The 56,165-nt window shown below is 63.1% G+C and carries 50 protein-coding genes, 1 tRNA gene and 1 other RNA gene (1 of these 52 running past the window's edge); 25 read left to right on the top strand and 27 right to left on the bottom strand.

Annotated elements, in window-relative coordinates; all coding sequences use genetic code 11:
• From ACXAHG_RS16700 to ACXAHG_RS16675, 6 genes are all read left to right on the top strand, one after another.
• Window positions 1–1,166 carry the 3' portion of a hypothetical protein gene (locus ACXAHG_RS16700; protein WP_475059096.1) on the top strand. 358 nt of this gene lie to the left of the window's left edge, so the window shows 1,166 of its 1,524 coding nt (coding positions 359–1,524); the start codon falls outside the window, past its left edge; it ends in the stop codon at window positions 1,164–1,166.
• A 1-nt stretch (window position 1,167) separates the two neighbouring features.
• Window positions 1,168–2,109 carry a site-specific tyrosine recombinase XerD gene (locus ACXAHG_RS16695; RefSeq protein ID WP_475059094.1) on the top strand — a complete coding sequence of 314 codons (942 nt, stop codon included), beginning with the start codon at window positions 1,168–1,170 and terminating at the stop codon, window positions 2,107–2,109.
• Between the two features lie 74 nt (window positions 2,110–2,183).
• Window positions 2,184–3,494, top strand: a complete 1,311-nt coding sequence (locus ACXAHG_RS16690; protein WP_475043534.1) for an HlyC/CorC family transporter — start codon at window positions 2,184–2,186, stop codon at window positions 3,492–3,494.
• Window positions 3,491–5,125, top strand: coding sequence for an MFS transporter (locus ACXAHG_RS16685; protein ID WP_475059092.1), 1,635 nt, complete (start codon window positions 3,491–3,493; stop codon window positions 5,123–5,125). Before ACXAHG_RS16690 ends, ACXAHG_RS16685 begins: the two co-directional genes overlap by 4 nt.
• Before the next feature lie 108 nt (window positions 5,126–5,233).
• Window positions 5,234–7,651 carry a GcvT family protein gene (locus tag ACXAHG_RS16680; RefSeq protein WP_475059090.1) on the top strand — a complete coding sequence of 806 codons (2,418 nt, stop codon included), beginning with the start codon at window positions 5,234–5,236 and terminating at the stop codon, window positions 7,649–7,651.
• 250 nt (window positions 7,652–7,901) lie between these two features.
• Complete coding sequence (locus ACXAHG_RS16675) at window positions 7,902–8,483, top strand: nucleotidyltransferase family protein (protein WP_475043538.1); 582 nt, start codon at window positions 7,902–7,904, stop codon at window positions 8,481–8,483.
• 94 nt (window positions 8,484–8,577) lie between these two features.
• Here ACXAHG_RS16675 and ACXAHG_RS16670 read toward each other — a convergent pair whose 3' ends face one another.
• The 10 genes from ACXAHG_RS16670 to ACXAHG_RS16625 all read right to left on the bottom strand — a co-directional run bounded on the left by ACXAHG_RS16670 (window position 8,578) and on the right by ACXAHG_RS16625 (window position 21,653).
• Window positions 8,578–10,806 carry a Hint domain-containing protein gene (locus ACXAHG_RS16670; protein ID WP_475059088.1) on the bottom strand — a complete coding sequence of 743 codons (2,229 nt, stop codon included), beginning with the start codon at window positions 10,804–10,806 and terminating at the stop codon, window positions 8,578–8,580.
• 836 nt (window positions 10,807–11,642) lie between these two features.
• A tRNA-Ser gene (locus tag ACXAHG_RS16665) sits at window positions 11,643–11,732 on the bottom strand.
• An 81-nt stretch (window positions 11,733–11,813) separates the two neighbouring features.
• Window positions 11,814–12,539 (bottom strand): alanyl-tRNA editing protein, encoded by a 726-nt coding sequence (locus ACXAHG_RS16660; RefSeq protein WP_475043542.1) that lies wholly within the window; start codon window positions 12,537–12,539, stop codon window positions 11,814–11,816.
• The gene (locus tag ACXAHG_RS16655) at window positions 12,526–14,973 is read right to left on the bottom strand and encodes a DUF3772 domain-containing protein (RefSeq protein WP_475059086.1); all 2,448 of its coding nucleotides are present in this window, start codon (window positions 14,971–14,973) and stop codon (window positions 12,526–12,528) included. The genes ACXAHG_RS16660 and ACXAHG_RS16655 overlap by 14 nt, the downstream gene beginning before the upstream one ends.
• Complete coding sequence (locus ACXAHG_RS16650; protein WP_475059083.1) at window positions 14,970–16,004, bottom strand: cysteine synthase A; 1,035 nt, start codon at window positions 16,002–16,004, stop codon at window positions 14,970–14,972. Before ACXAHG_RS16650 ends, ACXAHG_RS16655 begins: the two co-directional genes overlap by 4 nt.
• Before the next feature lie 67 nt (window positions 16,005–16,071).
• Window positions 16,072–17,196 (bottom strand): NUDIX domain-containing protein, encoded by a 1,125-nt coding sequence (locus tag ACXAHG_RS16645; RefSeq protein ID WP_475059080.1) that lies wholly within the window; start codon window positions 17,194–17,196, stop codon window positions 16,072–16,074.
• 29 nt (window positions 17,197–17,225) lie between these two features.
• Window positions 17,226–17,666: a TrgA family protein gene (locus ACXAHG_RS16640; RefSeq protein WP_475043549.1), complete on the bottom strand. Its 441-nt coding sequence runs from the start codon at window positions 17,664–17,666 to the stop codon at window positions 17,226–17,228.
• Window positions 17,667–17,695: 29 nt separating this feature from the next.
• Entirely contained in the window at window positions 17,696–18,901 is a 1,206-nt protein-coding gene (locus ACXAHG_RS16635; RefSeq protein ID WP_475059078.1) for a class I SAM-dependent methyltransferase, read from the bottom strand.
• A gap of 82 nt (window positions 18,902–18,983) precedes the next feature.
• Window positions 18,984–20,405, bottom strand: coding sequence for a cryptochrome/photolyase family protein (locus tag ACXAHG_RS16630; protein WP_475059075.1), 1,422 nt, complete (start codon window positions 20,403–20,405; stop codon window positions 18,984–18,986).
• A 24-nt stretch (window positions 20,406–20,429) separates the two neighbouring features.
• Complete coding sequence (locus ACXAHG_RS16625) at window positions 20,430–21,653, bottom strand: aminotransferase class V-fold PLP-dependent enzyme (protein ID WP_475059073.1); 1,224 nt, start codon at window positions 21,651–21,653, stop codon at window positions 20,430–20,432.
• Window positions 21,654–21,886: 233 nt separating this feature from the next.
• Between ACXAHG_RS16625 and ACXAHG_RS16620 the strand changes: the two genes are divergently transcribed.
• On the top strand, window positions 21,887–22,267 hold the full coding sequence (locus tag ACXAHG_RS16620) for a VOC family protein (protein WP_475059071.1): 381 nt from the start codon (window positions 21,887–21,889) through the stop codon (window positions 22,265–22,267).
• Window positions 22,268–22,320: 53 nt separating this feature from the next.
• On the opposite strand, the gene ACXAHG_RS16615 is transcribed toward ACXAHG_RS16620, so the two are convergent.
• From ACXAHG_RS16615 to ACXAHG_RS16595, 5 genes are all read right to left on the bottom strand, one after another.
• Window positions 22,321–23,961 (bottom strand): BCCT family transporter, encoded by a 1,641-nt coding sequence (locus ACXAHG_RS16615; RefSeq protein ID WP_475059068.1) that lies wholly within the window; start codon window positions 23,959–23,961, stop codon window positions 22,321–22,323.
• Between the two features lie 318 nt (window positions 23,962–24,279).
• Entirely contained in the window at window positions 24,280–25,272 is a 993-nt protein-coding gene (gene acuI, locus ACXAHG_RS16610) for an acryloyl-CoA reductase (RefSeq protein WP_475059066.1), read from the bottom strand.
• Window positions 25,273–25,372: 100 nt separating this feature from the next.
• On the bottom strand, window positions 25,373–26,467 hold the full coding sequence (locus ACXAHG_RS16605) for a dimethylsulfoniopropionate demethylase (protein ID WP_475059062.1): 1,095 nt from the start codon (window positions 26,465–26,467) through the stop codon (window positions 25,373–25,375).
• A gap of 60 nt (window positions 26,468–26,527) precedes the next feature.
• Complete coding sequence (locus ACXAHG_RS16600) at window positions 26,528–27,160, bottom strand: DUF1326 domain-containing protein (protein ID WP_475043562.1); 633 nt, start codon at window positions 27,158–27,160, stop codon at window positions 26,528–26,530.
• Between the two features lie 15 nt (window positions 27,161–27,175).
• Window positions 27,176–27,946, bottom strand: coding sequence for a DUF2182 domain-containing protein (locus ACXAHG_RS16595; RefSeq protein WP_475059059.1), 771 nt, complete (start codon window positions 27,944–27,946; stop codon window positions 27,176–27,178).
• A 125-nt stretch (window positions 27,947–28,071) separates the two neighbouring features.
• On the opposite strand from ACXAHG_RS16595, the gene ACXAHG_RS16590 reads away from it, so the two are divergent.
• From ACXAHG_RS16590 to ACXAHG_RS16555, 8 genes are all read left to right on the top strand, one after another.
• On the top strand, window positions 28,072–28,800 hold the full coding sequence (locus tag ACXAHG_RS16590; RefSeq protein ID WP_475043565.1) for a FadR/GntR family transcriptional regulator: 729 nt from the start codon (window positions 28,072–28,074) through the stop codon (window positions 28,798–28,800).
• Between the two features lie 35 nt (window positions 28,801–28,835).
• Window positions 28,836–29,066 (top strand): aspartate aminotransferase, encoded by a 231-nt coding sequence (locus ACXAHG_RS16585; RefSeq protein ID WP_475043566.1) that lies wholly within the window; start codon window positions 28,836–28,838, stop codon window positions 29,064–29,066.
• A 124-nt stretch (window positions 29,067–29,190) separates the two neighbouring features.
• Window positions 29,191–29,541: a transfer-messenger RNA gene (gene ssrA / locus ACXAHG_RS16580) on the top strand.
• A gap of 140 nt (window positions 29,542–29,681) precedes the next feature.
• The gene (locus ACXAHG_RS16575; protein ID WP_475059056.1) at window positions 29,682–30,125 is read left to right on the top strand and encodes an ester cyclase; all 444 of its coding nucleotides are present in this window, start codon (window positions 29,682–29,684) and stop codon (window positions 30,123–30,125) included.
• A 2-nt stretch (window positions 30,126–30,127) separates the two neighbouring features.
• On the top strand, window positions 30,128–30,700 hold the full coding sequence (locus ACXAHG_RS16570) for a nuclear transport factor 2 family protein (protein ID WP_475059054.1): 573 nt from the start codon (window positions 30,128–30,130) through the stop codon (window positions 30,698–30,700).
• A gap of 133 nt (window positions 30,701–30,833) precedes the next feature.
• Window positions 30,834–31,646, top strand: coding sequence for a chromate resistance protein ChrB domain-containing protein (locus ACXAHG_RS16565; RefSeq protein WP_475059051.1), 813 nt, complete (start codon window positions 30,834–30,836; stop codon window positions 31,644–31,646).
• Complete coding sequence (gene chrA, locus ACXAHG_RS16560) at window positions 31,643–32,914, top strand: chromate efflux transporter (protein WP_475043572.1); 1,272 nt, start codon at window positions 31,643–31,645, stop codon at window positions 32,912–32,914. Before ACXAHG_RS16565 ends, chrA begins: the two co-directional genes overlap by 4 nt.
• 118 nt (window positions 32,915–33,032) lie before the next feature.
• Window positions 33,033–33,506 carry an SspB family protein gene (locus tag ACXAHG_RS16555; RefSeq protein ID WP_475043573.1) on the top strand — a complete coding sequence of 158 codons (474 nt, stop codon included), beginning with the start codon at window positions 33,033–33,035 and terminating at the stop codon, window positions 33,504–33,506.
• Window positions 33,507–33,566: 60 nt separating this feature from the next.
• Here ACXAHG_RS16555 and ACXAHG_RS16550 read toward each other — a convergent pair whose 3' ends face one another.
• Window positions 33,567–34,133 carry a hypothetical protein gene (locus ACXAHG_RS16550; RefSeq protein WP_475059048.1) on the bottom strand — a complete coding sequence of 189 codons (567 nt, stop codon included), beginning with the start codon at window positions 34,131–34,133 and terminating at the stop codon, window positions 33,567–33,569.
• A gap of 207 nt (window positions 34,134–34,340) precedes the next feature.
• On the opposite strand from ACXAHG_RS16550, the gene fumC reads away from it, so the two are divergent.
• Genes fumC through ACXAHG_RS16530 form a run of 4 tightly spaced genes read left to right on the top strand, consistent with a single transcriptional unit; the run spans window position 34,341 to window position 36,377 of the window.
• Entirely contained in the window at window positions 34,341–35,735 is a 1,395-nt protein-coding gene (fumC, locus tag ACXAHG_RS16545) for a class II fumarate hydratase (RefSeq protein WP_475059046.1), read from the top strand.
• Complete coding sequence (locus tag ACXAHG_RS16540) at window positions 35,735–35,911, top strand: DUF4169 family protein (protein WP_475059043.1); 177 nt, start codon at window positions 35,735–35,737, stop codon at window positions 35,909–35,911. Before fumC ends, ACXAHG_RS16540 begins: the two co-directional genes overlap by 1 nt.
• On the top strand, window positions 35,908–36,126 hold the full coding sequence (locus ACXAHG_RS16535; protein WP_475059040.1) for a ribbon-helix-helix domain-containing protein: 219 nt from the start codon (window positions 35,908–35,910) through the stop codon (window positions 36,124–36,126). The genes ACXAHG_RS16540 and ACXAHG_RS16535 overlap by 4 nt, the downstream gene beginning before the upstream one ends.
• Window positions 36,127–36,149: 23 nt before the next feature.
• The gene (locus ACXAHG_RS16530; RefSeq protein ID WP_475059037.1) at window positions 36,150–36,377 is read left to right on the top strand and encodes an N-(5'-phosphoribosyl)anthranilate isomerase; all 228 of its coding nucleotides are present in this window, start codon (window positions 36,150–36,152) and stop codon (window positions 36,375–36,377) included.
• A gap of 48 nt (window positions 36,378–36,425) precedes the next feature.
• On the opposite strand, the gene ACXAHG_RS16525 is transcribed toward ACXAHG_RS16530, so the two are convergent.
• The 3 genes from ACXAHG_RS16525 to ACXAHG_RS16515 all read right to left on the bottom strand — a co-directional run bounded on the left by ACXAHG_RS16525 (window position 36,426) and on the right by ACXAHG_RS16515 (window position 39,890).
• On the bottom strand, window positions 36,426–37,781 hold the full coding sequence (locus tag ACXAHG_RS16525; protein WP_475059034.1) for a cytochrome P450: 1,356 nt from the start codon (window positions 37,779–37,781) through the stop codon (window positions 36,426–36,428).
• Entirely contained in the window at window positions 37,778–39,046 is a 1,269-nt protein-coding gene (locus ACXAHG_RS16520) for a hypothetical protein (protein ID WP_475059031.1), read from the bottom strand. The genes ACXAHG_RS16525 and ACXAHG_RS16520 overlap by 4 nt, the downstream gene beginning before the upstream one ends.
• Window positions 39,047–39,137: 91 nt before the next feature.
• A complete protein-coding gene (locus ACXAHG_RS16515) occupies window positions 39,138–39,890 on the bottom strand; it encodes a cytochrome c biogenesis CcdA family protein (protein WP_475043584.1) in 753 nt (250 codons plus the stop codon).
• A gap of 94 nt (window positions 39,891–39,984) precedes the next feature.
• Between ACXAHG_RS16515 and ACXAHG_RS16510 the strand changes: the two genes are divergently transcribed.
• On the top strand, window positions 39,985–40,218 hold the full coding sequence (locus tag ACXAHG_RS16510) for a sulfurtransferase TusA family protein (RefSeq protein ID WP_475059028.1): 234 nt from the start codon (window positions 39,985–39,987) through the stop codon (window positions 40,216–40,218).
• A gap of 191 nt (window positions 40,219–40,409) precedes the next feature.
• On the opposite strand, the gene ACXAHG_RS16505 is transcribed toward ACXAHG_RS16510, so the two are convergent.
• The 6 genes from ACXAHG_RS16505 to purC all read right to left on the bottom strand — a co-directional run bounded on the left by ACXAHG_RS16505 (window position 40,410) and on the right by purC (window position 48,993).
• Window positions 40,410–43,472 (bottom strand): Rne/Rng family ribonuclease, encoded by a 3,063-nt coding sequence (locus ACXAHG_RS16505; protein WP_475059025.1) that lies wholly within the window; start codon window positions 43,470–43,472, stop codon window positions 40,410–40,412.
• A 587-nt stretch (window positions 43,473–44,059) separates the two neighbouring features.
• Window positions 44,060–45,397, bottom strand: a complete 1,338-nt coding sequence (locus tag ACXAHG_RS16500) for a sigma-54-dependent transcriptional regulator (protein ID WP_475043588.1) — start codon at window positions 45,395–45,397, stop codon at window positions 44,060–44,062.
• Window positions 45,398–45,427: 30 nt separating this feature from the next.
• A complete protein-coding gene (locus ACXAHG_RS16495) occupies window positions 45,428–47,200 on the bottom strand; it encodes an ATP-binding protein (protein WP_475043590.1) in 1,773 nt (590 codons plus the stop codon).
• A 36-nt stretch (window positions 47,201–47,236) separates the two neighbouring features.
• Entirely contained in the window at window positions 47,237–47,905 is a 669-nt protein-coding gene (gene purQ / locus ACXAHG_RS16490; RefSeq protein WP_475059023.1) for a phosphoribosylformylglycinamidine synthase subunit PurQ, read from the bottom strand.
• Complete coding sequence (purS, locus tag ACXAHG_RS16485; protein WP_019297460.1) at window positions 47,905–48,135, bottom strand: phosphoribosylformylglycinamidine synthase subunit PurS; 231 nt, start codon at window positions 48,133–48,135, stop codon at window positions 47,905–47,907. The genes purQ and purS overlap by 1 nt, the downstream gene beginning before the upstream one ends.
• 96 nt (window positions 48,136–48,231) lie before the next feature.
• Window positions 48,232–48,993 carry a phosphoribosylaminoimidazolesuccinocarboxamide synthase gene (purC, locus tag ACXAHG_RS16480; RefSeq protein ID WP_039125405.1) on the bottom strand — a complete coding sequence of 254 codons (762 nt, stop codon included), beginning with the start codon at window positions 48,991–48,993 and terminating at the stop codon, window positions 48,232–48,234.
• A 272-nt stretch (window positions 48,994–49,265) separates the two neighbouring features.
• Here purC and ACXAHG_RS16475 point away from each other — a divergent pair, with 272 nt between their 5' ends.
• The 3 genes from ACXAHG_RS16475 (at window position 49,266) to bmt (ending at window position 52,759) form a co-directional block, all read left to right on the top strand.
• A complete protein-coding gene (locus ACXAHG_RS16475; protein ID WP_475043593.1) occupies window positions 49,266–49,583 on the top strand; it encodes a DUF1476 domain-containing protein in 318 nt (105 codons plus the stop codon).
• A 196-nt stretch (window positions 49,584–49,779) separates the two neighbouring features.
• Entirely contained in the window at window positions 49,780–51,672 is a 1,893-nt protein-coding gene (locus tag ACXAHG_RS16470; protein WP_475059020.1) for a phosphatidylglycerol lysyltransferase domain-containing protein, read from the top strand.
• A gap of 67 nt (window positions 51,673–51,739) precedes the next feature.
• The gene (gene bmt, locus ACXAHG_RS16465; protein WP_475043595.1) at window positions 51,740–52,759 is read left to right on the top strand and encodes a betaine--homocysteine S-methyltransferase; all 1,020 of its coding nucleotides are present in this window, start codon (window positions 51,740–51,742) and stop codon (window positions 52,757–52,759) included.
• Window positions 52,760–52,967: 208 nt separating this feature from the next.
• On the opposite strand, the gene ACXAHG_RS16460 is transcribed toward bmt, so the two are convergent.
• Together ACXAHG_RS16460 and ACXAHG_RS16455 are read right to left on the bottom strand one after the other, a co-directional pair.
• Entirely contained in the window at window positions 52,968–53,246 is a 279-nt protein-coding gene (locus ACXAHG_RS16460; RefSeq protein WP_475059017.1) for an acylphosphatase, read from the bottom strand.
• Between the two features lie 73 nt (window positions 53,247–53,319).
• A complete protein-coding gene (locus tag ACXAHG_RS16455; protein ID WP_475043598.1) occupies window positions 53,320–54,399 on the bottom strand; it encodes a PA0069 family radical SAM protein in 1,080 nt (359 codons plus the stop codon).
• 224 nt (window positions 54,400–54,623) lie between these two features.
• Here ACXAHG_RS16455 and ACXAHG_RS16450 point away from each other — a divergent pair, with 224 nt between their 5' ends.
• Together ACXAHG_RS16450 and ACXAHG_RS16445 are read left to right on the top strand one after the other, a co-directional pair.
• The gene (locus ACXAHG_RS16450) at window positions 54,624–55,322 is read left to right on the top strand and encodes a corrinoid protein (RefSeq protein ID WP_039178412.1); all 699 of its coding nucleotides are present in this window, start codon (window positions 54,624–54,626) and stop codon (window positions 55,320–55,322) included.
• Window position 55,323: 1 nt separating this feature from the next.
• Window positions 55,324–56,034: a DUF1638 domain-containing protein gene (locus ACXAHG_RS16445; RefSeq protein WP_475059014.1), complete on the top strand. Its 711-nt coding sequence runs from the start codon at window positions 55,324–55,326 to the stop codon at window positions 56,032–56,034.
• Window positions 56,035–56,165 lie beyond the last annotated feature (131 nt).

The following is a 56,165-nucleotide window of genomic DNA, read 5'->3' as shown; positions in this document are numbered from 1 at the left end:
GCCGCCCGCCCTCGGCCTCTAAGGACCAGATCCTGCTCGCACGGCTTGACCGGCTGTTTGCGCTGGGGGCGACCGATGCCGCCCAGGCGCTGGCTGAACAGGCCGGACCAACCGCCAGCCAGGCGCGTTTTGCCCGCTGGTTCGACGCAACCCTGCTGACCGGCAGCGAGGATGCCTCCTGCGCATCGCTGACTGCCTCACCGCATCTGTCGGACAGCTACGCGGCCCGGATCTTTTGCGCGGCGCGGCGCAGCGATTGGCCAACGGCCGCGCTGATGCTGGAAACCGCCCACGCGCTGGAACTGCTGCCGCAGGCGGAAATGGATCTGCTGGACCGTTTCCTGAACCCGGACCTGTTTGAGCTGGCGCCGCCGCTGCGCCGCCCGTCTGCGCCAGACCCGCTGACGTTCCGCCTGTTTGAAACTATTGGCGAGCCGATGCCAACCGCCGCACTGCCGCCTGCCTTTGCGGCGGCAGACCTGCGCGACATTTCCGGCTGGAAGGCACAGCTGGAGGCGGCGGAACGGCTGGCCCGCGGCGGCGCGCTCAATCCGAACCAGTATCTTGGCCTGTTCAGCGCCCGTAAACCAGCGGCTTCCGGCGGCATCTGGGACCGGGTCGCAGCCGTGCAGCAGCTGGAGAGCGATCTGAATTCCGGCAGTGCCGAAGCTATCGCTAAATCCCTGCCCCGCGCCTGGGATGCCATGCAGCAGGCCGGAACCGAAACCGTCTTTGCCGACCTCTTTGCCGAGCTGCTGGCCCGGGCGGAGCTGAGCGGTGAAACCGCAGACCTGGCCTGGCGCATCCGGCTGTTGTCACCGGCCTATGAGCTGGCTGCGCATGACAACCAGCCCGCAGGCGAAGACGCCGCCTTCCTGGCTGCCCTGGCCCAGGGCCGGCCCGGCAGTGCAGCGGCACCCGCGCCGGCGGCCGGGGCCATCGCCTTGGGTTTTGCTCCGGGCACCCCGCTGCCACCGGAGATCCGCCGCCTGCTGGACAACGGCCAGCTTGGCGAAGCAATCCTGCGCAGCATGGTGCTGTTTGCCCGGGGCGCCGATGGCAACCTGGGCGATCTGACCTCTGCGCTGGCGGCCTTCCGCGCCGTCGGGCTGGAGGACACCGCCCGCCGCGCCGCCTTGCAGCTGATGCTGCTGGAGCCGCAGTAATATGCCGCCGCCCCGCGACAATCTTCAGTGGATTTCCACCTTTCTGGATGCCCAGGCGGCTGAGACCGGCGCCTCGCAGAACACCCTGCTGGCCTATGGCCGCGACCTCAAGGACCTGACCGCCTGGCTGGAGCACCGCGCGCTGGATTTCCTCAGCGCCCGGCAGGACGACATTGAGGCGTATCTGATCAACTGCGACGCCCAGGGCCTGGCCCGCGCCACCCGCGCGCGGCGCCTGTCAGCGGTCAAGCAGATCTACCGTTTTGCCTTTGAGGAAGGCTGGCGCGAGGATAACCCCGCAATCCAGATCCGCGGCCCGGGCCGCGAAAAACGCCTGCCCAAGACCCTGGAGGTGATCGAGGTCGACCGCCTGCTGGAGGCCGCCCGCCAAACCGGGCGCACCACCGCCGACCGGCTGCGCAATACCTGCCTGATGGAACTGCTCTACGCCACCGGGATGCGGGTCACCGAACTGGTGTCGCTGCCCGTCTCTGCCGCCCGCGGCGATCCCAGGATGCTGCTGATCATGGGCAAAGGCGGCAAGGAACGCATGGTGCCGCTGTCGCCGCCCGCCCGCGACGCGCTGGCCGTCTGGCTGCAGGCCCGTGACGAGGCCGAGGCAGCCCGCGAAGCCAAGGGCCATCCGCTCTCACGCTTTCTGTTCCCGTCGCGCGGCAAGTCCGGCCACCTGACCCGGCACCGGTTCTACCTTTTGATCAAGGAACTGGCCGTCACCGGCGGCGTGTCCCCGGACAAGGTGACGCCGCACACGCTGCGCCATGCCTTTGCCACGCATCTGCTGGCCAATGGCGCCGATCTGCGGGCGATTCAGGCGCTGCTGGGCCATGCGGATATCGCCACCACAGAGATCTACACCCACGTTCTGGACGCCCGCCTGCAGGAACTGGTGCTGGAGCATCACCCCCTGGCCAAGGATCGCTGAGCAACGCTTGAAGCAAACGCGCCAAGACCCCATAAATACAGCGAACATTCAACAGACCGGATCTCTGGACCCTCATGGACACTGCCTCCACCGTACTCGACAGCGCCTTCTGGACCACTGCCGGGGCCATCGTTCTGCTTCTGGTCCTTTCGGGCTTCTTCTCCGGCTCTGAAACCGCACTGACCGCAGCATCGCGCGGCAAGCTCAGGACCCAGGCCGACAAGGGCTCGCGCGGGGCTCAAAAGGCGCTGACCGTTACTGAGGACAACGAAAAACTGATCGGTTCGGTCCTGCTGGGCAACAACCTGGTCAACATCCTGGCGACCTCGCTGGCCACTGCGCTGTTCACCCGCGCCTTTGGCGAGGGCGGCGTGGCGCTGGCCACCCTGGTGATGACCCTTCTGGTGCTGATCTTTGCCGAAGTTCTGCCCAAGACCTACGCCATTTCCAACGCGGAGAAAGCAGCCTCAGCCGTTGCGCCAGTAATTGCGGCCTTGGTCACCCTGCTGGCCCCGGTTGTGGGCACCGTGCGGCTGCTGGTGCGCGGCGTGCTGCGCGTCTTCGGCGTCCGCATCGACCCCGACAGCCACATCATGGCGGTGCGCGAGGAAATTGCCGGCGCCCTGCAGCTGGGCCACTCCGAAGGCGTGGTCGAAAAGGAAGACCGCGACCGTATCCTCGGCGCGCTGGATCTGTCCGACCGCTTTGTCGAAGAGATCATGCTGCACCGCTCCCACATTGAGATGATCGACGCCGAGGCTGAGCCGGAAACCATTCTGGAGCAATGCCTGCAAAGCCCGCACACCCGCCTGCCCGTCTTCCGCGGAGAGCAGGAGAACATCATCGGCGTTGTCCATGCCAAGGATCTGTTCCGGGCCATGTATGAACAGGCAGGCGGCGCCGGCGGCGATACCGGGCGGCTGGAATCCTTTGATATCTCCTCCGTCGCCAAGGCCCCCTACTTCGTGCCTGAAACTACCACCCTCGACGAGCAAATGCGCCAGTTTCTGCGGATGCGTTCGCATTTTGCACTTGTGGTCGACGAATACGGTGCCCTGCAGGGCCTGATCACGCTGGAGGACATCCTGGAAGAGATCGTCGGCGAGATCACCGATGAATTCGACCCGGCAGAGGAAAACGCCGCCAGGAAAACCGCTGACGGCGCCTATCTGGTCGAAGGTGCCACCACCATCCGCGACCTGAACCGCGCGACCGAATGGAACCTGCCGGATGAAGAGGCCAACACCGTCGCGGGCCTGGTCATCCACGAGGCCCAGATGATCCCGGTCAAGGGCCAGGTGTTCTCCTTCCACGGCTTCCGGTTCGAGGTCACCGCCCGCGAGGGCAACCGCGTGACCGAACTGAAGATCCGGCCGCTCTCATGACCCGCGCGGCGGTGCTGGCCTGGGGCTGGTTTGACAGCATCGTGCTGGAGCTGTTCCGTCAGCTCCGCTGGTCCTTCCTGCCGCCGCTCTTGATCTATTTCGCTTATGGCGCGCAGGGGATCACCACCGTTGCCGCCTCCTTTTTTGTCAAGGAATACCTCGACTTATCCGCCGCTTTTCTTGCAGGCCTCGCGTTCTGGGTCGGCCTGCCCTGGGCGCTGAAGATGCCGCTGGGCCATCTGGTCGACCTTATCTGGCGCTGGAAATACCTGCTGATTCTGCTAGGGGCCGGGCTGATGGCGGCCAGCTATGCCATCCTCGCCGCCATCGTGCTGGAACCCGGGATGATGGCGGCCGTGATGCCGCTCGGCTCCTGGTATGTCACCTCTGCCCTGCTGGCCCCTTGCGGATTTGTGCTGCAGGATGTGGTGGCGGATGCGATGTCGGTCGAGGCCGTGCCCCATACCGACCACCAGGGCCGCGCCCTGCCCGAGGATGAAACCAAGTCCCTGCACACCACCATGCAGACCTTCGGGCGGATCGCGCTGATCGGCGGCTCCAGCGCCGCCGCCGCGCTGAACGTCGCGCTGTTCGACGGCGCGGATGCCCTGCCGCAAGCGGACAAGGGCGCACTTTACGGCTTTGTCTTCACCCTCGCCCTGCTGATCCCGGTGATTTCACTGTCCGGCGTCGCCCTGGCAATCTGGCAGAAATGGCGCAAGGCCGCCCGGCTGCGCCGCGCCGGTGTGTCCGAGGCCGAAGTCCGCACCCGCATCGAACTCCCGCGGGAGCCAGTCACCCCGAACCACTGGTATTTCATCGGCGGCGGCGCCTTTGTGGCGCTGTCCCTCGCCGTGGGCCTGGGCGATGTGCCCTATTCGCAGGAAATCGTCTTTGCAGGCTCCATGGCCATCGTCCTGTTTCTGATGCGCCAGCTGGTCTCGGTCCTGCCGGTGGACCACGCCCGCGCCCTCATTGGCACCGCCATCATCATCTTTGTCTACCGCGCCACACCCTTGCGCGGCCCCGGCGCCACCTGGTTTGAAATCGACGTGCTGGGCTTTGACCAGCAGTTCCTGTCCGTTCTGTCCCTCATCACCTCGCTGCTGACGCTGGCGGGTATGCTGATCTTCCGCCCGATGATGGCCAGCCGCCCGATTGCCTGGATCGTCGCATTCCTGGCAATAACCGAGGCCGTCCTCAGCCTGCCCAACATCGCGCTCTACTACGGCGCCCACCACTGGACCGCTGCGATAACCGGCGGCGTAGTGGATGCCCGATTTATCGCCATCGTCGACACCGCAGTCGAATCCCCGCTGGGCCAGGTCGCGATGATCCCGATGCTCGCCTGGATCGCCCGCAACGCGCCATCCGGCCTCAAGGCCACCTTCTTTGCGGTCATGGCCTCCTTCACCAACCTGGCGCTCTCGGCCTCCAGCCTCGGCACCAAATACCTGAACGAGATCTTCGTTGTGACCCGCGAAGTCACAGATTCGGCAGGCGCCGTCACTACAGCTGCCGACTATTCCCAGCTTGGCATGCTGCTGATCACGGTTGGCGTCATTCTCCTGGCCGCCCCCCTGACGGCAATTTTCCTCATCCAGAACAGCCGCTTCCGCACCTCTGAATAGCCCCGCGGCCCTCCCGTAGCCCATAAGCGGCACGCCATGCCGTTTTTCTTCTGGACTACTGTTCACTTCTGTACAGAATGCGGGAAACACCTATTCAGGGAGGCCCACATGAAAACCACCACCCGCGTGGCAGTGATCGGCGGCGGCGTCGTCGGCTGCTCTGTCCTCTACCATCTGACCAAGCTCGGCTGGTCCGACGTCATGCTGATCGAACGCTCAGAGCTGACCAGCGGCTCCACCTGGCACGCAGCGGGCGGTTTCCACACCCTCAACGGCGACACCAACATGGCGGCGCTGCAGGGCTACACCATCAAGCTCTATAAAGAGCTGGAAGCTATCACCGGCATGTCCTGCGGGTTGCACCACGTTGGCGGCGTCACCCTGGCCGAAACCCAGGAACGCTTCGACATGCTGAAGGCGGAGCGCGCCAAGCACCGTTTCATGGGGCTGGAAACCGAGATTGTCTCGCCTGAAGAGATCAAGAAGATTGCTCCGGTCACCAACGTGGACGGCATTATCGGCGGGTTGTATGACCCGCTCGACGGCCACCTCGACCCCTCCGGCACTACCCACGCCTATGCCAAGGCCGCGCGCATGGGCGGCGCCACGATTGAGACCCACTGCAAGGTGATCGAGACCAACCAGCGCCCGGACGGCACCTGGGATGTGGTCACTAACAAGGGCACCATCCACGCCGAACATGTGGTCAACGCAGGCGGCCTCTGGGCGCGCGAGGTCGGCGCCATGGCCGGTGTCTACTTCCCGCTGCACCCGATGGAACACCAGTATATCGTTACCGACGAGGTGCCGATGATCGCCGAGATCATCGACGGCGGCGGCGAGCATCCGCATGTGATGGACCCGGCCGGCGAAAGCTACCTGCGCCAGGAGGGCCGCGGCCTCTGCATCGGCTTCTACGAACAGCCCTGCAAACCCTGGTCGGTTGACGGCACCCCCTGGGATTTCGGCCACGAACTCTTGCCCGATGACTTCGACAAGATCGAAGACTCCATCGCCTTCGCCTACAAACGCTTCCCGGCGCTGGAGGCCGCAGGCGTCAAATCCGTGATCCACGGCCCCTTCACCTTTGCCCCTGACGGCAACCCGCTGGTTGGCCCGGTGCCCGGCATGCGCAACTACTGGTCCGCCTGCGCCGTCATGGCCGGCTTCTCCCAGGGCGGCGGCGTCGGGTTGATGCTGGCCCAGTGGATGGTCGAGGGCGAATGCGAGCGCGACACCTTCGCAATGGACTGCGCCCGCTTCGGCGACTGGATCACCCCGGGCTACACCCGCCCCAAAGTCATTGAAAACTATCAGAAACGCTTCTCCATCGCCTACCCGAACGAGGAGCTGCCCGCGGCCCGCCCGTTCCGCACCACCCCGATGTATGACATCTTTGACAGCATGGGCGCGGTCTGGGGCGCGCAATACGGCATGGAAGTCCCGAACTACTTCGCCGAAGGGGATGAACCCCGCTACGAGACCCCGTCTTTCCGCCGTTCCAACGCCTTTGAGGCCACCGCACGCGAAGTAAAAGCCGTGCGCGAAAACGTCGGCATCAACGAGGTCCACAACTTCGGCAAATACCTGATCAAAGGCGCCGGCGCCCGCGCCTGGCTCGACCGCATCATGGCAGGCCGGGTGCCGAAACCGGGCCGCCTGTCGCTGACCCCGATGCTCTCACCCAAGGGCCGCCTGATCGGCGATTTCACCATCTCCTGCCTCAGCGAGGAAGAGTTCCAGCTCACCGCCTCCTACGGCTCGCAGGCTTATCACATGCGCTGGTTCCTGCAGAATCTGGACGATGGTGTTGCCCTCGAAAACATCTCCGACACCCGTAACGGTTTCCAAATCGCAGGCCCCAAGGCCCGCGAGGTGCTGCAGGCCTGCACCCGCACCGATATCTCGGACATGCGCTTCATGGATGTGCGCCGCCTCACCGTCGGCATGGCCGACTGCATCGTGCAGCGCGTCAGCTACACCGGCGATCTGGGGTATGAGATCTACTGCGATCTTCCCAGTCAGCGCGCCCTCTGGGACGCGCTGTGGACCGCAGGCCAGCCGCACGGCATGAAACCCTTTGGCATGCGGGCAATGATGTCCCTGCGTCTGGACAAGTTCTTCGGCTCCTGGCTGCGGGAATTCTCGCCCGACTACACAGCTGCGGAAACCGGCCTCGACCGCTTCATCTCCTTCAAGAAGGAGGCGGAATTCATCGGCCGCGCCGCCGCCGAGGCCGAACGCGAAACTGGCCCCGCCCGCCAGCTCTGCGCGTTTGAGGTCGCGGCAGACGACGCCGATGTGGTCGCCTATGAGCCGATCTGGCTCGACGGCGCGGTCGTGGGGTTCTGCACCTCCGGCGGCTATTCGCACCACGCGCAGAAATCCATCGCGCTGGGGTTTGTCCCCACGGACCGTGCCCAGGCTGGCCTGGAGGTGGAGATCGAAATCCTCGGCAAGATGTACAAGGCCCGGCTGATCAGCGACCCGCTGTTTGACGCCGATGGCGCCCGGATGCGCGGCTGAGCCAAAAAACACCGGATTCAGGTCAGCCTGCCTGACCTGAATCCCTCCCGTTGCCACAGCAGCGCACGCTGACGCTGCGGAACTTGCGCAACACATACGTCAGCGACCACACCCAAATGTTTCGCGCGCGAAACATTTGGTCAACCCTGCTGACCTATGCGGCTTTCACTGGATCCCCCTCTTCTTCTGGCTAAAAATATCCCCGCCGGAGGCACCCATCAGCCCGGCAAAAGCCGAGGTACGAACAGTCATGACCGCCATCGCCATTCTCCTCCTTGCCGCCGGCGCCTCATCCAGGATGCGGGGCCGCGACAAGCTGATGGAGGATGTAGACGGCCAGCCCCTGCTTACCCTGATGAGCCGCCGCGCGGCGCTGACCGGACTGCCGGTCTATGTGACCCTGCCCAGCCTGTCCCACCCCCGGGCCGCAGCAACCGGAACGGCCCTTGCGGTTGAGGTTCCGGACGCGCAGGATGGCATGTCTGCCTCGATCCGCCGCGGCACCGCGGCGCTGCCGGATCAAATACAGGCGGTGATGATCCTGCCTGCCGACATGCCGGGGATCACAACCCAGGACATGCTGTCGCTCGCCGCGCATTTCTCCGGGCCGGACAGCCCCGTTCTGCGCGCCACAGCAGAGGACGGCAGCCCCGGCCACCCGGTCCTGTTTCCCCGCCGCTGTTTTGGCGCCCTGAAATCGCTCAGCGGCGATCAAGGCGCCCGGAGTATCCTAAAGTCCGAAACGGTCCGCACCGTGGCTTTGCCCGGCAGCCGCGCGCTGACCGATCTGGATACGCCTGAAGACTGGGCCGCCTGGCGCCGCAGCCGCTGACTCCTGCAAAAAACAGAGAAGGCAGGGCACAAGGCCCTGCCTTCCTGCGCTTCGCTCTTGTCTGCCGTTTCCCCCAAAACAGCAGCTGCATCTCTCAATGCACAAGCAGATGCGCCTCGTGTTTGCGCAAGGAGCGGCGCGCCGCGGAATAGGCCGCGCGGCCCTGCTCCGATTTCAACTCCGGGAACAGCTCGAACAATTCGTTGCGCTGCGCATTGTCCAGGCCGCGCAGGCTCTGGTCGCCAGGCTGGAAGCTCTCGGTCCAGGCACCATCGGACAGCACAACCTCATGCTGGTCGAACATGAAGTGGATATAGGTCACCTTGGAGGTCTCCACCCGGTCGACGCCGGCCAGCCCGGTCAGGTGCTTGGCCGCCACCAGAACCTCGCGGTCCTCGAAATAGAGCGCGGTCTTGTCGTTGGCGACCAGCACCCGGTGATTGGGGCTGACCATCATGTCACGCTCCGGCAGGCCATTGCCCAGGGCGCCCTGGCGGATCAGCACCGGCTGCAGATGTGCGGCAGACGCCAGCGCCTTGCCTTCCAAGGTGCGGGTGCCGATCCAGCGGATCTCCTGGATGCCGTTGTCGCGGGTGATCACACGGTCGCCCGCTTTCAGGTCTTCGACCTTGCGCTCGCCCATCGGGGTTGCGATCAGGGTGCCCGGCGTGAAGCAGGGAATGATCTGCTCGATCTCGCCGAACTGCATCGAGCCGGTCACATTGCCGTCGCCGTCGAGGAAGTTGACGGTGCCCGACAGGCTGTTGCCATCGGCGTCGACGGTCACATCGGCCAGCTCAAACGGGCCGGTGCCGGACAGGTCCAGCGTGTCAAAGTCGTCGCCGGTGGAGCCACCGTCCACAACATCGCCGTCATTGCCGCCCAGGAAGGTATCGCGGTCTGCACCGCCCGACAGGGTGTCGGCGCCCTGGCCGCCGGTGATCAGGTCATTGCCTGCTCCGCCGCTGACGATGTCGTCGTCGATGCCTGCGTCGATGGTGTCATCGCCGGAACCGCCGGAGATATCGTCGTCATCGTCCTGGCCAAAGATCAGGTCATTTCCCGCGCCGCCGTCGATCGTGTCCATCCCGTTGGTGGGGTCCGGGTCAGCCGGGCGGCCGTCGCTGCCGTCATCGGTGATGTTCAGCCCATCGGGGAAGGCCGGGTTCAGACCGCCATAGATGGTGTCGGCACCGCCGCCGCCCAGAATGGAGTCAGAGCCCTCGCCGCCGGTGATCTCATCCGCGCCGGAGCCGCCGTCGATGGTGTCGTCGTCGATACCGCCGTCGATCACATCCATACCGGTGCCGCCGTCGATCAGGTCGGCATCATCCCCGGTGGAGATGGTGTCATTGCCGGAGCCGCCCAGAACGGTGTCTCGGTCGTCATAGGGATCGGCATCGGCCGGGATGAACGGGATATCGGGATCGGTGCCGGTATAGCCCGGAAAGCCGCGGTCGGGCAGCGGGATGCCGCTGTCCTTGGAGGTGTCGATCACATCATCGCCCTCGCCGCCCTCAACCGAGTCGGAGCCGTCGCCGCCGTCAATGGTGTCCTCACCGCCGCCGCCGAGAATGGTGTCGTCCCCCTCGCCGCCGGTCAGGCTGTCGTCGCCGGGCACAACCGGATCGGAGGGGTCGGAGGAATAGTCAAAATGCGCAGTGTCCAGCGAGGTGCCGGAGGTGCCCAGATCAACGATCACCTTGACGTCGTTGAAGTCCTTGTCGCCCAGGTTGCGCAGGTCTTCAAACCCCAGCTGTACAGAGCCGTCCGGGAACTGGTAGATCCCCTTGGTGTGGTCCAGCCCGTCCGGGTTCAAGCCGGCGTTCGCGCCGTAGCCGGAGGAATAGTAGGTGCCATGGGGGCTGATGATACCGACCCCGACAACCGCGCCTTCGGGCGCGTCATAGGTATAGGTCTGGCCGACATCCGAATTGGCATCCTGCGACAGCACAACCACATTGCTGATGGCGCCGGTTTCCGGGTCGATAATGTAGGCAAACACCTGGTTCTGAAAGGTCGCGCTGGTCGAGGAAATGGTAATCTTGACCGGTTCATTAGCGCCGGAGACGCCGTCGCCGAGGATCAGGTCATCGCCGCTGCCGCCGTCGACGGTGTCGTCGCCCGAACCGGCATAGATGCTGTCGTTGCCGTTGCCGGCGATGATGACGTCATCATCCGGGCCCGCTGCCGGGTCGATGGCATCGCCGTTGTCGACCATGTCGCCTTCGGGATCGCCGGTGTAAGCCGCGTCGATCAGGTCGTCGCCCGCGGTGCCCTCTACGATTCCGTCCAGCCCCGGATTCGGATTATTGCCACTCATTGTCTTTACCCTCTCCTCACCGGTCTGGCCCCAAGCCCCAACTTTCGGGCCAGCCGGACAGCCGCACAGAAATGCGGAACCCCGCAGTCAATACACTTGCCCATGCGGGAAGAGGGCCAGACCGCGCAAGCGGACTGGAGTGCGCACCGAAACAGCGCGCAGCCGATTACCTAAAGCTATCGGATCAGCGGTGTGCGCTTCTCAGCAGCACATGGACTTAAGTTAAATTTTAGCAGTCCACCACAGTCCAGCAGCTCGCAGAACTCGCCCCCCCAAATGGGCTAAAACATGCATACTTTAGGTACCTCGGGCCACAAAGCCAAAAAGTTGCCTAAAATTCCCCGCATTGAGCACACCGGACCGCGGAACAGTCCCCAAAACAAAGGTTGAGAGGGGCGAATTGTTTCCACAACCATAGGCAATTCCGAAGGCAAAAGCACAAAATCCGCGCCGAACTCCGAAAACAAGGCGTTCCGCGCTGGAATTGTTTACAAAATTGAAACAGCCGGAAATTAAGGCGAAAGCGCCTTCTTTCCGCTTGCCGCCGGGTCAGCGTTTGGGGAAATAGACTGGATTTGCAGCCAATCACAGGCTTTTGCAGTCTTTGTTTCCTCTCCAGGCCAAAACAGGACTGCGCGCATTCGAATCGCTCAGCCTGTACGGAAGATCATCGCAGCCGCAGCGGAAAGTAAATAACACTGAAGAGTTTATTCAATCCGCCGGCATCAGTCCGCTGATACAGGCTTCTGGCAATCACGAGCACGCGGCTGCGAACAGGCTGTCTGGCAAACGCGATGCAGCCGGCATCCGGCAAAATACTTGTCATGCTGTGATTGTGGCGGAGAGACAGGGATTCGAACCCTGGAGACGGTTTCCCGCCTACACACTTTCCAGGCGTGCGCCTTCGACCACTCGGCCACCTCTCCGTTGAGGGGGCTTTTGAAGGATTGCCGGGGGAATTGCAAGGGCCGAAATGGCAAAAAATGCACCTCGGCCCCTATTCTTTTTCAGGGCTCCAGATGCAGGTAGACGCGGCGGTTCTGCTTGCCCTTTTTTTCAACCTTTCCAAGGCGGATGCGGCCGATTTCGCCGGTGCGCCTTACGTGGGTGCCGCCGCAGGGCTGCAGGTCGGTCTGTTCATCCGCTGTGCCGATGCGCACCAGGCGCACCTGCCCTGCCCCGCGCGGCGGCGAGACGGACATGGTTTTCACCAGCTGCGGATTGGCATCCAGTTCGGCGTCAGTGATCCAGTCCTCTGTCACCTCCAGATCGCGGTCGATGAGCGCCTGCAACTGGTCCTGCAGCGCCTGTTTATCTTCCGGCGCCTCGGGCATATTGAAATCCAGCCGGCCCTTCTCAGCGCTGATGGAGCCGCCGCTGACCTCCAGCGGGATCACCACCGACAACAGATGCAACGCGGTATGGATGCGCATGTGGCCATAGCGGCGGTCCCAGTCCAGAACCTGGGTGACGGTGGTGCCTTCTTCGGGAAGTACCTCACCCTCATGCGGCACCAGCACGATAGCGCCGTCCTGGCCCTTGACGGTGGTGGCGATGGTGCATTGGCCATCGCCCCACAAGAGCTGGCCGCTGTCGCCGGGCTGGCCGCCGCCTGTGGCGTAGAACAGGCTGCGGTCAAGGATGATCCCGCCCTGGTCTGTATGGGCCAGCACCTGCGCCTCAGTCATGCGGGCATAGGCGTCTTTCAGGAACAGTTTATCACTTGTCGGCATCGCCATCTCCATCAGCATCATCGCCCGCGTCCTGCTGCAGATCTTCCAGGTCCGGTTTCAGCGGCGCAGCGGCTGCTGCAGCCTGCCCCGAGGCGGCCGGTTTGGACGCGGTCAGGGCCTCAGGGTTCCGGATCCAGATATCGCGCTGCATAAAGGGAATTTCGATCCCTTCTTCCTCAAACCGCTTGGCGATTTCATAGTTCATGTCGGATTTCACCGACAGCACCCAGTTCACATCGCGCAGGATGGCGCGGATTTCAAAATCCAGGCTGTCGGCGCCAAAGCCCTGGAACACCACCGAGGGCGCAGGGTTCAGCAGCACCATGGGATGCGCCTTGGCGATCTCGTTCAGGATCGCCTCCACCTTGCGCGGATCGGTGCCGTAGGCCACGCCCACCGGCACGATCACCCGGCCCACGGTATTGCCGCGGGTGTAGTTGGTGACGGTTCCGCTGATCAGGTCGGAGTTCGGCACGATGACGTCGGAGCGGTCGAAGGTTTCGATCCGGGTAGAGCGCACCGAGATGTCGCGCACATAGCCCATCAGCCCGCCGACCTCGATCCAGTCGCCCTTGGAGATCGGGCGCTCGATCAGCAGGATGATGCCGGAGACGAAATTCGACACGATGGTCTGCAGGCCAAAACCGATACCGACCGACAGGGCGCCGGCGACGATGGCCAGCGAAGACAGATCGAGGCCCGCCATGGAAATCGCGACCACGGCGGACAGGAAGATACCGACGTAGCCAAGCCCGGAAGTGATGGCGTTCTGGCCGCCCGGGTCGATATTGGTCTTAGGTAGCAGCGAATTGCGCAGGGACCCCTGCACCAGCCGCGTCAGCGCGTAGCCGGCTGCGAACACGATGGCGAAGGTCAAAAAGGCGGTTGGCGAAATCCGGGTATCGCCAACCTGGAACCCCTCCAGAAAGCGAGACCACAGTTCCGTAAGATCCGCCACCCGCGCGCCCCAGATCAGCGCCAGCAGCGGCAGCGCCAGAGCGGCCAGCAGAAAGCCGATCATCACCGCAAAAAGAGACTCCCGCGCCTCGGACCCCTTGCCCGACAGCCAGCCGTAAAGGTCGCCAAGGAAGCGCTGAAACACCAGCAGCGCCGCCAGCAGCGCCAGGGTGGAGACCGCCGGGTAGATCAGCGCCTCAGCCGCGTTTACATAGCCAAAGGCCGCCAGCACCGGAGAAACAAACCCCAGCAGGTAGGTACCGCGGCGCACCAGCGTCATGATGCGGTTGGCGCCGGCAGCAATGGCGCCGTCTTCTTCGGCTTCGGTTCCGCTTTTGACCTGGCGGCGCTTGGCGCCGATGCGGTGCAGCCGCAGCAGTACCAGGGCGGCGCCCATGATAAGCGGGAAGCTGGCGACGGCGTGGGCCTCTGGCGGGATGCTTTCGATGTTTTCCAGCTGAGACAGCGCGTCCTGCAGGACCAGGATCACCGCCAGGATATCGACCATCAGCCGGGTTTCGTTCAGGCGGCCTTCCTGCACCGGCACCAGATCATTTTCGATGCGGCTGGAAAACAGCTGGTTGCCCAGCCAATGGAACGACAGGATCAGCAGCGCCCAGCCTGGCACGAAATCCAGCAGGATGGAGCCGCGGATGCCCAGAATTCCCGAAAGATCCACCGCTGCCACCAGGCAGATGATGCCAATGAAGGGTAGAATCACCTCCAGCAGGGACACGACAAAGCCCCAGACACCGCGGCCGCTGCTGCCGAATTGGCGCAGGTAATCGCCTGCCGCATGGGCCCAGGGCCGGCCGCGGAACACCAGGAGCGCCGCAATCAGCAGCAGAAGCAGCAGCGCGGGCAGGCTGTTTTGCACCCGTTCCGCCGTGGTCGCGCTGCCCACGCGGGACGTGGTTTCATTTACCAGCGAGCTGCCGGAGCGGCTGAGAGTGCGCCAGGCCCCCGCCCAGTTTTCCGGATTGAACGGCGACGGTCCGCGCTCAAGCAGCTTGCGGGTGCGGCGCTCACGGATGATCTTGTCAATCTCGGTGATCAGGCCGTTGGCGCGGCTGTAGGCCTCCTCGGAGACGATGCGCGGCACCTTGAGGTCCTTCAACTGCTGCTCCAGCGAGCGGCGCAGCTGGGCAATGTCCTCAGGCTCGCTTTCGCCCTCGGCCGGTGCCGGGCCAAGCGCGTTCAGCTGGCCCTCCAGCGTCTGGATGCGGTCGCCGTTATCGGTGCGCGCCTCCAGGAAATTCTGCCGGTAGGTGGTGAGCTCTTTGCGTAGCGCTTCCAAGGCGGCGCTGGAGGCCCGTCTGGCGTCAATTACTTCCTCCGCCCGGTTGGCGGTCTTGAGCCAGTCCTGATAAATCGCCCTGGATTCAGCGTTCAGCTGCGCCAGAGCAGGCAAAGCGAGGCCGGCCATAAAGGCCAGCCCCAGAAAAACAGTCCGCAAAGCGGTTATAATGGGTGTCATACGTCCTCAAATACGCCGGGAATCGACGCGGGCGTGTGGGTCATCCACTCCGGCACCGGCAGGTTCTTCTCCCGCAGGAAATCCGGATTGAACAGCTTGGACTGGTAGCGGGTGCCATAGTCGCACAGAACGGTGACGATGGTGTTGCCCGGGCCCATGTCCTTGGCCATACGCACAGCGCCGGCAATGTTGATCGCAGAGGAGCCGCCCAGCACCAGGCCCTCCTCATGCAGGAGATCAAAGACATAGGGGACCGCTTCGCCGTCCGGAACCTGATAGCTGTAGTCAGGCGTGAAGCCTTCCAGGTTCTTGGTGATCCGGCCCTGGCCGATGCCTTCGGTGATGGAGCTGCCCTCGGAGGCCAGCTCACCCGTGGTGTAATAGGAATAAAGTGCCGCCCCCAGCGGATCGGCGAGGCCGATCTTGACGCCCTTAGGCTGCAGCGCCTCGGCGACGCCTGCCAGGGTACCGCCGGAGCCGACCGCGCACACGAAACCGTCGACCTTGCCGCCGGTCTGTTCCCAGATCTCCGGGCCGGTGGTTTCGACGTGGGCCTGACGGTTCGCCACATTGTCGAACTGGTTGGCCCAGATAGCACCGTTGGGTTCGGTTTTGGCCAGCTGTTCCGCCAGTCGCTGGGAATAGCGCACGTAGTTGTTAGGGTTGCGGTAGGGGGCCGCCGGGACCTGGACCAGCTGGGCGCCTGCCAGGCGCAGCATGTCCTTTTTCTCTTCCGACTGGGTCTCGGGGATCACGATCACCGTCTTGAAACCCATCGAAGCGCCGACCAGCGCCAGGCCGATGCCGGTGTTGCCGGCGGTGCCCTCGACAATGGTGCCGCCCGGCTTCAGCTCGCCGCGGGCGATGGCATCCTTGATGATGTAAAGCGCCGCACGGTCTTTGACCGACTGGCCCGGGTTCATGAATTCCGCCTTGCCCAGGATCTCGCAGCCGGTCTCTTCGCTGACACGGTTCAGGCGGATAAGAGGTGTGTGGCCGATGGCATCAGCCAGATCGCGTGCAATGCGCATGGTATCCCTTTCGATCGTTCCCCCAAGGTGTATCCAAGGGTTCAGATGATCACAAGGCGGGAAGCGTTCAATACCCCTTGTGCCGCAGCCGCCCGCGGTGCCGGGCCAGCCACAGCGCTGCGGTGACCAGCGGCATGTCCTGGTAAACCTGCCCGTCCACGCCCTTCATCAGCTCATCATAGCTGAGGATCCGGCTGCGGATATCCTCGCCTTCCCCCGCCAGTCCGCCACCTCCATTGATATCAGAAAGGTCCGATATCCCGATGAAAACGTGAACAAATTCAGTCAGCGCGCCGCTGGAAGGATAAACCTGCGCCACCGGTTCCAGCCGCAGAACGCTGACGCCGGCCTCTTCCTGCGCCTCGCGGACCGCGGTGTCCTCAGCCGTTTCGCCCGGATCGATCAGGCCCGCCACCGGTTCCCACATCCACGGGCGGGTGTCGCCGGCCATAAAGACCGGTGCGCGGAATTGCTCCACCAGGAGAACCTGGTCGCGGACCGGATCATAGGGCAATACCACAGCCGCATGGGCTGCCATCGCCGCGCCACGATTGACAACCGGGCTGAGGCTGCCGTCGTAGCGGCGGTATTGGAGGTCCATTTCCTCCATCGCGAAGAAGTTCAAGTAAGCGCGGGTATGGCTGTGGACGACCACATCCCTGGACAGGTCGCGCGTCTGATCTGCAGGCCGCGCCTGAGCTTCCAGCCAGGAGGCGGCCCGGCGGCGGATTGCAGGGAAGGACTGGGCCACTTGCGCCGCGCTCATCCGGCCGAAATACGCCATCACCTCCCCGGCCGCGCGCAGGGACAGCGCGCCCCATTGATCCACCCAGTCCGCCAGATCCCAGGGCGCCCCGGTTTGCCACAGGCCGGGCTCCGGGAAATAGACCTCAGCCGGGGCGGTGCCGCCATCGGCCAGCTCCACCCGGACGGGTTTCAGCGCATAGCCGAAACCGCCCTCATAAAAGTTCAGCGCATCGAGATCGGCCTGCGACAGGTCCTGCACCAGCAGCCCCTGCGCGGTGGCATCCTCGCGTGCTTCGATGGCGGGAAAGGGCTGCCCGACCACCTGATAGATCCCATGGCCCGGCAGGATCGCGTCCTGGGCGTTCAGTGCCTGGCCGCTGCGGCCCAGCACCAGTTCAAGCAAGGGGCGATGGCGCAGCGTGCCAAAGAAGAAAAGATCAGCCACGGAATGCAACCTGTTGTTAATGAATGTTTTCAGCGCCAGCGGCGGGAGGCGTTTTCGGTCGCCAGCCCGGCCAGGACACCACCGGCAACCAGCGGCACCAGCACCGATGGCACAGCGATAACAAAGAAATAATCCAGTGCAATGACGAAAATCTGCGACAGCGCCTCAAACGGGCCGCCGTAGCGGTGGCGCATGGCAAGGCGGAACATTTCCCAGGCGCCCTGGATGAACAGCGCCCACAGCACCATGACCACCATGCCGGTCAGCCCGTTGTTGATGGCGGGCACCAGGCCGCGGCCGGCGCGCTTGCCCATGAAGATCCAGCCGCAGAGCAGGCCCAAGATCACGTTCACATGCACGAAATAGCCGAAATCGGTGCCTTCGGGCATCAGCGGCATGACCAGGAAAGAAACGAAGAACGCAACCAGTGCCAGGCAGATGGCGGCGGTCAGTCGGGCACCGTTGGGCATGTCAGATCAGATCCGTGCAGGCAGTTCAATCAGCGATGAGCAACTGTAATCTGCGTCACGTCGCAATTGCCAGTCTTAAAGGCAGCGGCGCAGGAAGTGAGGTAAAAGTTCCACATCTTGTGGAAACGTTCATCAAAGCCCATGCGGGCAATCTGGTCCCAGCGGGCGTTGAATGTGTCATGCCAGCGCCGCAGAGTCTGGTCGTAGCTGTCGCCGAATTCGATTGAGCGCACGACTCCCAGGCCTGCCCGCTCCACCTGATCGCGCAGGATCTTTGGGGATGGCAGCATGCCGCCCGGAAAGATATGTTTCTGAATGAAATCAATACCTTTACGGTAGATCTCCCAGCGGCGGTCGGCAACGGTGATGATCTGCAGCGTGGCCTTACCTCCGGGCTTCAGCCGGTCGCGGATGGTGCTGAAATAGGCGGGCCAGTATTTTTCGCCAACCGCCTCGAACATCTCAATGGAGGCGATGCCGTCAAACTGGCCGCGGCAGTCACGGTAATCCTGGAGGCGCAGCTCCACCCGGTCGGAAAGCCCTGCCTTTTCCATACGTTGGCGGGCATAGTTAAGCTGTTCTTTACTAATGGTCAGGCCGGTCACACGCAGTCCGCGCTGTTTGGCGGCATATTCGGCAAAGCCGCCCCAGCCGCAGCCGATTTCCAGAACGTGATCGCCGGGCTGCACGCCCATCTGATCCACCATGGAGGCATATTTGGCGGTCTGCGCCTTCTCCAGGCTGTCCTGGCCGCTGCGAAACAGAGCGCTGGAATAGGTCATCGTGTCGTCCAGCCACAGGCCGTAGAAATCATTGCCCAGATCATAGTGATAAGAGATGTTCTTTTTCGCCTGCTTGCGATGATTGCGGTGCAGCCAGAAGCGGAAACGCTCATAGGCGCGCGCCAGCCCCTGTCCTGGGAAGCCGTCATAGACGGTATTGGCCCCCATATGCACAAGATCCATAAAGGCCTGCAGGTCGGAGGTGCTCCACCAGCCTTCGAGGTAGGCATCGGAAAAGCCCAGATCGCCCTCGCGGATCAGCCGGGCGAAACACTCCGGGTTATGAATATGCAGATCGGCCGCCGGGCCGGGATTACGGCCTTTGGCCGTAAATATGCGCCCGTCCGGCAGATGGATATCCAGCTGCCCGACCTCCATGGCCCTGACCTTGGCAAATACTGCCGGAAAATAGCGCGGCAGGTCTTTCTGGCCCTCAACGGACGTGAGCTTCATTCGCTTCCCCCTGTATGCGGCAAGGACGTGCTACAGGGAAAAAGCTAGGCCGCAGGGGGCTTTCTGGCAAGAAAACTGTGCGTTAGCGGTTCTGGCGCATTTCGTGATAGGCCGTGAGCGCGCGTTCGCGGCCCGCCTTCAGATCAATCATGGCACAGGCCCGCGCATCACTTGGAGAGAGCGCCCAGGACAGCGGCGCCGCGTCAAAGAAGTCCAGCGCTGTCTGCGGCTGCTGTCCCTGCCCCTCGGCGATCCAGCGGCGGGTGTAGATGCCTGCGGGGTCGAATTTCTCCAGCTGGCCGCTGGGGTTGAAGATCCTGAAGAAAGGGGCGGCATCGGGGCCGGACCCCGCCACCCACTGCCAGCCCATGGCGTTTGAGGCCGGGTCCCAGTCCACCAGTGTGTCCGCAAACCAGTCCATCCCGGTTTTCCAGTGCGTCATCAGATGCTTGGTCAGGAAACTTGCCACGATCATCCGGGACCTGTTGTGCATCTTGCCCGTCACGTAAAGCTCGCGCATGGCGGCATCGATGAAGCCATAGCCTGTCTGGCCGCGCTGCCAGGCCTGCACTTGCGGTGTGATATCCTGCGACCAGGGAAAAGCCTGCCACTCCCCGCGCCAGCTGTCCGCCAGGATATGCGGCGAGTTGTACATCAGGTGATAGGCAAACTCGCGCCAGACGATTTCCTTCAGGAAGTGTTCTGCGCCCTGGCTGCCGCGCTCCAGCGCGGCACGGCCCAGATGCCACATGCGGTGCGGGCTGATTTCGCCCCAGGCCAGGTTTTCCGACAGGCCGGAGGTCGCGTCCTCGCCCGGGAAGTCTCGGCGGGACTTGTAGGCGTTAACCGCGTTCTCCAGGAATTCGTCCAGACGGTCCCGTGCCGCGGCCTCGCCCACGCGGCAATAGCGGGCCACCACATCCGCGCCCCGGTGCATGGCGGCGGCCATGTGCCAATCCTTCAGTTCCGCGCTCGCTGGCCAGCTGTCCGGTGCCTGGAGAGTGGCGGGAGCCGGCAGCAGGCTGTCCACATCGCGGCCCCGCACCACCTTCCAGAACGGGGTGTAAACCTTGAACATGCCGCCGGTCTTGGTCTCTGCCGTCCAGGGTTCGAACAGCAGGCGTCCGCCGTGGGATTTGGCCTCTATGCCCTGGTCTTTCAGAAGCTGCTTGACCTGAGTGTCGCGGGCGATGGCCTGCGGGTCGTAGAGGCGGGACCAATGCACAGCCCCTGCCCCGGTTTCACTGATAAGCTCCCGCAGCACCTCCATCGCCTTGCCGCGGCGCAGGATCAGGCGCGATCCGGCCTTTTCCAGTTCCCGCGCGAAATGCTCCAGCCCCAGGCCGAGGCGGAACTTGGGCGCGGCGCCCAGCGCCTCCTCCTGCCCGTCGAGGATATAGACCGGCAGCACAGGCGCACCACCGGCGGCAGCAGCCGTCAGCGCCGGGTTGTCGCACAGGCGAAGATCGCGCCGGATCCACCAGATCACCGGACGTCTGCTCATACCGTTTTCCTTGTTCTCTCCGCGTTACAGAACCCGGTCCAAGACCTCGATCAGCTTTGCCACCTCTGCCTTGGACGTGTAGTGGGTAAAGCTCATACGCAGCACGCCCTGGTTTGGATCAACGCCCATCGCCTCCAGTGCCCGGACGGCGTAGAAATCACCGCCGCCGGCCATGATGCCGTATTCTGACAGGGCCGCAGCCACCGGGGCGGCGGCACGGTTCAGCGCCACGGCAACAGTGGGCGCGCGGTTTTCCGCGGCAGAAGGCCCCAAAAGCCGCATGTCGTTGCGGTCCTTCACCGCGTCCAGGAGCGGCTGCAGCAGCTGGATTTCATGCGCGCGCATCAGGTCGTGGACAAAGGCACCGGTTTCTGCAGCGGTGCCGCTGTGCCCGTGGTGCGCGGCCAGCGCCTCGAAGTAATCCGCCATCCCGGCCGAGGCCGCTACCTGGGCATGGTCGGGGCCTGCCGGGGTAAAGCGTTTATAGAGCACATCCGCGTTGAAATAATGCGCCTGGTTTGGCAGCAACTCGCCCAGCGCTTTGCGGATCACCATGATGCCCTGATGAGGGCCATAGGTTTTGTAAGAGGAGAACAGGTAGATATCAGCGCCCAGCGCGTCCAGGTCGGGCAGCCCGTGCGCCGCATAGGAAACCCCGTCGACGCAGACAAAGGCACCCGCGGCATGGGCCAGGGCGGTGATCTCGGAGACCGGGTTGATCTCCCCCACCACGTTGGAGCAATGCGGGAAGCAGACCAGGCGCACGTTTTCATCCAGGAGGTTTTCCAGCTGGGCAATGTCCAGATGGCCAGTCTGCGGGTCAATCTGCCATTCGCGGATCTCGATCCCCTCTTCCGCCAGGCGGCGCCAGGGGCCGCTGTTGGCCTCATGGTCCTGGTTGGTGACGACGATCGCCTCCCCCGGCTTCATGAACCGGCGGAAGGCCTGAGCCAGCACATAGGTGTTCTGGGTGGTCGAAGGGCCAAAGCTCAGCTCCTCTGCTGTGACGCCCATCAGCGCGGCCAGCCGGGACCGGGCCTCGTCCATTTCGGCGCCGGCCAGGCGGGAAGCCTCGTAAGGCGCATAAGGCTGCACCTTGCGCTGGGTGTAGAACCGGGTGAGACGGTCAATAACCTGGCGGCAGGTGTAGGATCCGCCCGCGTTTTCAAAGAACGCCTGCCCCTGCAGGCTGGGTTCTTCGAAGGCCGGAAACTGGGTCCGGACGAAATCAATATCCAATGCAGTCATTCTGTTGCCTCTCCTCAGCTACGGGTATCGCCGGTGTTTGGCAGCTTCCCGGGCCTCACCGCCTTCCCGCACAAGGATTGAGGGATCACCCGCGGTCCTGCAAGCCGGAATCACTCCAAGGAACGCAGAAGCGCAAACGGGCCGGAGAAGCGCGTTTCACGGCACTGCGCTCATGCCGGAAACTGTCAGGAGGCTGTGCAAGACTGCAGGCAGGCAAACATGGAGGATTTGTTATGGCCTTTACCCCCAAGGATTTCCTGGTCTGGGGCGAGCTGCCCGTCAGCGACCTGGATGCAGCAGTAACCTTTTATTCCAAAGTGACCGGGGCCGCGCTCAGCATCGACAATAGCGGGCCAAACCCTGTTGCGATGTTCAAACCCGCCGATGAGGCCACTGGCATCGCGCTGCATTTCTACTCCGGACAGCCCGCGGGTGACGGACGCGGCCCCACCCTGCATCTGACCGCCGAGGGTGAACTGGAAGACGTCATGAAGCGTGTCACGGATGCAGGCGGCAAAGTGATCTCTGAGACCATCGAAATTCCGCCCGGTCGTTTTTTTTACGCCACTGATCCGGACGGCAATTCGCTGGGTTTTTTCAAGTACAACAGCTGAAAAGGCAAAAGGCCCCGGTGAAAAACCGGGGCCTCTCGCGCAGGGGGCAGGATTCAGCGTGCTTCGGTCTGGAGCCCGCGGAAAATTGCCCAGCACATCAGCAGCAGAACAACCGTGAACGGCAGGCCGGTAGAGATCACCATCGCCTGCAGCGCCCCAAGGCCGCCGCCCAGCAGCAGCACGATGGCCACTGCGCCCTCGAAGATGCACCAGAACACCCGTTGCGGCAGCGGCGCGTCCACCTTGCCGCCCGCGGTGATCGTGTCGATCACCAATGAGCCGGAGTCGGACGAGGTGACAAAGAAGACGATCACCAGCACAATCCCGATAAAGGAGGTGATCCCGGCCAGCGGCAGCTCTCCCAGCATCTTGAACAGCTTCAGCTCAAGTGCGGCATCCTGTGCGCCAGTGAACCCGTCCGAAACCACCTGCTGAATCGCAGTGCCTCCGAAAACGCTCATCCACAGGATGCAGACCAGGCTGGGGATCAGCAGTACACAGATCACGAACTCACGCACGGTGCGGCCGCGGCTGACACGTGCAATGAACATGCCCACAAAGGGCGACCAGCTGATCCACCAGGCCCAATAGAAGGCGGTCCAGCCCTGGCTGAAGTTCACATCCTCCCGCCCGAACGGGTTGGCAAGCGCCGGCAGGTATTCCGCATAGGCCATCAGGCTGGCAAAGAAGCCGGTCAGGATGTTCAGCGTAGGGCCAGCCAGCAGAACAAAGACCAGCAGCAGGAAGGCCAGCCCCATGTTGATCTCCGACAGAACCTTGACGCCGCCATCCAGGCCGCGCAGGACCGAGATCAGGGCAACGGCTGTGATGGCGGAAATCAGGATCACCTCAGTAGTGGCACCGGTCGGCACGCCGAACAGTTCATTCAAGCCTGCGTTGGCCTGGGTTGCCCCGAAGCCCAGAGAGGTCGCAAGGCCGAACAGTGTGGCAAACACCGCCAGGATGTCGATCACATGGCCGGTCCAGCCCCAGACGCGCTCGCCGAACAGCGGGTAAAAGGCAGAGCGGATGGTCAGCGGCAGCCCCTTGTTATAGGTGAACAAGGCAAGGGCCAGGGCGACGATGGCGTAGATCGCCCAGGGGTGCAGCCCCCAGTGAAAGATCGTTGCGGCCATGCCCAGGCGCACGACTTCGGCTTGATCCCCGGCTGCACCGCCCAGCGGTGCCCAGTCAGTGCGGGCGCCGCCGCCTTCTGGAACCGCCGTGCCGCCGAATGCAGTGGAGTAATGGCTCATTGGCTCACTGACGCCATAGAACATCAGCCCGATGCCCATGCCGGCCGCAAAAAGCATCGCAAACCAGCCCAAGTAATTGTAGTCCGGCGTGGCTTCATTGCCGCCCAGGCGCACGCTGCCCCAGGGCGAGACAATCAGGAACAGGCAGAACAGCACAAAGAGATCTGCCGCGCCGAAGAAAAACCAGTCAAAGCTGCTGGTCACGGCCGGGCGCAGCCAGTTGAAAAACCCCGCCGCCTGCTCCGGCAGCGCCAGCGCGTAGAACACAAAGGCCACGATGACCAGGCCGGAGACATGGAACACCGGGTTGTGGATATCGACCCCGAACGGGCCGATCTGCGTCTCGATATTGTCCTGTCCGATCTCATAGTCAGTATCAATGATATCCGCTTCGCCCTCCGGGGCGGGGATACCCTGGTTTGTGGTTTCGTCAGCCATTAACGGCCTCCTTCCCTACTCGTATTTGCTTTGCAAGCCGGGGCTTGCGCGGTCAAAGAAAGCAGCAGGCCGGCCCCCTTGCGGTGCAAGGGGCGGATTGGGGGGCATCCGGGGGTCTGCGCCCGGACGTCCTGACCTCTGCTTCAGTTTTTTCCGGCCTCCGGCACATGCAGCCAGACACCGGCGGGGGCGGAGCAAGCCCAAACTGCTCAGCGGCGTCGCTGCCCGCATCCCGGGGCCAAGCCGAAGCCTGGACCATAAAGAAAAACGCGCGGGAGTGCCGCGCGTCTTCCATTTGATAACTGACTATATAGGAACTCAGGCGTTGACGTCCACCACCACCCGGCCCTTGACCTGGCCCTTGAGGATGTCCGTCCCCAGTTGCGGCAGGTCGCTCAGCACCGCGGGCTGGATCATTGCCTCCAGTTTATCCATGGGGAGATCGCTGGCAATGCGCTGCCAGGCGCGGACGCGGTTGGCGTAGGGCTGCATCACCGAGTCGATGCCCAGCAGGTTCACACCGCGCAGCAGGAACGGAATGACGGTGGCCGGCAGCCCTGCACCGCCCGCCAGACCCACAGCCGAGACCGAAGCACCGTATTTCATCTGCCCCAGCACCCGCGCCAGCATGGCGCCGCCGACGGCGTCCACACAGCCGGACCAGGTTTCGCTTTCCAGCGGGCGCTTGGTGGTCTCGTTGATCTCCTCGCGGGGCACGATCTGCGTGGCGCCAAGCGACTTCAGATAGTCGGCCGTTTCCGGGCGGCCGGTCACCCCGGCGACCTCATAGCCGAGATTGGCCAGAATTGCGGTGGCCACCGAACCGACGCCGCCCGCGGCACCTGTGACCAGAACCGGACCGTGGCCCGGCTCCAGGCCGTGATCCTCCAGCGCCATCACCGCCAGCATCGCCGTAAAGCCTGCGGTACCCACGGCCATCGCCTGGCGGGTGTCCAGCCCCTCAGGCAGCGGCACCAGCCAGTCGGCGCGCACATTGGCCTTTTGGCTGTAGCCGCCCCAATGGGCCTCGCCCACGCGCCAGCCGGTCAGCACCACCTTGTCGCCCGGCTTGTAGCGATCATCGCTGGACGCCTCGACCGTGCCGGCAAAGTCGATGCCCGGCACATGCGGGTATTTGCGTACCAGCCCGCCGCCCGGCCCGATGCACAGACCGTCCTTGTAGTTCACAGTGGAATAGTCCACCGCCACGGTCACCTCGCCCTCGGGCAGCTGATCCACGCCGATCAGCTGGACCGCGGCAGAAGTCTTGCCGCTCTCTTCGTCCTTGTTCACGACCAATGCATTGAACATCTCAACTTTCCTTTCCCAGAGGTGTTTTCCTCTTGCCAAAAATATCCCGGGGGAGCCGCGGCCTGCCGCGGCGGGGGCAGCGCCCCCTGCCCGCCTGCGCTTAGCGCCAGAACCGCTCCTGCACGGTCACGGGCCGCATCCCTGCCGGGGTTTCTGCTTCCATCACGGTGCCCGGCGCCCAATGGGACCGGTCCACCATGCCAATTGCCGCGTTCACCCCGAATTCGGGAGAGAATATGGCCGAGCCAACCTGCCCCACCTGTTTCCCAGCCGCGTAAAGCGGCCAGGCATCCAGACACGGCGGGATCTCGCCACCGATCACCAGCGGGCGGATCTGGCGGGCGGGGCCGTTTTCGGCCTGCTCTGCCAGGGCAGCCTTGCCGATGTAATCCTCAGGCGAATTGCAGAATTTGCCCAGGCCGCATTCATATGGCGTGTTTTCGCGGGTCATGTCATTGCCGTAGCTCAAGAGCCCGCTTTCGATCCGCTCGATCGTATTGGGACAGCCTGCACGCACGTGCATGTCCTCGCCAGCCTCGAACAAGGCATGCCACAGCGGCATCCCCAATTCCGAGCCATCGACATAGACCTCAAACCCGCCCTGCTTGGACCAGCCGGAGCGCGCCACCACCAGCTCGACCCCTTGAAAGGCCAGCCGCTTGTAGCGGAAGAAGCGGATACCGCGCACTGCCTCGCCAAAGACACGGGCCATCAGGTCCTCCGCCTTGGGCCCCTGCACCGCCAGCGGCGAGACGTCAGGCTCGGCGATCTCCACATCCAGCCCCTTGGCAATGGCGATCCCCAGCGCAAATTGCAGCAGGTCGCCATCCGCCAGCGACAGCCAGTAGTGATCCGCCGCCAGTTTCACTGCCACCGGATCGTTTAGCATACCGCCCTTATGGTCCACGGTCGGCACATAATAGCATTGATCGTCTGCCATCTTGTCCATGTCGCGCGGGCTGATCATTTTCATCAGCCGCAGCGCATCGGGGCCCTTGATGCTGACCTGGCGTTCGCAGGCCACGTCCCAGACCTGGACATGCTCCTTCAGATGAGCGCAGTCGTATTCCAGGCTGTCAAACACAGTGGCCAGCAGCGTGTGGTTATAGACGGTATAGGCCTTGACGCCCGCGGCCTCCACGCCGGGGCTGAAGGGCGTCCTGCGCACGCGGCGCGAGGGGAAGATATGTGCCATTGCGGCAGTCTCCGGAAACAGTCGGTGGCAGGCCGGGATGATCCGGCCTGCAAGCATTGATTACTTCGGCCCGTGCCAGTCGATCTGGCAGATCTCGGCAGAGCGGCCATCGAAGTCCCAGACCCGGCCAAAGGCGCGCACCCGGCCCTTGGTGGCGGTGGCGACGGTGATGTCAGGGCCCATCCAGTATTCAGTGTTTGTGACAACGATATCCTTGCCGTTCTTGCCCTCAACCGGGACCACAGCGCCCTGGATCTTCTTGCCGACCATGAGGCGGCGTTCCTTGCCTTCGGTTTCAAAGCTGACCGGAGACCGTTCGGCGCCCAGAAATTCACCCACCAGCATCGAGAACAGCCCGGTGGTGCCCCGCGCCGCGCCCGAGAAGATCGCAACCAGTGCGTCATAGGCGTCATCCGAGGCGCGGTCGTCGATATAGGCCGCCGCCTTCCAGTTGCCGCGGCCCATGTTTCCCGGGATCTCCAGGAACAGGCCGACGTTCAGGCCGGACAAGTCGGTTTCGCCGTATTCGCCGCTGTCGATACGCACCCCGGCCCAAGCCTGGCAATGGCCCTCGGTCGGCGGGTGCTTGCCCAGCGACACCACACAGGGGCAGAACACGGTGCAATTGCAGTTGAGGATCAGTTCCCCTTTGATCGTCCAGGGCACGGTGCCCACTTCGCCGTCCAAGGCCATGTCTTAGTCTCCCTCTCAGATAATTCCTGCTGCCAGCGCCAGTGCCGCACTCACCAGCCCCGCACCCAGCGGTTTGGTGATGAAGCGGCCAAGGTCCGGCAGCTTTTCCAAAATCATGATCACGGTCGCCAGTCCCATGAAGGCGATGTTCATGGTGCCGCCCGCGAATGCCAGCAGCATCAGCGCCCAGCAGCAGCCCAGGCACACCAGTCCCAGCCGCAGCCCGTTGCGCAGCGGGCCATCGTCCCAGTGCTGCATGAAGAACACCAGCGGGCGGCGGCACTTGCTGAGGCAGGCCTCCTTGACTGGCGAGAACTGGTAGCCGCCCGCGACCAGCAGCAGCCCTGCCGACAGGTAGCGCGAGTTGCTGTCGCCAAATGCGGTGAGCAGATCTGCCTGAAACAGCTCCAGCTGCAGCACGGCGGCCAGCGCTGAAAAGCCCAGCCACACGGCCAGATACCCCCCCACCAGCCGGGTGAAACTGGTGTCCGGCGCGGTGTGGGACAGGTCCTCATAGGTGGCGAAGGCGGGCAGCGCGGTCGGCGCCATCATCGCCGCCGACATCAGCGCCCACATCATCAGCATCTTGCCAAAACCCGCCGCATCCGGTGTCAGTGTGCAGAAGTCGCGCCAGAAATCAGGGCCGTAGATGGCCCCCGCCTGGCGCAGGTCGGCCGGCACCGACATCGCATAGAGAAGAATCCACGCCCCCAGGATCAGCCCGAACAGGCCCAGCCAATGCCAGCCTCCCATGGTTCTGATCCGTTGTGCCAGAATGGCTTTCATGGCGCGCTCCGGGTAAGAGGGTCTGCGACTCACGTCTTGAGTTTTAAATGTCAGACTTTTAAATGTCAGACAAATGATTTCTCGCCGGGCCGTCTCCGGCGTAACGCAGCGTCAGGATCCCGGGCATGAAGATTGACCCCAACAGTTCCGCCGATCTTTCGGTTCAGATAGCCCAGGCGATCAAGGATGCCATCATTTCCGGCGAGCTGAACGTGGACGAGCGGCTGCCGTCGGAGGCGGAGCTTTCCGATCACTTTCAGGTCTCCCGCCCGACAGTCCGCGAAGCGCTGAAACGGCTGGCGGCACAGTCGCTGATCCGCACCCAGCGCGGCGCCTCGGGCGGGGCCTTTGTGAACCGTCTCAGCTTTGAGGACGCCTATTCACAGCAGATCACCACCTCCACGTTGCTCTTGAGCATGAACGCCGTCAGCTTTGATACTGCCTGCGAGGCACGATACGCGCTGGAGCGCGCCTGCGCGCCACTGTCGGCTGAACGCCGGACTGCGGATCAGCTGGCGACAATGCGGGCGGAGATTTTCCGCCAGGGCCAGCCGGGGTTGACGGATGTGGCCTTTTGCGCATCCGACGTGGCGTTTCACCGGGCTCTGGTGGACGGGGCTGGCAATCCAGTGCTGTCCTATCAGCTGGCCGGCGCGGTGGAGGCGATGCAGCCCTTGATGAACATGATCACCTTCACCGCCCGCGACCGGGCAGTGATCACCGGAATCCACAGCCGGATTGCCGACGCAATCGAAGCTGGCAACGGAGGCGCAGCCGCATCCGGGCTGCAGGACCTGGAAAGCGAAACCCGCAAGCTGGCCTCGGACGTTTTTGCGGCACGGGCCAAGTCATAACAGTTTGTTAACCATGAACCGTCAGCATCTGCGGCATGGTCAAACCCGGTTCCGCCCTTTCACCCGACATCTGGCTGCGCGATATTTTCGCCTGCAAGGCGGTGCAGACCGGCGGGGTCGTGCGGCGCAAGACCCGCGACATCGAGCGCTATGCCGGGATGGAGGCCTTTCTGGCCGAAGTCCGCGCCCGCGGTTTCCAGGCCATTCAAAACCGCGAGCAGGTTGTAGTTTTCTGTAACAGCGCCCCGATCCGGATACTAAGCTAGCACCGCCGTTTCCCGGCGCGGGAAACGGCCACAAATCCTGCGAGGATTTATGGCGCACCGGTTGCCGCAGGCGCCAGTTTTCCGCGCCGGAAAACTGGCCGGAATCCTCGCAGGATTCCGGTTCCCCCTTTGCAATCAGCCAGAAGCCGATTATATGACCCCTGTTCCCTTGCGGAACTATGGACATAAACGCGCTCGTAATAAGCGGATCGGACCCGGGGGCGGTACCCGGCGGCTCCACCAAAATCCTTCGTTTGGGGATCATGGGGCCGAAACAGGATCGACGGACGTCTAAAGGGGTTTTGCTTTGTCTCGGCGGGGTGCCACCGTACCGGCCCAAACAGTACAATTGCAAACGACAATCGTGCTCCGGTTGCTCTGGCTGCGTAAGCAGTTCGAGGAATCGAAATCTAAGCCCTTGCGCCTAGCCGCGTAAGGCGGGGTTCGCAGGTACCTGGCAACAGAAACCTGCACTTCCCGCCTTTTCAGGTACCGCAGCCCCCCGCCGCCAGGCTTGCGGCTAAAACTTTAGTTTTGGTGGTTCCAAATCCGGCTGCGCCATTTATACAGCTATGGCTCGAAACAAAACGCTTTGCACAAAGACCGCCATTGCCAGTGACTGCTTCACATTCGAAAACTGAAATACTGCAATCCTGGTACAGCCAGGCCTGGAGCAAGGGCGACCTAAGTGTAATTGACGATTACTTTTTGTCTGGTTCCACGGCGACCGGGGCGATGCCGTCGCTGCAACTGTCCCGGGAGGATTTCGAGGATTTCGTGACCGCCCTGCGCAGCCGGCTGGACCGAATCAGCATCCACATCACCCACAGCGTGGAGCAGAACAGCTGGCTGGCGGCAAGAACCGCATTTTCTGCCCATTGCGCCGCGACCGGGCAACCCGTCAGCACCACGGGCCATGTGATGATCCGCTTTGAAGACGGCAAGATGGCAGAAACCTTCAGCCAGTTCGACTATGTTTCCCTGTTCGAGCAGCTTGGCCAGCTGCCCCCGGACACAATTGCCGCCTGCCTGACCGGGCAAGGCTTGATGTGGCGCTGACAATGACCAAGACTCTCACCTCCCCGCAATCCGTCCAAACCGCCCAGGTGTCGCCGCGCCGCCGGCAGCCCGAAGAAAGCCATCAGAAGCTGCCCGGGATGCGTCAGCCTGCCATGGCCGCGCCCTATGATCCGGCGGCCGCACCGGACATGCCGCTGACCCGCCTGCTGCACTATTGGTTCGAAGAAGTTTGGTGCAAAGGCAACATGGATGCGGTTGCAGAAGTTATGACCCCGGCCACGGTGATCAGCGGCGCGGTTTCGGCGCTGGCCGAGCCTGAATGCGATTACGGCGAAGTGGTCTCAGCCCTGCGCAATCTGCTGGGTCCGCTCCGCGTGACCTTCACCCATGCGATGGAAACCGCCGAATGGGTGTCCGTGCGGCTGCTTGTCAGCACCAGTGATCCGAGGGACGGCGCGCCTTTTCAGATCTCCGGTCAAATCCTGGCGCAGGTTCAGGATGGCAAGATCACGGAACTGCATTCCAACATGGACTACTTCCGCATGTTCGAAAAGCTTGGCCAGTTGCCACCCGAAGCCCTGGCAATCTGCATGACGGGCGAGCGGCTGAAGTAACCCGGCGCCCCGGTGCTTGACAATCCAGCAGGCAATAGGGTTCTAAGGGGTATGGGGTCCTCCGCGAACGCCCCGTGAGGCGACAGCCCAAGGTTCGCATGTTAATCTTGCTTGCCCGCGAGGAGACATGCTTATGGCTGCCCCGAATGAAATCACCCCCGCCCAGCTCTTGCGCCTGATCGGCACCCCGAATACGCCAGTACTCGCAGATATCTGCACCAGCGAAGACTTTGCAGAAGATCCTTACCTGATCCCCGGATCCTTCCGGCATCCTCATACGGATATCGACGGCCTCAAAGCCCGGATCAAGGGGCGCCGCTGCGTGGTGATCTGCCAGCAGGGCCTCAAGCTGTCGCAGGGCGTGGCCGCCTGGCTGCGCAATGACGGGATCGGAGCGGAGTACCTGCAGGGCGGCATGTACGGCTGGCGCGCCTTCAAGGGGCCGCGCATACCAGCCGGCGCCCTGCCCGCCCCTGCGGGCGGCAGCACCCTTTGGGTGACACGGCACCGGCCCAAGATCGACCGCATTGCCTGCCCCTGGCTGATCCGCCGTTTTGTGGATACAGACGCCCGGTTTCTGTTTGTCTCTCCCGCTGAGGTCGCAGGCGTTGCCGAGCGGTTCGGTGCCACGCCGTTTGATACCGAGGGTGTTTTCTGGTCGCACCGCGGTGAATTGTGCACCTTTGACACCATGCTGGATGAGTTCGGCCTCAGGACCCCGGCGCTGGACGCCCTGGCCCGTGTTGTGAGGGGCGCTGACACCAACCGGCATGAACTGGCCCCTGAGGCCGCGGGGCTTCTGGCCATCTCGGTGGGGCTGTCGCGCCAGTACAAGGACGACCATCAGCAGCTTGAGGCAGGCATGGCACTTTATGACGCCCTTTACCGCTGGGCCCGGGACGGCCAGGGGGAAGGCCACAACTGGCCGGCGGACCGGAAAGCATGAGCAATCCCAGCTGGACAGAGATGCTGCGCGTCTTTGGGCGCATCGGGGTGCTGAGCTTTGGCGGCCCGGCCGCGCAGATCGCAGTCATGCACAAGGAACTGGTGGAAGACCGCCACTGGCTGAGCGAGGACAGCTTTCTGCGGGGGCTGTCCTTTTGCATGCTCTTGCCGGGACCAGAGGCGATGCAGCTGGCTACCTATACCGGCTGGCGGATGCGCGGTACCGTCGGCGGATTGCTGGCGGGCTTGCTGTTCGTTCTGCCAGGGGCGGCAGTGATTGCGGCGCTGGTCTGGCTTTATGCGCAATACGGCACCCTGCCCGCGGTTCAATCCGCCTTTCTTGGGGTCAAGGCTGCTGTGGTTATTATCATCCTGCAGGCGCTGCGGCGGCTGGCAGGCAAGGCACTGAAACACAGTTTGGACTGGGCGCTGGCCGGATTTGGATTCGCCGCGCTGTTCCTGTTCAACCTGCCGTTTCCGCTGGTGGTGCTTGCGGCCGCCTGCTTTGGCCTGATGCGCAAGGACGCCAGCGGCCCCGCCCCCCTGCAGAACCCGCCCGCCCGCAATGGCAGCACCCTGCGCACGATAGGGGTTTGGGGCGCGCTGTGGCTGCTGCCGCTGGCCGCGCTGAGCATTTCTGGCGCGGGCTTCCTGGCAGATGTCGGCTGGTTCTTCTCCAAGCTGGCGGTGGTCACCTTTGGCGGCGCCTATGCAGTGCTGGCCTATATGAGCCAGACGGTTGTCAGCCAGTTCGGCTGGATCAGCGCAGGCCAGATGATCGACGCGCTGGGGCTGGCGGAGACCACGCCGGGCCCGCTGATTCTGGTCACCCAGTTTGTTGCCATGCTGGCAGGTCTTCTGGACGGCGGCTTCAGCCAGTTCATGGCCGCGGGCGCTGTGGCGCTTTGGGCCACCTTCATGCCCTGCTTCCTGTGGATCTTTGCTGCCGCCCCCTTTGTCGAACGCATCGCGGCTCACCCCCGGCTTGGCATGGCGCTGAAAGCGGTGACCGCCACTGTTGCCGGCGTCATCCTGAATCTTTCGGTGTGGTTTCTGATCCATGTGGCCTTTGCAGAAACTGGCGTGTTCGAGGCCGGTATCCTGCATGTTCCGCTGCCGGTCTGGAGCAGCCTCAACAGCGCTGCTGCAGCGCTGGTGCTGGCCGCACCGCTGGCCGCCTGGGCCGTGCGCGGCAATATGCTGCTGCTGCTGGCGATCATGGCCGCAAGCGGATTGGCGATTGCGGAATTCCCGTTTGCAATCAGCTGACTGAGGCAGACCGGCAGACCCGCACTGCGGCAAAAATAATTTAACTGCCCAGAAGGCTGCCCTTTTGTTTCCGGCAGAATCTCTTATGCTTAACAGCAAATGAACAAAGGGTGACTGCATGTCCCGTGAAATCGACTATGGCAACCTGATGCACTCTGCCATGCGCGGCCTGATCCGGACCGTGCTGCAGGACGTTTCTGAGAATGGCTTGCCCGGCAACCATCACTTTTTCATCACCTTCGACACCGCCCACCCGGACGTGGAACTGGCGGATTGGCTGTCCGACCGCTATCCTGGCGAAATGACCGTGGTGATGCAGCATTGGTTCGACAATCTGACCGTCGATGAAGACGGATTTGCAGTCACGCTGAACTTCGGCGACTCGCCGGAGCCGCTTTATATTCCCTATGACGCGATCCGAACTTTCGTGGATCCTTCGGTTGAATTCGGGCTGCGTTTTGAAAGCGCCGAGGAGGAGGCCGAAGGTTATTCGGCCGTGCCGGATGCGGCTGAAGAATTGGACAGCGCCGAGGAACAGCCGGAACCTAAGAAAGACGCAGACGTCGTCTCGCTCGACAGTTTCCGTAAATAAGCCAAAGCTGTCTCGCCGCGGCTTGCAGGCAGCCCGCCGGGCTGCCTTTTTCTATGCTGCTTACTCCCGGGCGAGAAAGGTTTCCAGCCGGCGGCGCGGCTCGCCGTTCAGCCGGGAAATATAGACGAGGTCCAGCCCGCCATCGGCCAGGGTCCGGTCGTACTGCTGCATCTCGTAGTCGCCGTTTGGATGGATAAACAGCGAGAACACGGTGAGCGTGTCGCCAGTGATGCGCCCCCAGACAAAGGGTTCGCCCTCCATCGGGTTGAGCGGCACCGAATGGCCAAACACATTGCGGGTCATCGCGGCGGAATAGACACCGTTCCGGCCGCTTTTCTGGAACTCGATTTCATAGGTCTTGGTCTTTTTGCGGCCGTCATCTTTTTCCGTGGTCGATGTCCACTTGATCGTGAAGCCCTTTTTCATCTCGCGGATGACGACACTCATGTCGCGGGGGTCGGTGTCGCCGTCGGCCTTGACGATATCGACACTGCCGGAGTACGCGCCGGTGAACTGCGCGATACTGGCCGCAAGCCCCGGCATCGCACCGGCCAGAAGCAAAGCCCCTGCCAGCAGCAGCGGTGCCAGTAGTTTCACGGGCAGATCAGGACACAAGCGGATTGGCACGTTGTTTTCCTTTCCGGATACTGAATCGCCCATCCCCCGCACTGTAAGCATAGCATGGATCAAGGCAATGGCACGGTTCGGATTGCGCCAATTCGACACTATACCTTGCGGTCCTTTTGGCTATGCTGCGCGCAACTGGCCAATTGCGCCGCATTCCGGCACAGGCTAAACGGCATACAATCGCATACTCAACGGAGAAACAGACGGATGTCCGCAACCCGCACCGAAACCGACAGTTTTGGCCCGCTTGAAGTCCCGGCAGAGAAATACTGGGGCGCGCAAACCCAGCGCTCAATCATGAATTTCCCCATTGGCTGGGAAAAGCAGCCAGTCGCCATTGTGCGCGCACTGGGCGTGATCAAGCAGGCCTGTGCCATGGCCAACAAGGAATCGGGCAAGCTGGACGCAGAAATTGGTGACGCGGTCATTCAGGCGGCCAGCGAAGTGGTCGCAGGCAAGTTCGACGACAACTTTCCGCTCGTGGTCTGGCAGACCGGTTCCGGCACCCAGTCCAACATGAACTCCAACGAGGTTATCGCGAACCGCGCGATTGAGATCCTGGGCGGCGTCATTGGTTCCAAAGACCCGGTGCATCCGAACGATCACTGCAACATGGGTCAGTCTTCCAACGACACCTTCCCCACTGCCATGCATATCGCCACCGCGATGTCCGTGCGCGACGTTCTGGTGCCGGGTCTGACAAAGCTGGCCGAAGGGCTGGAAGCCAAGGCGGCGGAGTTCAAGGACATCATCAAGATCGGCCGCACCCACACTCAGGACGCCACACCGCTGACCCTGGGCCAGGAGTTCGGCGGCTACGCGCATCAGATCCGCCAAGGCCTGGCGCGGGTCGAGGCGGCGATGCCCGGCATCTATGAGCTGGCGCAGGGCGGCACCGCCGTCGGCACCGGCCTGAACACCCAGAAAGGCTGGGGCGAAAAGGTCGCTGCCAATATGGCCGAAATCACCGGCCTGCCCTTTGTCACCGCGCCGAACAAGTTCGAGGCGCTGGCCGCCCATGACGCCATGGTGTTCCTGTCCGGCGCGCTCGCGACAATTGCGGGCAGCTGCTACAAGATCGCCAATGACATCCGCTTCCTTGGCTCCGGCCCGCGCTCTGGCCTGGGCGAGCTGATCCTGCCGGAAAACGAGCCCGGCTCCTCGATCATGCCGGGCAAGGTGAACCCGACCCAGGCAGAGGCGCTGACCCAGGTCGCAGCGCATGTGATGGGCAATGACGCTGCAATCAAATTTGCAGGCTCCCAGGGCCACTTTGAGCTGAACGTCTACAACCCGATGATGTCCTACAACCTCCTGCAGTCGATCCAGCTTTTGGGCGATGCGGCGGACAGCTTCACCGAGCGGATGCTGAACGGCATCCAGGCCAATGAGCCGCGCATAGACAAGCTGATGAAGGAATCCCTGATGCTGGTCACCGCGCTGGCGCCCACCATCGGTTATGACAACGCCACCAAGGTCGCCAAGACCGCGCATAAGAACGGCACCACGTTGAAGGAAGAAGCAATTGCGCTTGGCTTTGTCGATGAGGCCACCTTTGACGCCGTGGTTCGGCCGGAGCAGATGATCGGGCCCAAGGACTGATGGGCAAGCCGGTCAATCTGAACCGGTACAGAAAAGAAAAAGCGCGGGCCGAGAAAAAGGCCCGCGCTGACCGGAACGCCGTGACCTTCGGGCGAACCAAGGCAGAGAAAGACCTGGACAAGGCGCGCAATGCTCAAGACGTGCAGCGGCTGGACGAGCATAAGCGCGACGAATGAACGCCCGCCCCAAGAAACACTCCCTGACCTTGCGCGGGCACCGGACCTCGGTGTCTTTGGAGGATGAATTCTGGGACACCTTCCGCGAGATCGCGGCACAGGAAGACCGTGCAATCAACGACTTGGCAGCGGAAATTGATGAAACCCGCGGCGAAGACTGTGGCCTGGCCTCCGCGATCCGGCTATTCGTGCTGCGCCGGTTAAGGGGACATTAACCACGATCCCGTACACTTGCGGAATGACGATGCCAGTTCCTCTTTCGGCCGATGCTTGGCTGCAGCAGCTTTTCCAGTCCCATGCTGCGGCAAGGGGAGGTGTGGTCCGCCGCCAGAAACGCGACATTGAGCGGCTGCTCGGCTGGGACCGGTTTCGGCAGGAATTGAAACACCGTGGTTTCCATGCGGTGGAAAACGCCGGTCAGGTCGTCATTTTCTGCAACCAGGACGCTGTGCGCATCATCCAGTGACGCAAATTTCTTCGAAGAAATTTGCCAAGAAAATTCGAATTTTCTTGGCTACCTTGTGATCAGTTGCAGCCAAATCCCGTTCTTCGACCGTACCGTCAGATGCGCCACCGGCACCGGCGTCTTGTCTGCTACTGGCTCTATCCGGAACCGCCGCAGGATCATCGACAGGATCAGCGGTCCCTCCACCATGGCGAACCCCGCCCCGGTGCAGACGCGCGCGCCCGCAGAAAACGGAATATAGGCGTCGCGCTGGCATTGCTTGCCGTTCTCGGTTCCCCAGCGGGCCGGATCAAACCCGTCTGGATTGTCCCACAGGCGCTCATGCCGGTGCAGATGCCAGGGGCTCAGCACCATCTGCGCGCCCTTCGGCACCTCACGGTTCCGGAAGCGCTCCGGACAGGCCGCCTCGCGCACCATCATCGGAACCGGCGGGTACAGCCGCAGGGTTTCGCGGAACACATCGCGGCTGATCTTCAGTTTTGACACCGCGGCAAAGCTGTCATCCTCCAGCGCGGCCGCCTCTTCCGCCACTTTCTCCTGCCAGTCCGGGTACAGCGCCATCAGATACAGCGCCCAGGCCAGGGCAGAGGCACTGGTTTCATGGCCCGCAAGGAAGAAGATAGCCACCTGGTCCACCATCTCGGCCGCATCAAAAGTACTGCCGGTTTCCCGGTCACTGGTGGTCATAATCTTGGTCGCAAGATCATCGGGTGCAGTGCCCGTTTTGATTGCCTCCATGCGCTCCGCCGTCAGATGGGCGATCAGCGCCCGGATTTCCGCCGCATTCCGGCGGGTGCCGCCGCGGAAGAACCGCGGCATCCAGCGCGGCAGCGGCACAAATGCCGCGAGGTTCAGCAGCGGCTGGCTGCGCTGGTAGTCGCGGAACCGGGTAAAGACCTGCCCGGCCACCTCATGTTCGATCGGGATTGAGAACAGCGTGCGGAAAATCACGTCCGCCGCTGCATGCGATGTTTCCTCTTCGATCTCTACAGGCCCCTGACGCCCTTCAAGACGCGCCACCGCTGCCTCAGCCGCCGCCCGCATCGACGGAAAGGTGTCCCTCAGCCTGCCGCCCTCAAAGGCCGGGTCGATGATCCGCCGTTGCCGCTTCCAGGCCTCGCCATTGGTCAGGAACACGGAATTGCCGAGCAAGGGCTTCAGACCCTCGGCAATGCGGTCCGACTTGGGGAAATCGTCCGGACGCTCCTTCAGCAAGAGCTTCACCAGATCCGGCTGGTTGACTAGGAAAGAGCGGAAAAACGGGGTGCGGAACTCGGCCATCCAGGCGCGGTAGAGGCGCGCGGGCTGGGCCGAGAGGATGTCCTGCCGGAACAGCCTCACATAGCGCCAGAGCGACACCCGGTCGGGGCGCGCCGGCGGTTTCGGCGGCAGCACTTGCGTCATTCCGCAGCCACCGACGTAAATTTCGACACCGGCACGTCGATCCGTGACTGCGAAGGTTTGCGGTCCCTGTAGCGCTCTGCCAGCGTCAGCGGGCCGGCTGTGATCCGGAAGTAGTCATAATCGCCAGGCCGGTCAAAAGCGCAGAGATACTGAAAATGCAGCCGGAAAAAGCGCCAGCGCAGTTGCTTCCAGCGTTCGGGGCTGAGGGTCTGGGTGAAGGCGGCTGAGAACACCAGCGGCCAGCGCTTGCCCTGGGGTGCAACGCCGCTGACGGCCACCGGATCACACAGGGCAAAGGCGCAACCATCGCCCGGTGCGGTGACATCCACCCAGGTGATTTCATCGCGCTGGCACAGGTATCTCAGATCAGTCCGCACACGCTGCGCCCGCGGCAGGAAGGACACCATCGGCACCACCTGGCCCAAAGTCAGAAAGCCAAGGGCCGGCCGGTCTGCTGGCAACCCGCCGCGGATCAGGTCTGCCAGTACTGACACGCCCAAATGCGCACCCGAGGAATGGCCGACCACCAGCACTTCGTCCAGGCTTCGGTCCTGCAAGGCCCCACGGATCAAAGCGCCAAACTCGGCCATCCTGGCCTCCATTTCTGGCGGGATGGCGCCGCGGAACGCAGCCGAATGAGCATAGTCGTGCATCAGGTAGTAGGCGAAGAAGCTGCCATCGCGTTTCTTGAACCAGTGCAGCAGCGCATAGCCCGCGCCAAGACCCAAGGCCCAGCCCATCAGCCAGGCAACGACGCCGCTCAGCCCGGCAGCGCCGGCCGCTAGTGTAAAGGCATGCGCCAAACCCCAGGCCAGCAGCAGCGCCAGCAGGGCCTGTAACAGCAGCATTCCGACCGGGTAAAGCGCTGCAATCACGGGCCCCTTGCGAAGCCGCATCAGCCGCCGGAGCGCGCCGGTGGAGATATAGATCCAGGCGGTGCGAATAAGCTGCCAGTAGGTGCCGGCAATCGTGGCCTCCATACTGCCGCGCACGATATCGGACCAGACCAATACGTTAATATCCGCCTCGGAAGTTGCCCCGTCCATCTCCGCGGCGGCATGCCAGCCATAGGCGCCTTTGCCCTGTTTGGCTGCCAGCGTCAGTCTGTAGCCGGAGATCCGGGCCTGTGCAGCACCCTCTTTGCGGTATAGCTCCCTGTAGCGGCGCGGGTGAATAGGGTCATAGCCGGGGATGTAGAACACCCGCCGCTTGCGCACCTGCTGGGGATGGGAACCGCTCTTATCCACGCTGACCTGCTTTGTCATTCTGCGATCAGACTATCAGCGCAATCCGGCAAGAGTAAGGCCGTAGAACGCCAAGAAAAAGGGGCCCCAAGGCCCCTCGCTTGCTTCGGTCTCAGCCCAGGGCCGCCAACGCCGGGAAGGTTTCCAGCAGCCACCAGGAGAAGGTGGTGAACAAGCCAGTGACCAGCATGATGCCGACGAACAGCAACAGGCCGCCCATCACCTTTTCGATCAGCCCCATGTGGCGCTTCATCTTGTTCATCAGCGTCATCGACCGGTTGAGGAACATCGCCGCCAGCAGGAAAGGCACGCCCAGGCCCGCGGCATAAACGCCCAGCAGGATGGTGCCGCGGCTGACGGAGGCCTCCGAAGCCGCCAGCGACAGAATCGCCCCTAGCTGCGGCCCGATGCAGGGGGTCCAGCCAAAGGCAAAGGCCAGCCCCAGCACATAGGCGCCAAGCGCCGACCCGCCGGACTCGCCCGCTTCCATCCGGGCCTCGCGATCCAAAAGCGGAATGCGGAACACCGACAGGAAATGCAGGCCGAAGACGATCACCACAACACCCGACACTTGCGCAAAAAGTTCCTGATTTTTCAGGACAAACGCGCCAAAGGCCGAGGCTGTGAAGCCAAGCAGCAGGAACACCGTTGACAGCCCCAGCACAAAAAACAGCGCGGCGATTATCGCCTTTCGCCGCGCCGCCGCCGTGCCCTGCATCTCGCCGATGGTGACGCCGCTCATATAGGCCAGATACGGCGGCACGATCGGCAGAACGCAGGGGGATAGGAAACTGATCACGCCGCCCAGCAGCGCCACCAGCATGGCAGGGAGCAGCCCTGCGTCGATGATCTCGATTCCAAACATGTTCCAACACTTATGTCAGCGGCAGGCCAGCGTCACGGGGGCGGCTGGTCACATCCTTGTGGACAGCATGAAACATCACGCTTATCTGAAAACCATGAGCGAGATCAAAGAGACCCTGGACACTATCGGGCTGTTGTGCCCCCTGCCCGTCCTGAAGGCCCGCAAGCGGCTGAAATCCCTGCAGCCCGGCCATGTGCTGCAATTGCTGGCGGATGATCCGGCTGCGGTGATCGACGTGCCGCATTTCTGCAATGAAGCGGGACATGAATTCCTGGGCCACAGCGATGGTGCAGGGCATCAGATCTACCTGATCCGCAAAGGCGGCTAAACCGGACATTTCTTCAGCACCCGCAGTTGGCGGCGCCTGAATTCTGCAGGAATTCAGACTCGGAAAACACGTGTTTTCCGGCCCGGGAAACGGCTGCGGGCAACAAGGTCTTCGATTTCAACGTGCAGGCAGCGCACAAAATGAAAGGCAGGCCAATCGGCCTGCCTTTCCAAAAGTCTTTTCTTTCGGCCTCAGCCGCCCATAGACCACCAGCCGCGGCGCTTGGGCTTGGGCGGGGATTCCGGTTCCGGCGCGGCCTCTGCACCGGCCATTGCAGGCTCCGGCTGTTTATCCTCCTGCACCGGAGCAGGTGCGGCAGGTGCGGCCTCTTCTACTGCAGGCTCGTCAGCGGCGGGCTCTGCTTCCGTCCCGGGCTCTGCAGCAGCAGTTTCCTCTGCGGCTTCTTCAACGCTCTCCGCGGGCGCTTCTTCAGCCTCTGCAGGGGCCTCCTCTTGCGCAGTGGCTGCTTCGGCGTCTGCCGTGACCTCAGCCTCGGCAGCAGGCTCCGCCGCAGGTTCTGCGGCCTCAGCCGCCGGCGCATCAGTTGCTTCGGCAGCCTCCGCAGGTTCCTCAGCAGCTTCCGCCGGTGCCGCCTGTTCGGCAGCAGCCGCTTCATCAGCAGCAACTTCTGCCTCAGCAGGCTTTGCCTTCGGCTTTCGCGAACGGGTACGGGTGCGCGAGCGTTTCTTCTCCTTCACATCTTCCACCGGGGCGTCCTCGCCTTCGGCAGCAGCCTCGGACACCTCGGCGGCCTCTTCCGTGGGCTGCCCCTGATCCTCAGATGCCTCGTCACCGGTCTCGCCGGTCTCGCCATTCTGAGACTGCTCGCCATTGCCCCCCTTACGGCGGCGGCGGCGGCGGCGCTTGCGCTTGGGTTTATCCTCCTGCGAGGCTTCATCCGTGGTCTCGGGTGAGGATGGAACCTCATCCTCGTCCTGCTTGGCCTCCTCAGCATCCACCTGATCCATGATCGAGGTATCCACCGACACCACAGGCGCGGAGGCCGCGGGCACATTGCGGGACGCCGTTTTGAATTTCTCCAGAACGAAGTCCGGGCTGACCAGATGCACATCGCCTTCGATGCGCACGGACAGGCCATAGCGCGCTTCGATCTGGGCAATATGCTCGCGCTTCTGGTTCATCAGGAAGTTGGCAATGGACACCGGGCAGCGCACCAGAACCTCGCGGGAGCGGCGGCGGGTGCCCTCTTCTTCGATCTGGCGCAGGATCGACAGCGCCATCGAATCATCCGAACGGATCAGGCCAGTACCGTGGCAATGCGGGCACGGCGCGGTGGTGGCCTCGATCATGCCGGGGCGCAGGCGCTGGCGCGACATTTCCATCAGGCCAAAGCCCGAGATCCGGCCCACCTGGATGCGGGCACGGTCGGTCTTCAGCTTGTCCTTCATGCGCTTTTCGACGGCGGCGTTGTTTTTACGCTCGTCCATGTCGATGAAGTCGATGACGATCAGACCGGCAAGGTCGCGCAGACGCAGCTGGCGCGCCACCTCTTCGGCGGCCTCCAGGTTGGTCTTCAGCGCAGTTTCCTCGATCGAGCCTTCCTTGGTGGCGCGGCCGGAGTTCACATCGATCGCCACCAGCGCCTCAGTGACGCCAATCACGATATAACCGCCGGATTTCAGCTGCACCGTCGGGTTGAACATGCCCGCCAGGTAACTTTCGACTTGGTAACGCGCAAACAATGGCAGCGCTTCCTGGTAGTGCTTCACGTTCTTGGCATGGGACGGCATGATCATCTTCATGAAGTCCTTGGCAATGCGGTAGCCGCGCTCGCCCTCTACCAGAACCTCGTCGATCTCGCGGCTGTAAAGATCGCGGATCGAGCGTTTGATGAGGTCGCCTTCCTCATAGATCTTGGCCGGCGCGATGGATTTCAGCGTCAGCTCGCGGATCTGCTCCCACAGGCGCTGCAGGTATTCGTAGTCACGCTTGATCTCGGATTTGGTGCGCTTGGCACCCGCGGTGCGCACGATCAGGCCCGCGCCGGACGGCACGTCCAGTTCGGTTGCGATGTCTTTCAGTTTCTTGCGGTCGGCTGCGTTGGTGATCTTGCGGGAGATGCCGCCGCCGCGGGCGGTGTTGGGCATCAGCACGCAGTAGCGGCCGGCCAGCGACAGGTAGGTGGTCAGCGCCGCACCCTTATTGCCGCGCTCTTCCTTGACGACCTGCACCAGCAGAACCTGGCGGACCTTGATCACTTCCTGGATCTTGTAGCGGCGCGGACGCGGTTTGCGCGGCGGACGGATGTCCTCGCTGTCATCCTCGTCGGCAACCGACTCGATGCTGTCATCCTTGGATGTTGCATCGGCGCGGGCAGGTTTGCCCTCGTCATCGCCTTCCTCGTCGCTGTCGTCCTCTTTGCTGTCTTCCGCGCCGTCTTCGTTTTTGGACACTTCTGCCGCAGGAACAGAATCCGCAGAAGCGGTTTCCACGTCGGCTGCTGCCTCTGTGTCCTTTGACTTTGCGCCGCTTTCACCAGCTTCTTCTGCTGCAGCTTCTACTTCCGAAGCTTCTTCATCACCGGATTCTGCGTCCGCAGCGGCTGAAGGCTCTTCGTCACCGGTTGCAAGCTCTTCAGCCCCGGCGTCCGTATCCGCAGCGGCCGCAGGCCCTTCAGCCCCGGCCTCCGCTGCGGCCACTGCGGTGTCACCCTCCTGGGGCTCTTCCACCGGGGTCTCAGCAACGCGTTCCATAGGCGAAGAGCCTTCCGGCACTTCCGCCAGCTCGGCCGGAACATCTGCCGCGTCGGAATCGTCAGTCAGATCAATAGTTTCCATACCGGCGATCTCTGAAGATTCCGCCTCAGAGGCCTCTACCTCTTTGGTTTCCACGGCATCCTTGGACGACGCCTTGGCGGCCTTGGACGAGGACTTGGAGCGGCGCGAGCGTTTGGGCTTGGCCGGTTTCTCTTCCTCGTCTTCATCGCGGGCGCGCATCGCCTCAGCATAGGCGCGCTCTTCCTCCATCAGGGCCTCGCGGTCCGCAACGGGGATCTGGTAATAATCCGGATGGATCTCGGAAAACGCCAGGAAACCATGACGGTTTCCGCCATAGTCCACAAAGGCCGCCTGCAGGGACGGTTCGACGCGGGTTACTTTTGCGAGGTAGATATTGCCAGCGAGCTGGCGTTTGTTTTCGGATTCAAAGTCAAATTCCTCAACCTTGTTTCCGTCGACCACCACAACGCGGGTCTCTTCCGCGTGGGTGGCGTCAATAAGCATCTTCTTTGCCATGGGTCCTTGGTGCACCTGCCCTGTGCGCCCGCAAGCCTCCTGCTTCCAGGCGGCCGCGCGCGTTTCGGGTGGTGTCTTGTCAGGGCGATGTTGGACGGCGCGGTGCAGCAGGTGGTCCCGGGGTCAATGCCCGGCCTTCCTGCCTCAGTGCTCTTCGCTCTCGCGCGCGTCATCGCGGTTCTTCTCCGGCAGACGGGGCGTGCCCGCGGCTGCCTTGTTATCCCTTTACCGGCTTTAATTCCGGCTTGGGCGCTAAACTGCCCTCTTGGTTCAAGAGGGCCAATCGGTCTGGCTGCTGCTTTCTCGGATCGTGCCGGACAAAAGCCGAAGCCAGCGAAACTCATCAGAACGGGCTGAACCACTTGCCGGTTTGCGGCCCGTTGCGCCAGCATAAGGCCTGTGGATAGGTAATGACAATGGACATTCGTCACCACCGGGCCTGAAAATGCAAACGGCCTGCCCGTATCAGGCAAGCCGTTAATTTCAGGTAAATTTCTCCTGAAAATCCGGAGTTCTGCAAGAATTCCGGCTCGGAAAACAAGTGGTTTCCGGGCCGTTTCCCGCGCCGGGAAACGGCTGCCGGCAGTTCAGGCCAGATAATCGGATCGCTGCAGACCGTATTTCGCCATCTTCTCATTCAAGGTCCGGCGCGGCAGGCACAGCTCATCCATCACGCTGGCAATCGAGCCCTTGTGGCGGCGCATGGTGTTGTCAATCAGCATGCGTTCAAAGGCTTCCACATATTCCTTCAGCGGCTTGCCTTCGGTGGTCATCACCGGCTGCATCTCCTCGTGATCGGACATCAGAAGCGAGGCAATGGTGCCGGAGCCGCGGCGCGACTGCAGCACCGCGCGCTCAGCGATATTGATCAGCTGGCGCACATTGCCCGGCCACGGCGCCTGCAACAGCTGCGCGGCCTCCTGGGCGCTCACCTGCGGCGCGTCGCATCCGTATTCCTCGGAGAATTGCTCCGACAGACGGGTGAACAAGGTCAGGATATCCTCGCCGCGCTGGCGCAGCGGCGGCACGGTGATGCGCAGTGCGGCCAGGCGGTAGAACAGGTCTGGCCGCAGGGCGTCTTCGCAAGTCTTGCCCGCTTCCTGCAGGTTGGAGATCGCGATGATCCGGGTTTCCGCAGGCGTTCCCTGCTCGTTGATCACGCTCAGCAGCTTGGCCTGCAGCGTCTCCGACAGCGCGTCAATGTCTTCCAGCACCAGAGTACCGCCGCGGGCTTCCTCGATTGCGGGCAGCATGCTGTCTTCGGGCAGCATCGGGCCAAACAGGCGTTTGGACAGCACTTCCTCTTCCAGAGCTGCGCAGGAGACCAGCACGAATTTCTTGCCCGCCCGGCTGCCAACCGCGTGCAGCGCATGGGCCACCAGCGTCTTGCCGGTGCCAGTCTCACCGTCAATCAGCACGTGGCCGTCGGCCTGGCCCAGGTCCAGGATATCCTCCCGCAGCCGCTCCATCACCGGGCTTTGGCCGATCAGTTTTTTCATGATCTGGCCGCCGTCCGACAACTCCCGCCGCAGCGCCCGGTTATCCAGCGTCAGCCGGCGCGCGCCGGTGGCGCGTTTGGCCAGCTCGGACATCCGGTCCGGGTTAAAGGGTTTTTCGAGGAAATCAAACGCGCCCACGCGCATCGCCTCCACCGCCATTGGCACATCGCCATGGCCGGTGATCATGATCACCGGCAGCGCCGAGTCGCTGCCCATCAGCTTTTTCAGGAACTGCATCCCGTCCATGCCCGGCATCTTGATGTCCGAAATCACAATCCCCGGGTAATCCGGGCCCAGCACCTTGAGCGCTTCCTCAGCACTGGAGAAGGTCTCAGTGTCGTAACCCGACAGCGCCAGCCACTGGCTGATTGACTGCCGCATATCCTGTTCGTCGTCCACGATCGCGATTTTCATAGCCTGGGCCATGCGCGTTCTCTCCTAATCACTCCGGGCTGCCTATTCGGCAGCTTCCATGCCGTCCACCAGGACCGGCAGTTGCATCTCAAAGACCGCGCCGCCGTTCTGGCCGTTGCGGGCAGTCAGCCGTCCCCCAAGGTCGTTGACGATCCCCGAGGAGATGGCAAGCCCCAAACCGACCCCGTCACCTGGCTGCTTGGTGGTATAGAACGGCTCGAACAGCTCGTCGAAGTCCTTGATCCCCACCCCATTATCACGCACCGACAGAGTCGCGGTCTCGCCTGCGGCCAGCAGGATTTCCACCTCAGGATCCGGCACCGATTTGGTGGCGTCCAACGCGTTGCGCAAGAGGTTAACCATCACCTGTTCCAGTCTCATCTGGTCCCCCATCACCATAACAGGTTCTTCTGGCAAAATCCGGGTGATTTTCACATGCCGCTGGCGCAGCTGCGGCTCCATCATCGACAGGCTGGAGGCCAGCGCATCGCCCAAGTTTACAGGGCTGAACGCATCGCCTCCTTTGCGCGCATAAGACTTGAGCTGGCGGGTGATCGCCCCCATCCGCTCGATCAGATCATCGATCCGGCCAAAGGAGGCCAGCGCCTCATCCGGGCGGTTGCGGTTGAGCAGCAGCCGGGCGCCCGCCAGATAGGTTTTCATCGCTGCCAGCGGCTGGTTCAGCTCGTGGCTGACGGCGGCGGACATCTCCCCCAGAGCAGCCAGTTTCGAGCTCTGTGCCAGGCTCTGCTCGGCCACGGCGAGGGTCTTTTGCATGCGCTCACGTTCGGCAATTTCCCGCTGCAGGCGAGCGTTCAATACGCGAAGCTCTGCCGACTCGCGCTGGAACAGCGCCATGCGCAGCGCGGTTTTTCGGCTGAGCGCATAAAAGGCCAGCGCCAGCAGGATGGCGAATCCCATGATTTCGAGCGCCAGCACCGCGTTCACCCGCTCGCGGACCGATGAATATGTGGTGAAGGAGGCCATCCGCCAGCCCTGGAACGGCACCCGGGTTTCCAGCCGCATCACCGCCTCGCCTTGCAGATAGGCGTCCGGCGGCAGCGCCGTCCAGTCGGTGGTGGCGCGGATCGCCCGCTGGATGGCGCCTTCCGGTGTCTGCAAGGTCAGCGCATCCGCCTCTTGCAGGCCGCGCCAGCGCGCCTCGGTCGCCAGGATAATGTTGCCGGTGCTGTCGGTGACCAGCACCGCATCGGATATCCCGGCCCAGGCGCGTTCGAACTTCTGCAGGTCGACCTCAACCACAATCGCGCCCAGCACGCCGGTCGCGTCGATCATCCGCCTGGAGTAGGTAAAGCGGTAACCGCCCACTTCGCGCGGGATTACCGAGAACACAGTCGACTTGGCCCGCACCGCATCGACAAAATAGGCCGCGTTGCGGTGGTTTTCGCCCAGCCGGTTGCGGTCGGTGGCCGCGACGGTCCGGCCATCCTGCGCCAGCAGCATGATCGAGGCCGCGCCAATCTCATCCACAAAAGAAATCAGCCGCTGGGTCGACAGGGAAAAATCGTTGGACTGCAGCGCCGAGATCAGAGTCTGGTCGCGTGCCAGAAGCTGCGGCACGATGGCGTGCTGGCGCAGCTCGCTCAGCAAGTTGCCGGAATAAAGCGCCAGCCGCAGCTCTGCCCGGTTGCGTGTGCTTTCGGTGAACCTGTGTGTCAGGGCCCGGTTGGTGGTCCAGACCGTGACGGCGGCCACTACCATGAACAGGACAAGCGCCAGCCTTGCCCGCCACGAAATCGTGCGGGAGCCGGTCTTGGACTTGCCTTTGGTCACATCAAAGCGCGGGGCGGTCATACAGCAAACCTATTGCGCCCGCCCCGCCTTCTCAAGTCACGCAGCGGTGACCATCCCCGCCAATGCGCGGAACATGGCCGTTCCGTCGGTGCCGCCATGACCCTCGTCGGCGGCGCGCTCAGGATGCGGCATCATGCCGAGAACACGGCGGTTTGCTGACAGAATGCCCGCGATGTCCGCAACCGACCCATTGGGATTGTCTTCATAGGTGAAGGCCACGCGGTCCTGGTCCTGCAGTTCCTTTACGGCCTCTGCATCGGCAAAATAGTTGCCGTCGTGATGCGCAATCGGCACTCCGATCACGTCGCCAGCGTTATACCCTTGGGTAAAGACGCTCTCGGAGGTCGCAACCTTCAAGTCCACCGTCCGGCAGATGTATTTCAGACCTGCATTGCGCAGCAAAGCACCCGGCAGCACGCCGGTTTCGGTCAGGATCTGGAAGCCGTTGCAGACGCCAATGGCATAGCCGCCGCGGTCCGCATGTTCGATCACGGCCTTGCAGATCGGCGATTGCGCTGCAATCGCACCGCAGCGCAGGTAATCGCCATAGGAGAAACCGCCCGGCACGCCAACGATGTCGACGCCCTCGGGCAGCGTGCTGTCCTTGTGCCAGACCATCGACACGTCGAAGCCGGCCTGCTCAAACGCTACCGCCAGATCGCGGTCGCAGTTCGAGCCCGGGAAAACAACAACCGCCGCTTTCATCAGGCCATCTCGATGCTGTAGGATTCAATCACGGTGTTGGCCAGCAGCTTCTCGCACATCGCGGTCACGTCGGCCTCGGTGGCGCCTTCGGCCAGATCCAGGTCAATCACCTTGCCCTGACGCACGCCTTCGACCTTGTCAAAGCCCAGAGCCCCCAGCGCGTGGCGCACCGCCTCGCCCTGCGGATCCAGAACCCCGTTCTTCAGCATCACATGCACCCGTGCCTTCATCGCATCATCCCTCAGGTTTTCGATGGCGAAGCCCTGCCGGGCTTCATCTTTCCAAAAATACTCAAAATCCCGCCCTGTCAGGAGGGCGGGACCGGATCAGTTCACCAGCGTCGGCTTGCCCGGCGCCGGCGGATTATTCGGCATCACGCCCAAACGGCGCGCCACTTCGCTGTAGGCGTCCGTCAAGCTGCCCAGGTCGCGGCGGAATACATCCTTGTCCAGCTTCTGACCGGTCTTGATATCCCACAGGCGGCAGCTGTCCGGGCTGATCTCATCGGCGATCACCAGGCGCTGGAAGTCGCCCTCGTACACACGGCCGATCTCGATCTTGAAGTCGACCAGGCGGATGCCCACGGCCAAGAACACGCCGGACAGGAAATCATTCACCCGCAGCGCCAGGCTCAGGATGTCGTCCATGTCCTGCTGGCTGGCCCACCCAAAGGCGGCAATATGCTCCTCGGTGACCAGCGGATCGCCCAGGGCGTCGTCTTTGTAGCAGTATTCCACGATCGGGCGCGGCAGCTGGGTGCCCTCGTCGATGCCCAGGCGCTTGGAGATGGACCCGGCTGCATAGTTGCGCACGATCACTTCCAGCGGCACGATTTCGCAGCTGCGCACCAGCTGCTCGCGCATGTTCAGGCGCTTCAGGAAATGGGTCGGCACGCCGATCTGCGCCAGCCCCAGCATGAAGAACTCACTCAGGATGTTGTTCAGGACGCCCTTGCCCTCGATCACGTCGTGCTTTTCAGCATTGAAAGCGGTGGCATCGTCCTTGAAATACTGCACGATGGTGCCCGGCTCGGGGCCTTCATACAGTGTTTTTGCCTTGCCTTCGTAGATTTTCTTGCGACGCGCCATTGGGAACCTTTCGGGTCGATGCCGGGAATCCGGCCCTGCGATGTGCCGCTCTCATAGTGCAAGGGGGCCTCTGCCGCAAGGTTGCAGCGGGGCAATAGGTTTCTGCTGCGCAAACCTTGTATGCAGACCCTGCCGGCAGCTGCTGGCAAAACCAGCCCCCGGTCCTGTGCGGGCGGCGCACAAAGGCTTTGTCAGGCACAGTTTTTTCTTGCCCTGAGGCCGTATCATGCTCCTATCATTAGACAGGTACAAGCGGTTAGTGAGGATCAGCCATGACAACATTTGACGAACGCGAACAGGCGTTTGAGGCCAAATTCGCGCATGATGAGGAAATGCAGTTCAAGGCCCGCGCCCGGCGCAACAAGCTGGTCGGACTGTGGGCGGCGGAGCTTCTGGGCAAAACCGGTTCTGCAGCTGAAGACTATGCGCAATCCGTGGTAGCCGCCGACCTGGAGGAGGCAGGCCATGAGGACATCGTGCGCAAGCTGACGGGCGATCTGGGCAGCTACACCAGCGAAGAGCAGATCCGCAGCAAGCTGCGGGAACTGATGCCGCAGGCGCAAGAAGAGATCCTGAACGAGGCCGGCTGAACCTGGGCGCTGCCAACTGGCTGAACCTATCCGCTGGCTCGTGCCGGAGGCTGGGCGTGGCAACCGCGAGTCCCCCTCCGCCTGACTGCGGGCCGCCCGCGCCGCGGTCACGAACAATTTTACAGGTTAACTGATCCGCAAACAGGTTTCTGTAGGCTGGGCCCAAAGGGGCTTTTGCCGTCAGCCAGGAACCATCATGCAGTTTTCCAAACCTTCCGCCACCAAACCGGCTGCGCGGCTGATCCGGATGAGCATCCCGTTTCTGGTCATGGGGGGGTGCCTGTGGCTATTGCAAACCCGGACAGAACTGCCGCCGCTGCGGGATCTGAGCACCGTCGCCTTCAGCCTGCCGGCTTGGAAATGGGGCGCAGCGGGGCTGGCTACGGCAGTCAGCTTCTGGGCGCTGGGGCGGTATGATTCCGTAGCGCACCGCCATCTTGGCACCGGCCTGGACGGCCCGGCCGCGCGGCGGGCCGGCATGGCAGCCATCGCGTTTTCCCAAACGGCCGGATTTGGCCTGCTCACAGGCAGCTACGCCCGGTGGCGCCTGCTGCCAGGCCTGTCTCCGCTGCAGGCAGGCCAATTGACGGCGCTGGTTGCTGCAACCTTCCTGACCGCCCTGTTTGTCCTTTGCGGCGCTGCCTTGACCGTCGCGCCGCCCGCACCAGGGCTGGAATGGGCAGGCGCCCTGATCCTGCTTGCCGCCGCAGGCTTGTCTGTTTTTTGCTTTCTGCACCCTGAAGCACCGCTGCTGGGCCTGAAACTGCGCTGGCCGACGCTGGCCGCGATGGCGGCACTGGGGTTCTGGGCGGTGGTGGATGTTTCCGCGGCCGGCATGGCACTGTGGCTTCTGCTGCCGGAGGGCGCCGGCGTCGCCCTGCCCCAGCTGCTCACGGCCTATGCCATTGCCCTGGGCGCTGCGGTCCTGTCATCCGCACCCGGCGGCGCCGGCCCGTTTGAACTTGCCCTTTGCGCGCTGCTGCCGATGGTACCGGACCAAAGCCTGATCGCCGGGCTGCTTGCCTTCCGTTTGGTATACTACGCGTTGCCCGCCATTATCGCGGCTGGGCTGATGATCTTTCCCAGGCTGCTGAGCCCGTCCGAACACCTACCGTCAGATGCCAGCCTGCTAGGCAGCCAAAGCCTGAGCGCTGCGGCTTTGCCGGCAGACCGTCCCGTCTCAGAAACCGGAATCATCCGGCAGAACGGCGGCCGGGTGCAGGCCTTCGGATTGAACCAGATTGCGCTCCTGGACAGCGCCCAGGCCTCCATCGCGCTGTTCGATCCGCTGTCTGGCTTTGCCGCCGAGACCTTTGTGCCGCTTGCCCGCCATGCCCGCGGCCGCAATGCAGCCGCCTGCTATTACAAGTGCGGGGCAGCTACCGCCGTGCAGGCCAGAGCCGCGGGCTGGCGCGTGCTGCGCATTGCTGAGGATGCCGTGCTGGATCCGCAGACCTTTAATGAAACCGGCTCCTCCCGCCGCCAGCTGCGCCGCAAGCTGCGCCATGCGGAAAAGGCGGGTATTGAAGTTTACCGCGCTGAAAACCGCCTGCCCTTTGACCAGATGCAGGAGGTCGACACCGCCTGGCAGGCCGCCCATGGCCGCGCCTATGGCACCACCATGGGCCGTTTCGAGCCTGGCTACCTGGCCTGCCAAGAAGTGGTCCTGGCCTTCCAGGCGGGACGGCTGATCGCCTTTGCCAGTTTTCACAGCTCTACCCGGGAATGGTGCCTGGACCTGATCCGGCTGCGGCCGGACGCGCCCGATGGCACCGGGCATGCGCTGATCCGTGCAGGCCTTGACGCCGCAGCGGCAGACGGCATTCGCCGCCTGTCGCTGGCCGCTGTGCCGGACCACAGGCTGGCCCAGGGCGTCGACAAGGGTCTGCGCCGGTTCAAGGCCTGTTTCGCGCCCAAATGGGAACCGCGCTACATGGCCGCCCCCAGCTGGCTGCAAATGGCGATTTGCATTGCCGAGCTGCTGCGCCTGGTGCATCGCCCGCCTGCCGTCCTGCCTGCGGCACCGTCTGCGGCGCAAACTCATAATGAAGATGAAGAAAATGAAATTGCCCTCTCCCGCCCGGCGTGAGACAGGGGACATAGACTGATTTGCCGCCCGGGCCGCCGCGGCGGCCTGCTGACAAGGGGCGCGACCAATGACAAACACCTTCAAACTGCTCCTGGACTCCAAGGATGTGCTGCTGGCCGATGGCGCAACTGGCACCAACCTGTTCGCCATGGGCCTGCAATCCGGCGATGCGCCGGAACTGTGGAACACGGATGAGCCGCAAAAGATCAAGGCGCTGTACCAGGGGTCTGTCGACGCCGGCAGCGACTTGTTCCTGACCAACAGCTTTGGCGGCACCGCCGCGCGCTTGAAACTGCATGACGCACAGGGCCGTGTCCGCGAACTGAACCGCATCGCTGCCGAACTTGGCCGCGAAGTTGCCGACAAGGCTGAGCGCAAGATTGCGGTTGCCGGCTCCGTCGGCCCGACCGGTGAAATCTTCGAACCCGTTGGTGAAATGTCCCATTCCCTGGCGGTTGAGATGTTCCACGAGCAGGCCGACGCCCTGAAGGAAGGCGGCGCCGATGTTCTGTGGCTGGAAACCATTTCCGCACCGGAGGAATTCCGCGCTGCGGCTGAGGCCTTCAAGCTGGCGGATATTCCCTGGTGCGGCACCATGAGCTTTGACACCGCAGGCCGCACCATGATGGGGGTGACCTCCGCAGATATGGCGCAGCTGGTGGAAGAATTCGAAAACGCTCCGCTTGCCTTTGGCGCCAATTGCGGCACCGGCGCATCTGACATCCTGCGCACCGTGCTGGGGTTTGCCGCGCAGGGCACCGAACGCCCGGTCATCTCCAAAGGCAACGCGGGCATTCCGAAATATGTCGACGGCCACATCCACTATGACGGCACACCGGAGCTGATGGGCGAATATGCGGTCCTGGCCCGTGATGCCGGCGCCAAGATCATCGGCGGCTGCTGCGGCACCATGCCGGCGCATCTGCGCGCCATGCGTGACGCGCTGGACAGCCGTCCGCGCGGCGACCGCCCGGCGCTGGAACAAATCGTAGAGGTGCTGGGCCCCTTCACCTCCGAAAGCGACGGCACCGGCGAGGATGCTGCAGCCGGCGGTGAGCGCCGCAGCCGCCGCCGCCGCAGGGCCTGACCGGTCCCAGGTGGACTTGCGGCCGCCTTCCAGGCCGTCTCAAACCAAAATCAAAACCGCCGCAGGCCGGACCTGCGGCGGCTTTCTTTCCGCGGCCGGGACTTGCAACGGCCCTCGCTGCCACAGCAGAGGCCGCTGTGCGCCCTTCCGGCGGCATCTCAGCCCCCCCCCGGTGGACAGTCTGACCGGCCATCACGCCTGCCTGTCCCTAGCCAACTATCGTGAAACCGCTGACCCCAGGTTCCGGATCCGCTCTTTCGGTGAGAACATCCTTGACCGATGCTGCGCCCGGTCCGCGCCCCAGCCTGCGCACCATACCGGCGACGCTGGGGGCCGGACCCATCAGCAAAGCCCGCACAGAGCCGTCGGGTTCATTGCGGATCCAGCCGGAGAGCCCGTGGCGCAGGGCTTCTGCCCTGGCCCAGGTACGGAACGCAACACCCTGCACCCGCCCGGTCACGCGCGCCTTCACAGCGACAGAAGTCATAGCACACCTTCCTTTCCGTCACTCAGGATCCAAGCTTAGCACAAAAGCCACGCCACCGCTGTTCAATCCGCCCTCAAAACAGCGTCAGCTGATCGCCCGGCTGCGGCGGGCGGGCAAACAGATCGCAGCGCAAATCTGCAGTGCGCTGCTGCAGTCCCAAACGTTTGCAGGCCGCCTTGAACCGCTGCGCAATCATCTCTGCATAGCGCCCTTCGCCCCGCATCCGGTGGCCCCAGCGTGGGTCGTAATCGCGCCCGCCGTGCATCTCCCGCAGCCGGGCCATCACCTTGGCCGCGCGGCCCGGCTCATGTTCGGCCAGCCATTCCTGCCACAGCTGCGACACCTCCCGCGGCAGCCGAAGCATGATCCAGCTGGCGGCATCCGCCCCCGCCTCCGCTCCGGCGGCCAGCAACGCCTCCAGCTCATGATCGGTCAGCCCGGGCACTACCGGCGACGTCATGATCCGCACCGGCACGCCTGCATCCGTCAGCCGCCGGACCGCCGCCAGCCGGCGGGCGGGCAGCGGCGCCCGGGGCTCCATACGCCGCGACAGATCCGGATCCAGAGTGGTCACCGAAATCCCGACGCGCACCAAGCCCTTGGCCGCCATCGGCGCCAGGATGTCCAGATCACGCTCTACCATTGCCCCCTTGGTCACGATTGCCACCGGGTGATTGTAATCCTGCAGCACTTCCAGGCAGGACCGGGTGATGCCATAGTCCCTCTCGCAAGGCTGGTAAGGGTCTGTATTGGTCCCCAACGCCAGCGTGGCCGCCCGATAGCGCGGCGCCGACAGTTCCGCCCGCAGTACCGCGGCCGCATTGGGCCGGGACACCAGCCGGGTTTCGAAATCCATCCCCGGCGACAGCCCCAAATAGGCATGCGTCGGCCTGGCAAAGCAGTAGATGCAGCCATGCTCACAGCCGCGGTAGGGATTGATCGAGCGGTCGAAGGGCAGGTCCGGCGACCGGTTGTAGCTGATCAGCGACCGCGCCGCTTCCTGCCGCACTTCCGTGGGAATCACTGCCGGCGGCGGCTCCTGCTCCCAGCCGTCATCCGCCGCATCGCGCGCCATTTCATAGCGCCCTGCCGCATTGCTGAGACTTGCGCGCGCTTTGCGCCGCATCGGGACGGAACCATCATGGTAAGACATGGCAGGATTATGCGCCGCCGATGAGAACAAATAAAGAACAAATGTGCAGAACCGAAGATTTTCATGCGAAATCTGCAGTATCAAATTCCCGAATTTCCTCCTATACGTCGGTTCGGACAGCAGCAATGTCGCAAATAATGCAGTCCCAGGGCGGCATTCTGTCACAAAAGTTCCAAAACTAGGCCAACACGGGGCATCCCGCCCTGTAAGCAAGGATTAAGCGAATGTCGGACGAAGAAGACATCATCCTCTCTGAACTCGATGACGAGGAACTTGTTCAGCAGATGTTTGATGACCTCTATGATGGTCTCAAAGAGGAAATCGAAGAAGGTGTGAACATCCTTCTCGAGCGCGGCTGGGTGCCCTACGACATTCTGACCAAAGCACTGGTTGGCGGCATGACCATCGTCGGCGCCGACTTCCGCGACGGCATCCTGTTCGTGCCGGAAGTGCTGCTGGCCGCAAACGCGATGAAGGGCGGCATGGCCATCCTGAAGCCGCTGCTGGCCGAAACCGGCGCCCCGCGCGTCGGCTCCATGGTCATCGGCACCGTCAAGGGCGACATCCACGACATCGGCAAGAACCTGGTGTCCATGATGATGGAAGGCGCAGGCTTCGAAGTTGTCGACATCGGCATCAACAACCCGGTCGAGAACTACCTGGAGTCGCTGGAAGAGCACAAGCCGGACATCCTTGGCATGTCGGCTCTGCTGACCACCACCATGCCCTACATGAAAGTGGTGATCGACACCATGGTCGAGCAAGGCCTGCGCGACGACTACATCGTGCTGGTTGGCGGCGCGCCGCTGAACGAGGAGTTCGGCAAGGCAATCGGCGCCGACGGCTATTGCCGCGACGCAGCCGTGGCCGTGGAAATGGCCAAAGACTTCGTTGCGCGCAAGCACAACTCGATGAGCGCCTGATTTGGCACGCAAAGGACGTGCAGCCCGCTTGACTGAGCGGGCTGCCTTCCGCCCCCCGACCGGGCGGACGCTCGAGGAAAGCTCCCTCACCGAACAGGGCCTGGCCGCCCCTGAAAAGAAAATCGGCCGCATCCTGCTGATTGCCTGCGGCGCACTTGCGCGCGAGATCCTTGCCATCAAGGACGCAAACGGCATGGACCATATCGACCTCACCTGCCTGCCCGCCAAGCTGCACCTCTACCCGGAGCAGATCGTTGACGCCGTCGACGGCGCCGTAGCCAAGCATTCAACGGTCTACGACAAGATCTTCGTGGTCTATGCGGACTGCGGAACCGGCGGCGCACTGGAACGCAAATGCGCCGAGCTGGGTGTCGAAATGGTGGCAGGCCCGCATTGCTATTCCTTCTTCGAGGGCAACGAGACCTTTGCGCGCCATGCGGATGAGGGCGAAATCACCGCCTTTTACCTGACCGACTTCCTGGTCAAGCAGTTCGATGCCTTTGTCTGGCGCCCGATGGGCCTCGACAAGAATCCCGAACTCCGGGACATGGTGTTCGGGAACTACACCAAGCTGGTCTACCAGTCGCAGATCAGCGACCCTAAGCTGGTTGAAAAGGCCCGCGAATGCGCAGACCGTATGGGGCTGGCGTTTGAACACCGCCACACCGGCTATGGTGATCTGGAAACGGCCATGACCAATTGGGCCCGGTAGCTCTTTTCATCTTTCCAGAAATACTCCGGGGAGCGGGGGGGGGGGGGCCCCCCCCCCCCCCCCCCCCCCCCCCCCCCCTCCCCCCCCCCCCCCCCCCCCCCCACCCCCCCCCCCCCTCCCCCCCCCTTGTT

Source organism: Leisingera sp. ABD4_442, from assembly GCF_056160905.1.
Note: the sequence above shows the minus strand (reverse complement) of the source record. Positions and strands in the feature narration are given on the sequence as shown.

What these genes read in the sequence shown, in the direction of transcription:
- ACXAHG_RS16695 (WP_475059094.1), top strand. Translation starts at nt 1,168, where the DNA reads ATGCCGCCGCCCCGCGACAATCTTCAGTGGATTTCCACCTTTCTGGAT.
- ACXAHG_RS16690 (WP_475043534.1), top strand. Translation starts at nt 2,184, where the DNA reads ATGGACACTGCCTCCACCGTACTCGACAGCGCCTTCTGGACCACTGCC.
- ACXAHG_RS16685 (WP_475059092.1), top strand. Translation starts at nt 3,491, where the DNA reads ATGACCCGCGCGGCGGTGCTGGCCTGGGGCTGGTTTGACAGCATCGTG.
- ACXAHG_RS16680 (WP_475059090.1), top strand. Translation starts at nt 5,234, where the DNA reads ATGAAAACCACCACCCGCGTGGCAGTGATCGGCGGCGGCGTCGTCGGC.
- ACXAHG_RS16675 (WP_475043538.1), top strand. Translation starts at nt 7,902, where the DNA reads ATGACCGCCATCGCCATTCTCCTCCTTGCCGCCGGCGCCTCATCCAGG.
- ACXAHG_RS16670 (WP_475059088.1), bottom strand. Translation starts at nt 10,806, where the DNA reads ATGAGTGGCAATAATCCGAATCCGGGGCTGGACGGAATCGTAGAGGGC.
- ACXAHG_RS16660 (WP_475043542.1), bottom strand. Translation starts at nt 12,539, where the DNA reads ATGCCGACAAGTGATAAACTGTTCCTGAAAGACGCCTATGCCCGCATG.
- ACXAHG_RS16655 (WP_475059086.1), bottom strand. Translation starts at nt 14,973, where the DNA reads ATGACACCCATTATAACCGCTTTGCGGACTGTTTTTCTGGGGCTGGCC.
- ACXAHG_RS16650 (WP_475059083.1), bottom strand. Translation starts at nt 16,004, where the DNA reads ATGCGCATTGCACGCGATCTGGCTGATGCCATCGGCCACACACCTCTT.
- ACXAHG_RS16640 (WP_475043549.1), bottom strand. Translation starts at nt 17,666, where the DNA reads ATGCCCAACGGTGCCCGACTGACCGCCGCCATCTGCCTGGCACTGGTT.
- ACXAHG_RS16635 (WP_475059078.1), bottom strand. Translation starts at nt 18,901, where the DNA reads ATGAAGCTCACGTCCGTTGAGGGCCAGAAAGACCTGCCGCGCTATTTT.
- ACXAHG_RS16630 (WP_475059075.1), bottom strand. Translation starts at nt 20,405, where the DNA reads ATGAGCAGACGTCCGGTGATCTGGTGGATCCGGCGCGATCTTCGCCTG.
- ACXAHG_RS16625 (WP_475059073.1), bottom strand. Translation starts at nt 21,653, where the DNA reads ATGACTGCATTGGATATTGATTTCGTCCGGACCCAGTTTCCGGCCTTC.
- ACXAHG_RS16620 (WP_475059071.1), top strand. Translation starts at nt 21,887, where the DNA reads ATGGCCTTTACCCCCAAGGATTTCCTGGTCTGGGGCGAGCTGCCCGTC.
- ACXAHG_RS16615 (WP_475059068.1), bottom strand. Translation starts at nt 23,961, where the DNA reads ATGGCTGACGAAACCACAAACCAGGGTATCCCCGCCCCGGAGGGCGAA.
- acuI (WP_475059066.1), bottom strand. Translation starts at nt 25,272, where the DNA reads ATGTTCAATGCATTGGTCGTGAACAAGGACGAAGAGAGCGGCAAGACT.
- ACXAHG_RS16605 (WP_475059062.1), bottom strand. Translation starts at nt 26,467, where the DNA reads ATGGCACATATCTTCCCCTCGCGCCGCGTGCGCAGGACGCCCTTCAGC.
- ACXAHG_RS16600 (WP_475043562.1), bottom strand. Translation starts at nt 27,160, where the DNA reads ATGGCCTTGGACGGCGAAGTGGGCACCGTGCCCTGGACGATCAAAGGG.
- ACXAHG_RS16595 (WP_475059059.1), bottom strand. Translation starts at nt 27,946, where the DNA reads ATGAAAGCCATTCTGGCACAACGGATCAGAACCATGGGAGGCTGGCAT.
- ACXAHG_RS16590 (WP_475043565.1), top strand. Translation starts at nt 28,072, where the DNA reads ATGAAGATTGACCCCAACAGTTCCGCCGATCTTTCGGTTCAGATAGCC.
- ACXAHG_RS16585 (WP_475043566.1), top strand. Translation starts at nt 28,836, where the DNA reads ATGGTCAAACCCGGTTCCGCCCTTTCACCCGACATCTGGCTGCGCGAT.
- ACXAHG_RS16570 (WP_475059054.1), top strand. Translation starts at nt 30,128, where the DNA reads ATGACCAAGACTCTCACCTCCCCGCAATCCGTCCAAACCGCCCAGGTG.
- ACXAHG_RS16565 (WP_475059051.1), top strand. Translation starts at nt 30,834, where the DNA reads ATGGCTGCCCCGAATGAAATCACCCCCGCCCAGCTCTTGCGCCTGATC.
- chrA (WP_475043572.1), top strand. Translation starts at nt 31,643, where the DNA reads ATGAGCAATCCCAGCTGGACAGAGATGCTGCGCGTCTTTGGGCGCATC.
- ACXAHG_RS16555 (WP_475043573.1), top strand. Translation starts at nt 33,033, where the DNA reads ATGTCCCGTGAAATCGACTATGGCAACCTGATGCACTCTGCCATGCGC.
- fumC (WP_475059046.1), top strand. Translation starts at nt 34,341, where the DNA reads ATGTCCGCAACCCGCACCGAAACCGACAGTTTTGGCCCGCTTGAAGTC.
- ACXAHG_RS16540 (WP_475059043.1), top strand. Translation starts at nt 35,735, where the DNA reads ATGGGCAAGCCGGTCAATCTGAACCGGTACAGAAAAGAAAAAGCGCGG.
- ACXAHG_RS16535 (WP_475059040.1), top strand. Translation starts at nt 35,908, where the DNA reads ATGAACGCCCGCCCCAAGAAACACTCCCTGACCTTGCGCGGGCACCGG.
- ACXAHG_RS16530 (WP_475059037.1), top strand. Translation starts at nt 36,150, where the DNA reads ATGACGATGCCAGTTCCTCTTTCGGCCGATGCTTGGCTGCAGCAGCTT.
- ACXAHG_RS16525 (WP_475059034.1), bottom strand. Translation starts at nt 37,781, where the DNA reads ATGACGCAAGTGCTGCCGCCGAAACCGCCGGCGCGCCCCGACCGGGTG.
- ACXAHG_RS16520 (WP_475059031.1), bottom strand. Translation starts at nt 39,046, where the DNA reads ATGACAAAGCAGGTCAGCGTGGATAAGAGCGGTTCCCATCCCCAGCAG.
- ACXAHG_RS16515 (WP_475043584.1), bottom strand. Translation starts at nt 39,890, where the DNA reads ATGTTTGGAATCGAGATCATCGACGCAGGGCTGCTCCCTGCCATGCTG.
- ACXAHG_RS16510 (WP_475059028.1), top strand. Translation starts at nt 39,985, where the DNA reads ATGAGCGAGATCAAAGAGACCCTGGACACTATCGGGCTGTTGTGCCCC.
- ACXAHG_RS16505 (WP_475059025.1), bottom strand. Translation starts at nt 43,472, where the DNA reads ATGGCAAAGAAGATGCTTATTGACGCCACCCACGCGGAAGAGACCCGC.
- ACXAHG_RS16500 (WP_475043588.1), bottom strand. Translation starts at nt 45,397, where the DNA reads ATGGCCCAGGCTATGAAAATCGCGATCGTGGACGACGAACAGGATATG.
- ACXAHG_RS16495 (WP_475043590.1), bottom strand. Translation starts at nt 47,200, where the DNA reads ATGACCGCCCCGCGCTTTGATGTGACCAAAGGCAAGTCCAAGACCGGC.
- purQ (WP_475059023.1), bottom strand. Translation starts at nt 47,905, where the DNA reads ATGAAAGCGGCGGTTGTTGTTTTCCCGGGCTCGAACTGCGACCGCGAT.
- purS (WP_019297460.1), bottom strand. Translation starts at nt 48,135, where the DNA reads ATGAAGGCACGGGTGCATGTGATGCTGAAGAACGGGGTTCTGGATCCG.
- purC (WP_039125405.1), bottom strand. Translation starts at nt 48,993, where the DNA reads ATGGCGCGTCGCAAGAAAATCTACGAAGGCAAGGCAAAAACACTGTAT.
- ACXAHG_RS16475 (WP_475043593.1), top strand. Translation starts at nt 49,266, where the DNA reads ATGACAACATTTGACGAACGCGAACAGGCGTTTGAGGCCAAATTCGCG.
- ACXAHG_RS16470 (WP_475059020.1), top strand. Translation starts at nt 49,780, where the DNA reads ATGCAGTTTTCCAAACCTTCCGCCACCAAACCGGCTGCGCGGCTGATC.
- bmt (WP_475043595.1), top strand. Translation starts at nt 51,740, where the DNA reads ATGACAAACACCTTCAAACTGCTCCTGGACTCCAAGGATGTGCTGCTG.
- ACXAHG_RS16460 (WP_475059017.1), bottom strand. Translation starts at nt 53,246, where the DNA reads ATGACTTCTGTCGCTGTGAAGGCGCGCGTGACCGGGCGGGTGCAGGGT.
- ACXAHG_RS16455 (WP_475043598.1), bottom strand. Translation starts at nt 54,399, where the DNA reads ATGTCTTACCATGATGGTTCCGTCCCGATGCGGCGCAAAGCGCGCGCA.
- ACXAHG_RS16450 (WP_039178412.1), top strand. Translation starts at nt 54,624, where the DNA reads ATGTCGGACGAAGAAGACATCATCCTCTCTGAACTCGATGACGAGGAA.